At 54.9% G+C, this 57,671-nt stretch carries 52 protein-coding genes (1 of these 52 running past the window's edge); 23 read left to right on the top strand and 29 right to left on the bottom strand.

All coding sequences use genetic code 11. The features are described 5' to 3' along the window. Positions 1-11, bottom strand: partial view of a transcriptional regulator BolA gene (gene bolA / locus WG891_RS11660; RefSeq protein WP_076940538.1) — the start only. 304 nt of this gene lie to the left of the window's left edge; only the first 11 of its 315 coding nucleotides appear in the window; the start codon lies at positions 9-11; the stop codon falls past the left edge of the window. Positions 12-350: 339 nt separating this feature from the next. Between bolA and WG891_RS11655 the strand changes: the two genes are divergently transcribed. The 8 genes from WG891_RS11655 (at position 351) to WG891_RS11620 (ending at position 9,389) form a co-directional block, all read left to right on the top strand. Then, on the top strand, positions 351-929 hold the full coding sequence (locus tag WG891_RS11655) for a lipoprotein (protein ID WP_076940536.1): 579 nt from the start codon (positions 351-353) through the stop codon (positions 927-929). A 53-nt stretch (positions 930-982) separates the two neighbouring features. Continuing rightward, positions 983-2,461, top strand: coding sequence for a muropeptide MFS transporter AmpG (gene ampG / locus WG891_RS11650; RefSeq protein WP_337262883.1), 1,479 nt, complete (start codon positions 983-985; stop codon positions 2,459-2,461). A gap of 441 nt (positions 2,462-2,902) precedes the next feature. Next, positions 2,903-3,856, top strand: a complete 954-nt coding sequence (gene cyoA / locus WG891_RS11645; RefSeq protein ID WP_337262882.1) for a cytochrome o ubiquinol oxidase subunit II — start codon at positions 2,903-2,905, stop codon at positions 3,854-3,856. A 4-nt stretch (positions 3,857-3,860) separates the two neighbouring features. After that, positions 3,861-5,852, top strand: a complete 1,992-nt coding sequence (cyoB, locus tag WG891_RS11640; protein WP_337262881.1) for a cytochrome o ubiquinol oxidase subunit I — start codon at positions 3,861-3,863, stop codon at positions 5,850-5,852. After that, positions 5,842-6,459 carry a cytochrome o ubiquinol oxidase subunit III gene (locus tag WG891_RS11635; RefSeq protein WP_076940530.1) on the top strand — a complete coding sequence of 206 codons (618 nt, stop codon included), beginning with the start codon at positions 5,842-5,844 and terminating at the stop codon, positions 6,457-6,459. The genes cyoB and WG891_RS11635 overlap by 11 nt, the downstream gene beginning before the upstream one ends. Further along, positions 6,456-6,794 carry a cytochrome o ubiquinol oxidase subunit IV gene (locus WG891_RS11630; protein ID WP_076940529.1) on the top strand — a complete coding sequence of 113 codons (339 nt, stop codon included), beginning with the start codon at positions 6,456-6,458 and terminating at the stop codon, positions 6,792-6,794. Before WG891_RS11635 ends, WG891_RS11630 begins: the two co-directional genes overlap by 4 nt. A 17-nt stretch (positions 6,795-6,811) precedes the next feature. Continuing rightward, positions 6,812-7,702, top strand: coding sequence for a heme o synthase (gene cyoE, locus WG891_RS11625; RefSeq protein WP_076940527.1), 891 nt, complete (start codon positions 6,812-6,814; stop codon positions 7,700-7,702). A 322-nt stretch (positions 7,703-8,024) separates the two neighbouring features. Next, complete coding sequence (locus WG891_RS11620; RefSeq protein ID WP_337262880.1) at positions 8,025-9,389, top strand: MFS transporter; 1,365 nt, start codon at positions 8,025-8,027, stop codon at positions 9,387-9,389. A 33-nt stretch (positions 9,390-9,422) separates the two neighbouring features. Here the strand turns inward: WG891_RS11620 and WG891_RS11615 are convergent, their stop codons facing one another. Beyond that, positions 9,423-9,914, bottom strand: a complete 492-nt coding sequence (locus WG891_RS11615) for a YajQ family cyclic di-GMP-binding protein (protein WP_076940524.1) — start codon at positions 9,912-9,914, stop codon at positions 9,423-9,425. Positions 9,915-10,079: 165 nt separating this feature from the next. Here WG891_RS11615 and panE point away from each other — a divergent pair, with 165 nt between their 5' ends. Both panE and yajL read left to right on the top strand, forming a co-directional pair. Beyond that, a complete protein-coding gene (gene panE, locus WG891_RS11610; protein WP_156292435.1) occupies positions 10,080-10,991 on the top strand; it encodes a 2-dehydropantoate 2-reductase in 912 nt (303 codons plus the stop codon). Next, positions 10,954-11,544, top strand: a complete 591-nt coding sequence (gene yajL / locus WG891_RS11605) for a protein deglycase YajL (RefSeq protein ID WP_156292434.1) — start codon at positions 10,954-10,956, stop codon at positions 11,542-11,544. The genes panE and yajL overlap by 38 nt, the downstream gene beginning before the upstream one ends. A gap of 38 nt (positions 11,545-11,582) precedes the next feature. Here the strand turns inward: yajL and thiI are convergent, their stop codons facing one another. Next, entirely contained in the window at positions 11,583-13,031 is a 1,449-nt protein-coding gene (thiI, locus tag WG891_RS11600) for a tRNA uracil 4-sulfurtransferase ThiI (protein ID WP_337262879.1), read from the bottom strand. 290 nt (positions 13,032-13,321) lie between these two features. Here thiI and xseB point away from each other — a divergent pair, with 290 nt between their 5' ends. The 4 genes from xseB (at position 13,322) to WG891_RS11580 (ending at position 17,460) form a co-directional block, all read left to right on the top strand. Beyond that, positions 13,322-13,585 carry an exodeoxyribonuclease VII small subunit gene (gene xseB, locus WG891_RS11595; protein ID WP_156292432.1) on the top strand — a complete coding sequence of 88 codons (264 nt, stop codon included), beginning with the start codon at positions 13,322-13,324 and terminating at the stop codon, positions 13,583-13,585. Between the two features lie 5 nt (positions 13,586-13,590). Further along, complete coding sequence (gene ispA / locus WG891_RS11590; RefSeq protein WP_076940513.1) at positions 13,591-14,493, top strand: (2E,6E)-farnesyl diphosphate synthase; 903 nt, start codon at positions 13,591-13,593, stop codon at positions 14,491-14,493. 33 nt (positions 14,494-14,526) lie between these two features. Next, positions 14,527-16,389 carry a 1-deoxy-D-xylulose-5-phosphate synthase gene (gene dxs, locus WG891_RS11585; protein WP_337262878.1) on the top strand — a complete coding sequence of 621 codons (1,863 nt, stop codon included), beginning with the start codon at positions 14,527-14,529 and terminating at the stop codon, positions 16,387-16,389. 96 nt (positions 16,390-16,485) lie between these two features. Then, positions 16,486-17,460 carry an aldo/keto reductase gene (locus tag WG891_RS11580; RefSeq protein WP_337262877.1) on the top strand — a complete coding sequence of 325 codons (975 nt, stop codon included), beginning with the start codon at positions 16,486-16,488 and terminating at the stop codon, positions 17,458-17,460. A gap of 53 nt (positions 17,461-17,513) precedes the next feature. Here the strand turns inward: WG891_RS11580 and pgpA are convergent, their stop codons facing one another. From pgpA to nrdR, 6 genes are all read right to left on the bottom strand, one after another. Further along, positions 17,514-18,002 (bottom strand): phosphatidylglycerophosphatase A, encoded by a 489-nt coding sequence (pgpA, locus tag WG891_RS11575; RefSeq protein WP_337262876.1) that lies wholly within the window; start codon positions 18,000-18,002, stop codon positions 17,514-17,516. Beyond that, positions 17,999-18,985: a thiamine-phosphate kinase gene (gene thiL, locus WG891_RS11570; protein ID WP_337262875.1), complete on the bottom strand. Its 987-nt coding sequence runs from the start codon at positions 18,983-18,985 to the stop codon at positions 17,999-18,001. The genes pgpA and thiL overlap by 4 nt, the downstream gene beginning before the upstream one ends. Positions 18,986-19,030: 45 nt before the next feature. Continuing rightward, the gene (gene nusB, locus WG891_RS11565) at positions 19,031-19,447 is read right to left on the bottom strand and encodes a transcription antitermination factor NusB (RefSeq protein WP_076940500.1); all 417 of its coding nucleotides are present in this window, start codon (positions 19,445-19,447) and stop codon (positions 19,031-19,033) included. Between the two features lie 21 nt (positions 19,448-19,468). Continuing rightward, positions 19,469-19,939 carry a 6,7-dimethyl-8-ribityllumazine synthase gene (gene ribH, locus WG891_RS11560; RefSeq protein ID WP_037394682.1) on the bottom strand — a complete coding sequence of 157 codons (471 nt, stop codon included), beginning with the start codon at positions 19,937-19,939 and terminating at the stop codon, positions 19,469-19,471. A 111-nt stretch (positions 19,940-20,050) separates the two neighbouring features. Beyond that, a complete protein-coding gene (gene ribD / locus WG891_RS11555) occupies positions 20,051-21,166 on the bottom strand; it encodes a bifunctional diaminohydroxyphosphoribosylaminopyrimidine deaminase/5-amino-6-(5-phosphoribosylamino)uracil reductase RibD (RefSeq protein WP_337262874.1) in 1,116 nt (371 codons plus the stop codon). Positions 21,167-21,176: 10 nt separating this feature from the next. Then, entirely contained in the window at positions 21,177-21,626 is a 450-nt protein-coding gene (nrdR, locus tag WG891_RS11550) for a transcriptional regulator NrdR (RefSeq protein WP_076940494.1), read from the bottom strand. A 197-nt stretch (positions 21,627-21,823) separates the two neighbouring features. On the opposite strand from nrdR, the gene WG891_RS11545 reads away from it, so the two are divergent. Next, positions 21,824-22,387: a DUF3251 domain-containing protein gene (locus tag WG891_RS11545; protein ID WP_337262873.1), complete on the top strand. Its 564-nt coding sequence runs from the start codon at positions 21,824-21,826 to the stop codon at positions 22,385-22,387. Positions 22,388-22,445: 58 nt separating this feature from the next. Here WG891_RS11545 and secF read toward each other — a convergent pair whose 3' ends face one another. The 5 genes from secF to queA form a co-directional block, all read right to left on the bottom strand. Continuing rightward, positions 22,446-23,414 carry a protein translocase subunit SecF gene (gene secF, locus WG891_RS11540; protein WP_337262872.1) on the bottom strand — a complete coding sequence of 323 codons (969 nt, stop codon included), beginning with the start codon at positions 23,412-23,414 and terminating at the stop codon, positions 22,446-22,448. A gap of 10 nt (positions 23,415-23,424) precedes the next feature. Further along, positions 23,425-25,272, bottom strand: coding sequence for a protein translocase subunit SecD (gene secD / locus WG891_RS11535; protein WP_337262871.1), 1,848 nt, complete (start codon positions 25,270-25,272; stop codon positions 23,425-23,427). A 25-nt stretch (positions 25,273-25,297) separates the two neighbouring features. Then, the gene (gene yajC, locus WG891_RS11530; protein ID WP_076940486.1) at positions 25,298-25,630 is read right to left on the bottom strand and encodes a preprotein translocase subunit YajC; all 333 of its coding nucleotides are present in this window, start codon (positions 25,628-25,630) and stop codon (positions 25,298-25,300) included. Between the two features lie 33 nt (positions 25,631-25,663). Then, a complete protein-coding gene (tgt, locus tag WG891_RS11525; protein WP_337262870.1) occupies positions 25,664-26,788 on the bottom strand; it encodes a tRNA guanosine(34) transglycosylase Tgt in 1,125 nt (374 codons plus the stop codon). 78 nt (positions 26,789-26,866) lie between these two features. After that, positions 26,867-27,937: a tRNA preQ1(34) S-adenosylmethionine ribosyltransferase-isomerase QueA gene (queA, locus tag WG891_RS11520; RefSeq protein ID WP_337262869.1), complete on the bottom strand. Its 1,071-nt coding sequence runs from the start codon at positions 27,935-27,937 to the stop codon at positions 26,867-26,869. A 246-nt stretch (positions 27,938-28,183) separates the two neighbouring features. On the opposite strand from queA, the gene WG891_RS11515 reads away from it, so the two are divergent. The 4 genes from WG891_RS11515 (at position 28,184) to WG891_RS11500 (ending at position 32,704) form a co-directional block, all read left to right on the top strand. Then, the gene (locus WG891_RS11515; RefSeq protein WP_337262868.1) at positions 28,184-28,765 is read left to right on the top strand and encodes an ACP phosphodiesterase; all 582 of its coding nucleotides are present in this window, start codon (positions 28,184-28,186) and stop codon (positions 28,763-28,765) included. A 230-nt stretch (positions 28,766-28,995) separates the two neighbouring features. Next, positions 28,996-29,598 (top strand): peroxiredoxin C, encoded by a 603-nt coding sequence (locus WG891_RS11510; RefSeq protein WP_076940478.1) that lies wholly within the window; start codon positions 28,996-28,998, stop codon positions 29,596-29,598. 230 nt (positions 29,599-29,828) lie between these two features. Further along, positions 29,829-31,592 (top strand): gamma-glutamyltransferase, encoded by a 1,764-nt coding sequence (gene ggt, locus WG891_RS11505; protein WP_337262867.1) that lies wholly within the window; start codon positions 29,829-29,831, stop codon positions 31,590-31,592. 107 nt (positions 31,593-31,699) lie between these two features. After that, positions 31,700-32,704, top strand: a complete 1,005-nt coding sequence (locus WG891_RS11500; RefSeq protein WP_337262866.1) for a LacI family DNA-binding transcriptional regulator — start codon at positions 31,700-31,702, stop codon at positions 32,702-32,704. 39 nt (positions 32,705-32,743) lie between these two features. On the opposite strand, the gene araD is transcribed toward WG891_RS11500, so the two are convergent. The 13 genes from araD to phoB form a co-directional block, all read right to left on the bottom strand. Further along, positions 32,744-33,436, bottom strand: coding sequence for an L-ribulose-5-phosphate 4-epimerase (araD, locus tag WG891_RS11495; RefSeq protein ID WP_337262865.1), 693 nt, complete (start codon positions 33,434-33,436; stop codon positions 32,744-32,746). Then, positions 33,430-34,299 (bottom strand): L-ribulose-5-phosphate 3-epimerase, encoded by an 870-nt coding sequence (locus WG891_RS11490; protein WP_337262864.1) that lies wholly within the window; start codon positions 34,297-34,299, stop codon positions 33,430-33,432. The genes araD and WG891_RS11490 overlap by 7 nt, the downstream gene beginning before the upstream one ends. Beyond that, positions 34,286-35,773: an FGGY-family carbohydrate kinase gene (locus tag WG891_RS11485; protein ID WP_337262863.1), complete on the bottom strand. Its 1,488-nt coding sequence runs from the start codon at positions 35,771-35,773 to the stop codon at positions 34,286-34,288. The genes WG891_RS11490 and WG891_RS11485 overlap by 14 nt, the downstream gene beginning before the upstream one ends. A gap of 16 nt (positions 35,774-35,789) precedes the next feature. Next, complete coding sequence (locus WG891_RS11480; protein ID WP_337262862.1) at positions 35,790-36,779, bottom strand: ABC transporter permease; 990 nt, start codon at positions 36,777-36,779, stop codon at positions 35,790-35,792. After that, positions 36,776-38,266, bottom strand: a complete 1,491-nt coding sequence (locus WG891_RS11475; protein ID WP_337262861.1) for a sugar ABC transporter ATP-binding protein — start codon at positions 38,264-38,266, stop codon at positions 36,776-36,778. Before WG891_RS11475 ends, WG891_RS11480 begins: the two co-directional genes overlap by 4 nt. 54 nt (positions 38,267-38,320) lie before the next feature. Further along, entirely contained in the window at positions 38,321-39,238 is a 918-nt protein-coding gene (locus tag WG891_RS11470; protein WP_337262860.1) for a substrate-binding domain-containing protein, read from the bottom strand. A 121-nt stretch (positions 39,239-39,359) separates the two neighbouring features. Then, entirely contained in the window at positions 39,360-40,427 is a 1,068-nt protein-coding gene (locus WG891_RS11465; protein WP_337262859.1) for a zinc-binding dehydrogenase, read from the bottom strand. 373 nt (positions 40,428-40,800) lie between these two features. Next, a complete protein-coding gene (malZ, locus tag WG891_RS11460; RefSeq protein WP_337262858.1) occupies positions 40,801-42,624 on the bottom strand; it encodes a maltodextrin glucosidase in 1,824 nt (607 codons plus the stop codon). 248 nt (positions 42,625-42,872) lie between these two features. After that, positions 42,873-44,276, bottom strand: coding sequence for a proline-specific permease ProY (gene proY, locus WG891_RS11455; protein WP_337262857.1), 1,404 nt, complete (start codon positions 44,274-44,276; stop codon positions 42,873-42,875). Between the two features lie 71 nt (positions 44,277-44,347). Beyond that, a complete protein-coding gene (gene brnQ, locus WG891_RS11450; RefSeq protein WP_337262856.1) occupies positions 44,348-45,670 on the bottom strand; it encodes a branched-chain amino acid transport system II carrier protein in 1,323 nt (440 codons plus the stop codon). Between the two features lie 507 nt (positions 45,671-46,177). Continuing rightward, complete coding sequence (locus WG891_RS11445) at positions 46,178-47,125, bottom strand: PstS family phosphate ABC transporter substrate-binding protein (RefSeq protein WP_337262855.1); 948 nt, start codon at positions 47,123-47,125, stop codon at positions 46,178-46,180. A 15-nt stretch (positions 47,126-47,140) separates the two neighbouring features. Beyond that, the gene (phoR, locus tag WG891_RS11440) at positions 47,141-48,457 is read right to left on the bottom strand and encodes a phosphate regulon sensor histidine kinase PhoR (RefSeq protein WP_337262854.1); all 1,317 of its coding nucleotides are present in this window, start codon (positions 48,455-48,457) and stop codon (positions 47,141-47,143) included. A 24-nt stretch (positions 48,458-48,481) separates the two neighbouring features. Beyond that, positions 48,482-49,171, bottom strand: a complete 690-nt coding sequence (phoB, locus tag WG891_RS11435; RefSeq protein WP_337262853.1) for a phosphate response regulator transcription factor PhoB — start codon at positions 49,169-49,171, stop codon at positions 48,482-48,484. Between the two features lie 219 nt (positions 49,172-49,390). Here phoB and sbcD point away from each other — a divergent pair, with 219 nt between their 5' ends. The 3 genes from sbcD to licT all read left to right on the top strand — a co-directional run bounded on the left by sbcD (position 49,391) and on the right by licT (position 54,958). Beyond that, positions 49,391-50,620, top strand: a complete 1,230-nt coding sequence (gene sbcD, locus WG891_RS11430; protein ID WP_337262852.1) for an exonuclease subunit SbcD — start codon at positions 49,391-49,393, stop codon at positions 50,618-50,620. After that, positions 50,617-53,856, top strand: a complete 3,240-nt coding sequence (gene sbcC / locus WG891_RS11425) for an exonuclease subunit SbcC (RefSeq protein ID WP_337262851.1) — start codon at positions 50,617-50,619, stop codon at positions 53,854-53,856. Before sbcD ends, sbcC begins: the two co-directional genes overlap by 4 nt. A gap of 244 nt (positions 53,857-54,100) precedes the next feature. Beyond that, positions 54,101-54,958: a BglG family transcription antiterminator LicT gene (licT, locus tag WG891_RS11420; protein WP_337262850.1), complete on the top strand. Its 858-nt coding sequence runs from the start codon at positions 54,101-54,103 to the stop codon at positions 54,956-54,958. A gap of 26 nt (positions 54,959-54,984) precedes the next feature. Here the strand turns inward: licT and mak are convergent, their stop codons facing one another. Further along, entirely contained in the window at positions 54,985-55,890 is a 906-nt protein-coding gene (mak, locus tag WG891_RS11415; RefSeq protein ID WP_337262849.1) for a fructokinase, read from the bottom strand. 246 nt (positions 55,891-56,136) lie between these two features. Here mak and rdgC point away from each other — a divergent pair, with 246 nt between their 5' ends. Continuing rightward, a complete protein-coding gene (gene rdgC, locus WG891_RS11410) occupies positions 56,137-57,048 on the top strand; it encodes a recombination-associated protein RdgC (RefSeq protein ID WP_337262848.1) in 912 nt (303 codons plus the stop codon). A gap of 42 nt (positions 57,049-57,090) precedes the next feature. On the opposite strand, the gene ppnP is transcribed toward rdgC, so the two are convergent. Next, positions 57,091-57,381, bottom strand: a complete 291-nt coding sequence (gene ppnP, locus WG891_RS11405) for a pyrimidine/purine nucleoside phosphorylase (RefSeq protein WP_337262847.1) — start codon at positions 57,379-57,381, stop codon at positions 57,091-57,093. Between the last annotated feature and the right edge of the window lie 290 nt (positions 57,382-57,671).

The following is a 57,671-nucleotide window of genomic DNA, read 5'->3' as shown; positions in this document are numbered from 1 at the left end:
TCGCGAATCATCGGTTCTTCTCCTCACAACACTGGCGCACTATACCCTACCCACCTAGTTCAATATTAGCCGTTTCTACTCTTGCGAGAATCTTCCCGGTTTAAATTTCTCCGCCCTGCGCGGAGAAAAATGCCAACATAATGTACCACCTGGAGTTTATCTGATTGAGTTGACCGAAAAAGCATGTTTTTATCAACGCCGGGTAAAAATTTATCACTTGGCTATGTTCAGCGCTTCCCCCGGCTGGCGGCAATGCTATGATGTCGGCAATTTGTTGTGACTCTAGCGCTTTGATTACTCAGCGCTAATACATACCCATAACTGATAACCACGATTGATGAGACAGTAATATGTTAAAAAAACTTTGTCTTCCACTGCTGGCTGCATTGTTGCTTGCCGGTTGTGCCGCCAGTACCAATACGCTGAACGTAACCCCGAAGATCGTCCTGCCGCAGCAGGATCCGACGTTGCAAGGTATTACCATCAGTATTAATGGTGCCGATCAGCGTAAAGACCAGGCGCTGGCAAAAGTGAACCGCGATGGCCAGCTGATTACCCTGCTCCCTTCACGCGATCTGCGTTTCTTGCTGCAGGAAGTGCTGGAAAAACAAATGGGCGCTCGCGGCTATATGATCGGCCCTGCCGGTGCCGTGGATCTGCAGATCGTAGTGAACAATCTGTTTGCTGACGTCTCTGAAGGCAACCTGCGTTATAACATCACCACCAAAGCAGACATCTCCATTATCGCTCAGGCGAAAAATGGCAGTAAGCAGGTGAAAAACTACCGCTCTACTTATAACGTACAGGGCGCTTTCACCGCGACAAACGAAAAAATCACCAATGCGGTTAACACCGTGCTGGGCGATGTCATTGCCGATATGGCACAAGACACCAGCGTCAACGAATTTATCAAGCAAAACGCACGTTAATCCGTTAATGCCTTGTGCTGCCAGGATTTCCCGGCAGCGCAAACAAGGATCTCATGTCTAAACAGTATCTGAATATTTTTACCCAGCGTAATTCCATCATGCTGCTGGTGCTGGGCTTTGCCTCAGGGCTGCCACTGGCATTGACCTCCGGTACGCTGCAAGCCTGGATGACCGTTGAAAATATCGATCTGAAAACCATCGGGATCTTCTCGCTGGTGGGTCAGGCCTATGTGTTCAAATTCCTGTGGTCGCCCTTTATGGACCGCTACACACCGTCATTCCTCGGGCGGCGACGCGGTTGGCTATTAATCAGCCAATTGTTGCTGGTAGTCGCTATTGTCGCCATGGGGTTTATGAACCCAATGCAACATTTATGGTGGTTAGCTGCTCTGGCAGTGGTGGTCGCGTTTTGTTCTGCCTCGCAGGATATTGTCTTTGATGCTTACAAAACGGACCTGCTGTCGGCGGAAGAACGCGGTGCCGGTGCGGCAGTTTCGGTGCTGGGTTATCGCTTGGCGATGCTGGTTTCTGGCGGTTTGGCCCTGTGGCTCGCCGATCGCTACTTAGGCTGGCAGGCGACCTACTGGCTGATGGCCGGGCTGATGCTGATCGGTGTCGTCGCAACCTTGATGGCCCCCGAGCCGGATGACAGCATTCCGGCACCACGTACCATGGAGCAGGCGGTCGTCGCGCCGCTACGGGATTTCTTTGCGCGCAACAATGCCTGGCTGATCCTGCTGCTGATTGTCATGTACAAATTGGGTGATGCTTTTGCTGGCAGCCTGAGCACCACTTTCCTGATCCGTGGCGTGGGATTTGACGCCGGGGAAGTCGGGCTGGTCAATAAAACGCTCGGGCTGTTTGCCACCATCGTTGGTGCGCTGTTTGGTGGCATCTTGATGCAGCGCCTGACGCTGTTCCGCGCCCTGATGCTGTTCGGCATTCTGCAGGCGGTTTCCAATATCGGTTACTGGATTTTGGCGGTTACTGCCAAGAATATCATCACCATGGGCAGCGCTATTTTCCTGGAAAACCTGTGTGGTGGTATGGGTACCGCGGCGTTTGTTGCCCTGCTGATGACACTATGCAATAAATCCTTTTCTGCAACCCAATTCGCCTTGCTTTCAGCACTTTCTGCCGTCGGGCGGGTCTATGTCGGCCCGATTGCTGGTTGGTTTGTCGAGGCTCATGGCTGGCCATTGTTCTATCTGTTCTCCATCGTTGCGGCACTGCCAGGCTTACTGCTGCTGGCCATTTGCCGTCAAACGCTGGAATACACCCAACAGACCGGTAATTTCATGCCACGCACCGAATTCCGCCACAGCTATCGTTGGGCACTGCGTCTGCTGACGACCGGGTGTTCACTGCTCAGCCTGTGGTTACTGGTGTTGATCTCCAACGCGCTTGACTGGACCCAGTGGCCAGATTTTGCCGTTCAGCTCCTGCAAGTGGGAGCGCTGCTTAGCCTGGTAGGGATTGTGATGGGTAGCGCGCTCGACTATCTGGCGCTGCGCCGTACACAATTAGCCTGATTTTTTGTCGGCCAACCGAAATGCTGGCCGACAAAAATGCATCAGAGAAATGAATTTATTTCGTTGAAAAAATAATATTGCCGCGGAAATTATTTTTTATCCGAGTACAGCACTCGGAAATAAAAATAAATTCACTTTTTAAATACAATTATTTTACATTAAATATACTTTTCTTTCGTATTTCAAATCGGCGGATTTGCCGCTATCCCTATGCATACCGTTAGTTTTCCTTGAGATACCGCCTGCCCGGCACGATTCAGCCTGCCAACACATTGTAGCCATTAGTAAATTATCACCTGGCGTTATATCTGTGACCCCCTTAACAGAAAGTGTCAACAAGACACTGACACTCCCTTAAGCATGTTTACAGTACTGCAACCTTCCCGTAAAATGCCCGCACACATGAAACGACAATAGAGCCTTTGTAATTGGGGTCGTTAGATGAGACTTAAGAAATACAATAAAAGTATTGGGATGTTGTCATTAATTGCAGCCACGGTAATGCTCAGTGGTTGTGATATGGTTTTGATGAATCCCAAAGGAGCAATAGGCGTTGAACAACGGACACTGATCCTTACTGCAATCGGCTTGATGTTGATCGTGGTAGTTCCAGTGATCTTCATGGCTTTCGCTTTTGCCTGGAAGTTCCGTGCTTCTAACAAAGAGGCTAAGTACACGCCAAATTGGGCACACTCCAACAAGATTGAAGCGGTCGTCTGGACCATTCCGATCATTATCATCGCCATCCTTGGCACCATTACCTGGAAAACAACCCACGCGCTGGACCCATTCAGGCCGATTGTCGCTGACAAAAAGCCAATGACCATCGAAGTGATGTCGTTAGACTGGAAATGGCTGTTCATCTATCCAGAGCAAGGCATCGCGACCGTTAATGAACTGGCGTTCCCGAAAGATGTTCCCGTCGAATTTAAAGTCACCTCCAACTCGGTAATGAACTCGTTCTTTATTCCTCAGTTAGGCGGGCAGATTTATGCGATGGCCGGGATGCAAACCAAACTGCACCTGATCGGCAACGAGGCGGGGGAATATAAAGGTATTTCCAGCAGCTACAGCGGCCACGGGTTCTCCGGTATGAAATTCACCGCCATTGTCACACCAACCGAAGGCGACTTCGATCAGTGGGTGGCCAAGGTGAAGCAATCGCCGAATACCCTGAACGCCACCAGCGATTTTAACAAACTGGCAGAGCCGAGTGAAAACAACCCGGTTGAGTACTTCTCCAGTGTCAGACCGAATTTGTTCAAAGAGACGATTGGCAAATTCATGGGCGATATGCACATGCACAAAGGCGCAGAAACCTCCGCGCACGAAGGCATGGACATGAGCCAGGGTATGGACATGGGCGAACATGCTCACGCCGGAGCTGAGGAATAATCTGATGTTGGGAAAATTAACACTTGATGCGGTTCCGGTTCACGAACCGATCGTCATGGTCACCGTTGCCGCAATTCTCGTTGGAGGCCTGGCCCTGCTGGCGCTGATAACGTATTTGGGCAAATGGAAGTGGCTGTGGAGCGAATGGCTGACCTCTGTCGACCATAAAAAAATCGGTATCATGTACATCATCGTTGCGATGGTGATGCTGATACGTGGTTTTGCTGATGCCATCATGATGCGTGGTCAACAGGCTCTCGCGTCTGCCGGTGAGGCCGGATTCCTGCCGCCGCACCACTATGACCAGATCTTCACCGCTCACGGCGTAATCATGATCTTCTTCATGGCTATGCCTTTAGTGGTTGGCCTGATGAACATTGCTGTGCCATTGCAGATCGGCGCACGTGACGTTGCCTTCCCGTTCCTGAACTCCCTGAGTTTCTGGTTCTTCGTGGTGGGCGTTGTGCTGATCAACGTCTCTCTGGGGGTGGGTGAGTTCGCACAGACTGGTTGGCTGGCATATCCACCGCTTTCTGGCAAGGAATACAGCCCTGGAGTCGGGGTCGATTACTGGATCTGGAGTCTACAGATATCCGGCCTCGGTACCCTGCTGACCGGTGTGAACTTCTTCGCTACTATCCTCAAGATGCGTGCTCCTGGCATGCCTCTGATGAAGATGCCTGTGTTTACCTGGGCAGCGCTGTGCACCAACGTGCTGATCATTGTTTCATTCCCAATTCTGACCGTCACCATCGCGTTGCTGACCCTGGATCGCTATCTAGGCACCCATTTCTTTACCAATGATATGGGCGGCAACATGATGATGTACATCAACCTGATTTGGGCCTGGGGCCACCCAGAGGTGTATATCCTGGTTCTGCCGGTGTTCGGTGTGTTCTCCGAAGTCACCGCGACCTTCTCAAGAAAACGTCTGTTCGGCTATACCTCACTGGTATGGGCAACCATCGCGATTACCATCCTGTCGTTCATCGTCTGGCTGCACCACTTCTTTACCATGGGGTCTGGCGCTAACGTTAACGCCTTCTTTGGTATCGCCACCATGATCATTTCCATCCCAACCGGGGTGAAAATCTTCAACTGGCTGTTCACCATGTATCAAGGCCGTATCCAGTTCAACTCTGCAATGCTGTGGACCGTTGGCTTTATCATCACCTTCTCCATCGGTGGGATGACCGGCGTGCTGCTGGCAGTGCCAGGGGCGAACTTTGTGCTGCACAACAGCCTGTTCCTGATTGCTCACTTCCATAACGTGATCATCGGCGGTGTGGTCTTTGGTTGCTTCGCGGGCCTGACCTACTGGTTCCCGAAAGCTTTCGGCTTTACGTTGGATGAAAAATGGGGTATCCGTGCCTTCTGGTTCTGGATCATCGGTTTCTTCATTGCCTTCATGCCGCTGTATATACTGGGCTTTATGGGGATGACCCGTCGTCTGAGCCAGAATATCAACCCTGAGTTCCACACGCTGCTGCTGGTTGCCGCCAGTGGTGCTGCACTGATTGCCTGTGGCGTGCTGTGCCAGGTGATTCAGATCCTCGTCAGCGTGCGCGATCGCGAGAAGAACCGCGATCTGACCGGTGATCCATGGGGTGGCCGTACGCTGGAGTGGTCAACATCTTCCCCACCTCCGTTCTATAACTTCGCTGTTGTACCGGAAATTCACGATCGTGACGCTTTCTGGGATATGAAAGAGAAAGGCGAAGCGTACAAGAAACCTGCGCAATACGCGCCAATTCATATGCCAAGAAATACCGGTGCCGGTGTGATTATTGCTGGCTTCAGTCTGGTATTTGGTTTCGCGATGATCTGGGACATCTGGTGGATGGCGATCGCTGGCTTTGTCGGCATGATCGTTACCTGGATTGCCAAGAGCTTCGATGAAGATGTTGATTACTATGTGCAGGTTGATGAAATCGAGCGCATTGAAAACCAACGCTATGAACAAATCAGCAAAGCAGGCGTGAAACATGTCAACTGATATCCTGACTCAGCATAACGCAGCCCATGCAGAACATGGGCACCACGATGCAGGAGAGACCAAAGTCTTCGGATTCTGGATCTACCTGATGAGCGACTGTATTTTGTTTGCGAGCTTGTTCGCAACTTATGCAGTCTTGGTGAACGGGACCGCTGGCGGTCCCTCTGGCAAGGACATCTTCGATCTGAAGTTGGTCCTGGTTGAAACCTTCCTGCTGTTGTTCAGCTCCATCACCTACGGGATGGCGATGATCGGCATGAACAAAGGCCTGGCTGGTAACGTCAACAAATGGTTGATGCTGACCTTCGTGTTCGGCCTCGCTTTCGTGGCGATCGAAATTTATGAGTTCCATCACCTGATCGCTGAAGGTTTTGGTCCCGACCGCAGTGCGTTCCTGTCCAGCTATTTTGCACTGGTAGGCACTCACGGCCTGCACGTCAGCGCCGGTCTGGTCTGGCTTATCGTGCTGATGATTCAGGTGAGCAAGCGCGGCCTGAATCCAACCAATAAAACTCGTCTGATGTGCCTGAGCCTGTTCTGGCACTTCCTGGATGTGGTCTGGATCTGTGTATTTACCGTTGTCTACCTGCTGGGGGTTATGCCATGAGCCATCCATCACATGAAACCTCTCACGGCGGCGCAAGCCACGGCAGCGTGAAGTCATACCTGACCGGCTTTATTCTGTCGATCATTCTGACGGTAATTCCATTTGCGATGGTGATGAGCGGCACCGCCTCTCATTCCACTATCCTGGCGGTGGTGGTCGGTATGGCGGTTATCCAGGTGATTGTTCACCTGGTTTACTTCCTACACATGAACACCTCATCGGAAGAGCGCTGGAACCTGGTGGCATTACTGTTCACCATTATGATCATCGGTATCGTTGTTGTGGGTTCACTCTGGATTATGTACAACCTCAACATCAATATGATGGTCGATTAAGAGCCGAGCCGTACGCAATGATTAAGCAATACCTGCAAGTCACTAAACCAGGAATTATTTTCGGCAATTTAATTTCTGTCGTTGGGGGATTCCTGCTTGCTTCCAAAGGAAGCATCGACTATCCCCTGTTTCTCGCCACCCTGCTGGGTGTCTCGTTGGTCGTCGCTTCGGGCTGTGTATTTAACAACTACATTGACCGCGACATCGACAAGAAAATGGAGAGAACGAAGAATCGGGTGCTGGTAAGAGGCCTGATCGCGCCGAGTGTGACCCTGGTTTACGCCACCCTGTTGGGTATTGCTGGTTTTGCACTGCTGTATATCGCCGCAAACCCGCTGGCCATGTGGCTGGCGGTGATGGGTTTCGTGGTTTATGTCGGCGTTTACAGCCTGTACATGAAACGCCATTCGGTATACGGCACGCTAATCGGCAGCCTGTCGGGCGCAGCACCTCCCGTGATTGGCTATTGTGCGGTCACCAACGAGTTTGACGCAGGGGCGTTGATCCTGCTGGCGATCTTCAGCCTGTGGCAGATGCCGCATTCTTATGCGATAGCCATCTTCCGCTTTAAAGATTACCAGGCAGCCAACATTCCTGTTCTGCCAGTGGTGAAAGGTATTTCTGTCGCTAAAAATCATATTACGGTCTACATTCTGGCGTTTATGATCGCGACATTGATGCTGACTCTGGGGGGCTATGCTGGCTATAAATACCTGATCGTCGCAGCGGCGGTGAGCGTATGGTGGCTTGGTATGGCACTCCGTGGTTACAAAACCGAAAATGACAGCGTCTGGGCACGTAAACTGTTTGTGTTCTCGATTGTTGCCATTACTTCGCTGAGCGTGATGATGTCTATCGACTTCAGCGCAGGGGCTGCACCAGAAGCGCTGTTAAGCTACGCCTGGTAAACCCGGTAATCTGTGAATGGGCCGCTCAGCGGCCCATTTTATTTCTCTCGCAGAAAAGCGACTTATACCCAAAGTGCTTGGGGTTGCAGCTAGGCGGCAAGGGCGTAAGTCCTCATGAACTTACTGAAGTAAGTGATTGGTGCGCGTGCACGCAGCCAACAGCGCTGCAACTGCAAGTAATAAGGGTCTAGTTGTAATATCTGTTAAACAACATTCGATTTACCCCCCTTACCCCACACACTAAAATAACGCAGCTTGCAGAAGCTATTCCATCAGGCTTTAATCTTCTCAGCCTGATGGAATAGGTTTTATTGAGGTCACGATGAACGACAATGTAATGACGCCCCAAGAACGCCGGGCAACATGGGGCCTGGGAACCGTTTTCTCGCTGCGCATGCTTGGTATGTTTATGGTGCTGCCGGTTCTTACCACCTACGGTATGGCGCTGAACGGTGCCAGCGAAGCTCTGATTGGTATCGCCATCGGCATCTATGGTTTGGCACAGGCGGTTTTTCAGATCCCGTTCGGGTTGGTTTCCGACCGTATAGGACGCAAGCCCCTGATCGTCGGTGGCCTACTGATTTTTGCCCTCGGCAGCGTGATCGCCGCCGTCAGCGATTCTATCTGGGGCATTATTCTTGGCCGCGCCTTGCAAGGCTCCGGGGCAATTGCAGCCGCGGTGATGGCGCTGCTGTCGGATTTAACCCGCGAACAAAACCGCACCAAAGCGATGGCATTTATCGGCGTCAGCTTCGGCATTACCTTCGCCATTGCGATGGTCGTTGGCCCGATTGTCACCCATGCCTTCGGCCTGCATGCGCTGTTCTGGATGATTGCCGTCTTGGCCTTGGCCGGGATCGCTATTACGCTGACGGTGGTTCCTTCCGCCGACGCGCATGTGTTAAACCGTGAATCAAGCATCGTACGTGGCAGTTTCAGCAAAGTGCTGAGCAATTCGCGTCTGCTGAAACTCAACTTCGGCATCATGTGCCTGCATATCCTGTTGATGTCGAGCTTCGTGGCCCTACCGCTGGCTATGCAACACGCCGGGTTGGCCGCCAGTGAACATTGGAAAGTCTACTTGATCACCATGCTGGTTTCTTTCGCCGCCGTGCTGCCATTTATCATTTATGCCGAAAAGTATCGCCGCATGAAGCAGGTCTTTATGGGCTGCGTCGCGGTGCTGTTTTGGGCCGAAGTGCTGCTGTGGTTTGCCGGGCAGCATCTGTGGGGCATCATTGCCGGTGTGCAGTTGTTCTTTATGGCATTTAACCTGATGGAAGCCATTCTGCCCTCACTGATCAGTAAAGAATCCCCTGCGGGCTATAAAGGCACGGCGATGGGGATTTACTCCACCAGCCAGTTTATCGGCGTTGCCATCGGCGGCAGCCTGGGGGGTTGGCTATATGGGCTGCAGGGCGCAGGCTTGGTGTTTATTGCTGGTGCAGTGATTGCTGCGCTCTGGTTTGCGGTCAGCAGCACCATGAAAGAGCCGCCGTACGTCAGCAGCCTGCGCATCACGCTATCTGAGCTGGCCGTCAAGGATTCAGCATTAACAAGCCGCCTGATGGCTCAGCCGGGCGTAGCGGAAGCCGTTGTGGTTCCGGAGGAACGCAGTGCCTATGTGAAGGTCGATACCAAGCAGACCAATCGTGGCCAGTTGGAAGCCCTGGTTAACGCGCTGTAGCAAACCAGGGCCGCCTAAGCGGCCCTGAGTGTTTTAATCACGGAAGTTTTTAAACTGGAACGGCTGCCCCAGATCGGCACCGCGCACCAGCGCCATCACGCTTTGCAGATCGTCGCGTGCCTTGCCGGTAACGCGCACTTCATCGCCCTGAATCTGCGCCTGCACCTTCAGCTTACTGTCTTTAATCAGCTTGACAATTTTCTTTGCCAACGTCGTCTCAATGCCTTGCTTCAGCTTGGCCTCAACGCTGTAGGTTTTACCACTGTGGGTCATTTCTTCCGGGATCTCCAACGCACCGCCATCAATACTGCGTTTACTCAGTTTTTCACGCAGAATATCCAGCAGTTGCTGCACCTGGAAGTCAGACTCACTGGCCACTTTGATGCTTTCATTTTTCTCATTCAGCTCAAAACTGGCCGGGACGTTACGGAAATCCCAACGCGTGCTGAGATCGCGCGTTGCGTTCTCAACGGCATTGCGCACTTCCTGCATATCAATTTCAGAAACAATGTCGAAAGATGGCATACTTCTTCCTCCTGAATGGGAGCCTAAGCGATTTCGATTTGGTGCATAATACCTGCTTTACGACCACAGGCAAAATGCCGATACCACCGTTGAACAAGACGTTCGGCAACAGAAAAGCCTATAATCACAGAAATTAGCGGTATTCCCGGACACCAAGGAGATTGAATGAAAATAACCATTCTTGGTTGCGGTGCGCTTGGGCAACTGTGGCTCTCACGGCTTTATCAACAGGGCCACGATGTACAAGGGTGGTTACGCGTCCCCCAGCCCTTCTGTGCGGTGAATGTGATCGAGCCTGATGGCACATCGTTCAACCATAATTTGCCAACCAACGATCCTGAACACCTTGCACAAAGCGAACTCTTGCTGGTAACGCTGAAAGCCTGGCAGGTGTCTGGCGCGGTCACTGCGCTGCTACCGCAGCTCAGACCAAGTTGCGCCATTTTGCTGTTGCACAACGGCATGGGAACGCAGGATGAACTGCCACCGCACAATCAGCCGATACTGCAAGGCACCACCACCCATGCAGCACGTCACGATGGCAACACGATTATTCACGTGGCGAACGGGGTTACCCATATCGGCCCCGTGACATCACAGGCCACACATCTCAGCCATCTGGCCGAAGTGCTGCATCAGGCACTGCCGGATGTGGCCTGGCATAACCACATCGCTTCCGCCAGTTGGCGCAAGCTGGCGGTCAACTGTGTCATCAACCCGCTGACTGCCTTGTACGGCTGCCACAACGGCGATCTGCAGCGTTACCCGGAACAGATTGCCACGCTCTGCCAAGAAGTGGCCAGCGTGATGGAGCGGGAAGGCCACCATACATCAGGCGATGATCTGATGTCCTACGTGATGCAGGTGATCCAGCTCACTGCGGACAACATCTCCTCAATGTTGCAGGATATCCGCGCTCAGCGGCATACCGAGATCGACTACATTACCGGCTATTTGCTGCGCCGCGGGCGCAGCCACGGTGTTCCACTGCCAGAAAATACCCGGTTGTTCGAATTGATTAAACGAAAGGAAAATGAATATGAGCGTGTCGGTGTTGGTCTGCCTAGCACCTGGTAGCGAAGAAACAGAAGCCGTTACCACTATCGATCTCCTGGTGCGAGCGGGAGTTCAAGTCACCACCGCCAGCGTAGCCGGTGATGGTAACCTGACTATCACCTGTTCACGCGGTGTGAAACTGCTGGCTGATGCCCCGTTGGTGGCGATCGTTGATGAACCTTTCGACGCCATCGTCCTGCCGGGGGGGCTCAAAGGGGCTGAATGCTTCCGCGATAGCCCGTTGCTGGTAGAAAAAGTCCGCCAGATGCACCTGCAGGGTAAGATTGTGGCCGCCATCTGCGCCGCTCCCGCGCTGGTGCTGCAACAGCATAAACTGTTCCCGGTGGGGAATATGACCGGTTTCCCAGGCCTGAAAGAGCAGATCCCCGAAGGCCAGTGGCTGGAAAAACGGGTCGTTTTTGATCCACGCGTCAACCTGCTGACCAGCCAAGGGCCAGGAACCTCAATGGAGTTTGCTCTGAAGCTGATTGATTTACTCTTGGGTAAAGCCAAGGCCGCAGAGGTAGCAGCACAGTTGGTACTGATCCCCGGTATGTACGACTTCAGCTGTTAAGTTTTTACCGGCAGGCCAGACTGCCTGCCGGCCATACCTTATGGGCGGTACACTTTAACGTTGGCGTAACCTTGCTCAAGCAAATACAGCGCCTGCAAACGGCTCATTACACCGCGATCGCAATACAGCAGATAGGTCTTGCTCTGGTCGAGATCGCCAAACTGGCTGCTCAGCTTATAGAACGGCAGCGATTTGACTTCAACCTGCGCCAACTGCAGCGGCTTCTCTTCCTGCTCGTCGATGGAGCGAATATCCAGGATCACGTCATCGGCCGCAAATTCGGCGACGGTTTCCACTTCGGTAACCTGCTCTTGCGCCTCTTCTGCAATAGTGCGGATATCGACATTGCGCGCTTCACGCACTACCCGATCCAGAATGTCGAAGTCAAAGTTAGCCTCTTCTTCTTCAATTTTGGTTTTCACCGCTTTAACCGTCGGGTTTTTAGAAATCACACCGCAGTATTCCGGCATGGTTTTGGCAAAGTCTTCAGTGCCGATTTCACGCGCTACCTTAATGATGTGTTCTTTATCGTGCGAGATCAGCGGGCGCAGGATCAGCGTGTCGGAAGCGTTGTCAATCATGCGCAGATTGGTGAGCGTCTGGCTGGATACCTGCCCCAGCGCTTCGCCGGTCACCAATGCCTGCACGCCATAACGCTCTGCCACTTGCGAAGCGGCACGCACCATCATGCGCTTGAGCACCACACCCATCTGGCCATCATCCACTTTTTCCAGGATCTCACCGACCACCGGCTCAAAATCGATCGCCACGAAACGCACCTTGTGCGAGCTGCCAAAACGATTCCACAGATAGTACGCCACCTGTTTGACGCCGATTTCATGCGCGGCGCCCCCCAGGTTAAAGAAGCAATAATGCACGCGGCAGCCACGGCGCATCAGCATGTAGCTGGAAACGCCGGAATCAAAACCACCGGAAATCAGTGACAGCACATCTTCCTGGGTACCGATCGGGTAGCCGCCAATGCCTTCACGGCGAGCTTTAACCAGCATCAGCTTGTCGTCTTCGATCTCCAGATTCACCGTAAACTGCGGATGCGACAGCTTGACGCGCGCGCTTTCGATATGCTGATTCAGGCCACCACCCACGTAGCGTTCGACATCCTGCGAGCTGAACTCATGCTTGCCACGGCGCTTAACCCGCACGCAGAAGGTTTTGCCTTCCAACTGTTCGCGGTAGGCTTCCAGCGTCTGCTCAAAGATATGGTGCACATCGGTATAAGCGCGATCTTCTACTTCCAGAATATGGTGGATGCCGGGAATGCGGGTTAATGCTTCTGCGATCGCTGGGCGCTGATTTTCATCTTTGGCCCGAACTTCGATAAAATCCCAGTGGCGGACCACCGCCAGCGTTTCGTCATACTGCTTCAGTACGTTGCGGATATTGGTCGTCAGAATCTTAATGAAGCGCAAGCGCACAGATTGACTCTTGATGGTGATTTCCGGGAACAATTTAATGATAAACTTCATGGCGGTTTTTATTGTCTGATAAGAATTACGGGGTAAAAGATTTATATCCTGAATCTTTCGAGCGGCGGCAGTTGGCTGCAACTTAAAAGCTATTAGGTATACAATGGTGATAAGAATGATAAAACTTCGAACCTGACGAACTTTTATCATTCTTATCTGGGCGCGAAGTATATCACTATCTGCTCGCGCGCCGCGCGCAAAACCATACATTCACGCCATGATTTGCTAATCAAGATCCGCTAGGATAGGCTCTGGCACCACTGTTCACATGATGATGTAAAAAGAAAATTATGCCGAAAAAACCTGCACAATCAGACAGTACAGAGCAAAGCATCAGCTTTGAAAACTCCTTAAGCGAACTTGAGCGCATCGTAACACGCCTGGAGTCAGGTGAACTGCCGCTGGAAGATGCGCTGAACGAATTCGAACGCGGTGTGCAACTGGCGCGTCAGGGCCAACAAAAATTGCAACAGGCAGAGCAGCGCGTACAGATCCTGCTCAACGACAGCAACGACGATGCCGCTTTAGCACCTTTTACCCCGGACGCTGAGTAATTACGATGTCGGATTTTCACCAGCAGTTACAGGCTTTCCGCCAGCGCAGCGATCGCGCGTTGCTGGACTATATTGCGCCACTGCCGTTCAATAGCGGCAAAATGGTCGAAGCGATGCGCCACGGCGCGCTGTTGGGCGGTAAACGCCTGCGCCCGTTCCTGGTTTACGCCACCGGGCAGATGTTCGCTCTGTCGTTGAATAATCTGGATGCTCCCGCCGCCGCAGTGGAATGCATTCACGCCTACTCGCTGATTCATGACGATTTACCGGCGATGGACGACGACGATCTGCGTCGCGGCCAGCCAACCTGCCACGTCAAATTCGGCGAGGCTAACGCCATTCTGGCGGGCGATGCCCTGCAGACGCTGGCGTTCTCGATTCTGGCCGATGCGGATATGCCCGATGTCGCGATGCGCGATCGGCTCGCCATGATCTCTGAGCTGGCAACCGCCAGCGGCGTTGCCGGGATGTGTGGCGGCCAATCGCTGGATCTGGAAGCGGAAGGCAAGCACATCGATCTGGCGGCGTTAGAACAGATCCACCGCCACAAAACCGGCGCATTAATCCGTGCCGCAGTTCGTTTAGGCGCTCTGGCGGCCGGTGAACCGGGCCGTGCAGCCTTGCCGCAGCTCGATCGTTACGCCGCCGCCATCGGCTTGGCGTTCCAGGTGCAGGATGACATTTTAGACGTGGTAGGTGAAACCGAAAAAATCGGTAAACGCCAGGGAGCGGACCAACAGCATGGAAAGAGTACCTACCCGGCCTTGCTTGGGCTTGACAGCGCACGGGCAAAAGCGTGGGATCTCTATCAGGAAGCCTTGGCTGCGTTAGAGTCTTTGGCAACACAATCTTATAATACGGCGCCATTACGTGCGCTAGCCAGCTTCATCATTGAACGCGACAATTAACGTATGACGTTAATCCTCTGATATGAGTATCGAATGAGTCTTGATATAGCCAAATACCCGACATTGGCGCTAGCGGAAAACCCGGATGAGCTGCGCTCATTGCCAAAAGAAAGCCTGCCGAAGCTGTGTGATGAACTGCGGCAATACCTGCTGGATAGCGTCAGCCGCTCCAGTGGTCACTTTGCATCCGGGCTGGGGGCCGTCGAATTGACGGTGGCACTGCACTACGTCTACAACACGCCGTTCGATCAGTTGGTCTGGGACGTTGGGCATCAGGCTTATCCGCACAAAATCCTGACCGGTCGCCGCGATCGCATCGCCACTATCCGCCAGAAAAACGGGTTGCACCCCTTCCCATGGCGCGCCGAAAGCGAATATGACGTCCTTTCTGTCGGGCACTCGTCCACCTCGATCAGCGCCGGGCTCGGCATTGCGGTGGCAGCTGCGCGTGAAGGCAAAGGCCGCCGCACCGTCTGTGTGATTGGCGACGGTGCCATCACCGCCGGAATGGCGTTCGAAGCTATGAACCACGCAGGTGACATCACCCCCGATATGCTGGTGGTGCTGAACGATAACGAAATGTCGATCTCCGAAAACGTCGGTGCCCTGAACAATCATTTGGCGCAGTTGCTGTCCGGCAAGCTCTATTCCACGCTGCGCGAAGGCGGTAAAAAGGTGCTTTCCGGCCTGCCGCCGATCAAAGAGTTGCTAAAGCGCACAGAAGAACATCTGAAAGGCATGGTGGTACCCGGCACGTTATTTGAAGAACTGGGCTTCAACTATATCGGCCCGGTGGACGGCCATGATGTACAAGGCCTGGCTACCACGTTGAAAAACATGCGCGATCTGAAAGGCCCGCAACTGCTGCATATCATGACCAAAAAAGGCCGTGGCTATGCACCCGCAGAAAAAGACCCTATCAGCTTCCACGCGGTGCCTAAGTTTGATCCCGCCAGCGGTACTCTGCCGAAAAGTGCCGGTGGTTTGCCAACCTATTCGAAGATCTTTGGTGAATGGCTGAGTGAAACCGCCGCCAAAGACAGCAAACTGATGGCCATTACCCCCGCCATGCGAGAGGGTTCCGGCATGGTGCAGTTCTCCCGCGATTACCCGCAGCAGTATTTCGACGTGGCAATCGCCGAGCAGCACGCGGTGACCTTCGCCGCTGGCCTGGCGATTGGTGGTTACAAGCCGGTGGTGGCAATCTACTCCACCTTCCTGCAGCGGGCTTACGATCAGGTGATCCACGACGTGGCCATCCAGAATCTGCCAGTGATGTTTGCTATCGATCGCGGCGGTATTGTCGGCGCCGACGGGCAAACTCACCAAGGGGCGTTTGATCTCTCCTTCCTGCGCTGCATCCCGAATATGGTGATCATGACGCCGAGCGACGAAAACGAATGCCGCCAGATGCTGTATACCGGTTACCACTATAACGATGGCCCAAGCGCGGTGCGCTATCCGCGCGGGAGCGGTACGGGTGCCACGCTGGAACCTTTGGCTGCATTGCCGCTCGGCAAAGGCATCGTGCGCCGTGAAGGTGAGAAAGTGGCAATCCTCAATTTCGGTACTTTGCTGCCAGAAGCCATCGCTGCCGCCGAGGCGATAAATGCCACGCTGGTGGATATGCGTTTTGTTAAACCGCTGGATGAACAGTTGGTGCTGGAAATGGCTGCCAGCCATGAAGTGCTGGTCACGTTGGAAGAGAATGCCATTATGGGTGGCGCAGGCAGCGGCGTTAACGAGTTGCTGATGGCCAAACGTCGGGTGGTGCCGGTATTGAATATCGGCCTGCCGGATGATTTTATCCCCCAGGGCAGCCAGGAAGAGATCCGCAGCGATCTGGGGCTGGATGCCGCGGGCATTCAACGCCAGATCGAAAACTGGCTGGCATAATTCCCTCTCACTTCCTCCATCTTGTAGACGGGCGCAGCACGCGCCCGATAGCCTTTTCTGTATCGTGATCGTCTGAATGCTCAACAGGAGGTAGGCATGCAATATCTGAAACTGGGTAACACCGATCTGAATATTTCCCGCATCTGCTTGGGCTGTATGACCTACGGCGAACCTACGCGTGGCAATCACGCCTGGACGCTGCCGGAAGAGAACAGCCGCCCGTTGATTAAGCAGGCGCTGGAGGCCGGTATCAACTTTTTCGATACCTCTAACAACTATTCTGATGGCAGCAGCGAAGAGATCCTTGGCCGTGCGCTGCGCGACTACACGCGCCGCGAAGAGGTGGTGATTGCCACCAAAGTCTATAACGCCATGAGCAACTTGGAGCGTGGCCTGTCGCGCGCCAAGATCATGCAATCCATCGACGATAGCCTGCAACGCTTGGGCACCGACTACGTTGACCTGCTGCAAATCCACCGTTGGGACTATGACACCCCGATTGAAGAAACGCTGGAAGCGCTGCATGACGTGGTAAAAGCCGGTAAGGCACGTTATATCGGTGCTTCTTCAATGTTTGCCTGGCAGTTTGCCAAAGCGCTGTACACCGCCGATCTGCACGGCTGGACGCGTTTTGCTACCATGCAGGATCAGTACAACCTGCTCCAGCGTGAAGAAGAGCGTGAGATGCACCCGCTGTGTGCTGCCGAAGGGATTGCAGTGCTGCCCTGGAGCCCACTGGCCCGCGGAAGGTTGACCCGCCCATGGGGCGAAAGCAGCGCACGGCAGGTTGCCGATCACTATGGCAAAACGCTGTATGACAAAACGGAAGAGATCGATGCGCTGATCGCTGAACGCGTAGCGAGCATTGCGGAGCAACGCGGCGTGCCCCTCGCGCAGGTTGCGCTGGCGTGGCTGCTGAGCAAACCGGTGGTCACCGCGCCGATTATTGGCGCATCGCGCAGTGAACATCTGCAAGATGCCGTTGCCGCCGTTGAGTTGAAGCTAACCTCGGCAGAAATTAGCGAATTGGAAACGGCCTACGTGCCGCATCCTGTGGTGGGTTTTGCATAACAACACCGGTGAATTCTGCGGAGCCAAAAACGCTCGGCTCCGCGGGATCCACATCAGAGCGGCCAGTAATGGCCTATCAGATAAATAATCCCAGCAGAGAGCACCCCGGCAACAATATCGTCGATCATGATCCCCGTACCACCGTGCACATTGCGATCGAACCAGCGGATCGGCCAAGGCTTCCAGATATCCAGAATGCGGAACACCACAAACCCGGCAACCACCCATTGCCAACTGTTGACCGGCACCGCCATCAGGGTGATCCACATCCCGACGAACTCATCCCAGACGATACTGCCGTGATCGTGCACCCGCATGTCTTTCGCGGTGCGATGGCATAAGTAAACGCCAATGCAAATACTGAACATCACCAACAGCGAATAGAGCTGCCACGGCAGTTGGATCAGCAGCAGCCAGAACGGGATCGCCGCCAGTGAGCCAACGGTCCCCGGCATGAACGGCGAAAGCCCACTGCCAAAGCCGGTCGCCAGCAGATGCCACGGGTTACTCATACGCAACCGACTTTTTGCTTCATCCTTCATAGGCTGGGCTCTGTATTGAAATGGTCAAAACCTTGCCATGGCAACGAAATCTCTTGGTTGTCACGGTAGAACTTCATGCCTTCAGACAGCGGGCTAATCTGCCCGATACAAGTATAGTCCGCCCCCAGATGGCTTAACGCCACTTCCAACGCCCCGCGATTGATTTCCGGCACGGTGAAACAGAGTTCATAGTCTTCACCGCCGCTCAGCGCCCAACGCAGCGCCTGTTCAGCATCGGTGTTACCGGTCAGCGCCTGCGACATGGGGAGTTCGTCCAATTCGATGCGCGCACCGCAGTCGCTGGCTTTCAGCACATGCTGCAAATCGGCAATCAGGCCGTCGGAGATGTCGATCGCCGAGCTGGCCAGATCGCGTAACGCCTGGCCCTGCAGCACCCGTGGCTGCGGGCGCAGATGGCGGGCTAACAGATATTCACGCGCCGCAGGATCGCTCACCGTCAAACGATCCTGCAGAATCGCCAGGCCGGCAGCGCTGTCGCCCAGCATACCGGTCACATAAATCCAGTCGCCGATGCGCGCACCGGCACGCGTCAGCGCACGCCCGGCCGGGATCAGGCCGTTAATGGTCAAGGTCATGCTCAGTGGGCCACGGGTGGTGTCGCCGCCGATCAGTTGCATACCATAGTAATTCAGTTGCTCAAACAGGCTGTCGCTAAACGCCTTGAGCCAGGCTTCGTCGACGTCGGGCAACGTCATTGCCAGCGATAACCATGCAGGATCGGCGCCCATGGCGGCCAGATCGCTCAGGTTAACTGCCAGGGCTTTGTAGCCGAGATCGGCGGGATCGATATCCGCCAAGAAGTGAACACCCGAAACCAGGGTGTCGGTACTGATCGCTAAAAGCTGTTTCTCTGCCACTGTCAGGAGTGCGCAGTCATCTCCAATGCCCAACTGTACGTCCCGGCGCAAACTCTTGAACCGGTCAAAATAGCGGGCAATGAGGTCAAATTCGCCGCATGCCATGGTCAATCTTCCAAAGAAATTAAGGCCGGAAAACCGGCCTTAAATTTATTTTCTCTTGCGGATGTTGGGTGCCGCTTTATCCAGCACCCCATTCACAAACTTATGGCTGTCTTCAGCGCCGAAAGTTTTCGCCAGTTCGATCGCTTCATTGATGGCCACTTTGTAAGGGACATCTTCACGCATTTTCAGCTCGTACAGCGCAATACGCAGGACGGCTTTTTCCACCTGGCCCAATTCCTCGAGCTGGCGTGACAGGTATGGGGCCATCAGGTCATCCAACATACCTGCATTCACTGCCACACCGGACAGCAACGCACGAAAATAGGCGATGTCAACATCTTTGACATCCTGCTCCGTCAGGAACTGGTGTTCAACATCGGCAATGTCATTTCTGGACAACTGCCAAGAGTAAAGCGCTTGAACAGCGCACTCACGAGCGCGGCGACGAGCAGCAGGTTTCACGGAATTCCCCTTAGACTAAATTCAGGCTTTAATAGCTTTGATTACGTTGATCATTTCAAGTGCGGTCAGGGCAGCTTCTGCACCTTTGTTGCCCGCTTTGGTACCGGCACGCTCGATCGCTTGTTCGATGCTTTCGGTGGTCAGAACGCCAAAGGCAACCGGGATCTCGGTATTCAGCGAGACATTACCCAGGCCAGAACTGGCTTCGCCCGCCACATACTCAAAGTGCGCGGTGCCCCCACGGATCACGGTGCCCAGTGCAATCACCGCATCGTATTTGCCGGTATTTGCCAGCACGCGTGCCGTCAAAGGTAGCTCGTAAGCACCTGGAACCCAGACCACGGTGATGTTGTCATCAGCAACCTGGCCGATACGCTTCAGCGCGTCAATGGCGCCTTGCAGCAGGCTGTCGTTAATGAAATTGTTAAAACGTGCAATTGCGATCGCCACACGGGCATTAGGAGTAGCAACAACACCTTCGATAACTTTCATGGGCTTTCCTTAAAAATGGGTTCAGTACCCCGCAGGGGGGCGGATTCTATCATATTCTTTATCTGCCTGCGCGGCGGTTTTGTAAAACGTTAGTCACACCGCAGGCAAGAGCTACAGAGCAGACTTGGCTTTCAAGCGCAGGCGCAGATCAGGGCCAACCTGGCGCACTTCGTTAAAGACCCACTCCGGTGCGTCGGCCAACTGCTCTACCCCCGGCAACTGGCACAGACCGCGGCCGTTATCGCCCAGCAATTTTGGCGCAACGTACACGATAAGTTCATCGACCAGGCCAGCCTGCAGCAGGGCACCCGCCAATTTTGCACCCGCTTCAACCCAGATAGCGTTCACCTGGCGCTTAGCCAGTTGCATCATCATCACCACCAGATCGATGCCGCCACCGTGCGCAGGAAACGACAGCTGTTCCACGCCCGCAGGCCATTGCTGGCCGTCCGGTTGCAGACGGGCCAGCCAGGTTGCTCCCGGCTGTTGCACCAACCGATGCTGCGGTGTGACACGATTCTGGCTGTCGAGGATAATCCTTACCGGCTGGCGCAGGTTTTCACGCGGGTAAATCTGCTGAGTTGCACTATCCAGTTCATCCCAACGCACCGTCAATGCCGGATCATCGGCCAGCACGGTGGCGCTGGTGCTAAGGATCGCCGAACTTGCCGCCCGTAAACGCTGCACGTCCTGCCTGGCCTGCGGAGAGGTGATCCACTGGCTTTCTCCAGACGCCATCGCCGTGCGGCCATCCAGTGATGCCCCTAACTTCAGTTGCACATAGGGGAACCCGGTACGCATGCGCTTCAAAAAGCCCAGATTGACCGCTTCGGCCTCGGCCAGCATCACACCATGATGAACTTCGATACCGGCCTGCTGCAATTTATACAGCCCGCGCCCGGCCACCTGCGGATTGGGATCCTGCATTGCAGCCACCACACGGCTGACGCCCGCAGCAATCAGGGCATCGGCGCAGGGCGGCGTGCGGCCATGATGGCTGCAGGGTTCCAGCGTCACATAAGCCGTAGCGCCGCGCGCCTGTTCCCCCGCCATCCGCAAGGCATGAACTTCAGCATGAGGTTCGCCAGCACGCAAATGGTACCCCTCACCCACAATGTGACCATCGCGCACGATCACACAGCCCACGTTGGGATTGGGGGTGGTGGTGAAACGCCCTAACCGTGCCAGTTCAAAGGCTCGCGCCATGTAAAGCTCATCGTTATGCATGAGAGTCCTGTTAATCCTGCAACTTGGCGATCTCTTCGCCGAATTCGCGGATATCTTCAAAACTGCGATACACCGAAGCGAAACGGATATAAGCCACTTTATCGAGCTTCTTCAGCGCATCCATCACCAGATTGCCCACCATTTTAGTGGGGACCTCACGTTCACCGGTAGCGCGCAACTGAGATTTGATATGGCTGATGGCACTTTCCACATCGTCAGCGCTGACCGGGCGCTTTTCCAGCGCTTTCAGCATGCCACGGCGCAATTTATCTTCGTTGAAAGGTTCACGGACCTCGTCGCTTTTAACCACCCGCGGCATAACCAGCTCGGCCACTTCGAAAGTCGTAAAACGTTCGTTACAAACCAGACATTGGCGACGACGGCGCACCTGCGATCCATCCCCCACCAGGCGAGAATCAATAACTTTGGTATCAACGGCAGCGCAGAAAGGGCAATGCATAACTCGTCCTGATAAACGTTTTTATAGTTAAGAATAGTTTACCCCGAAGTTCGCCCACAACAAAGGCCGCCGGGGATTTGTTGCGAGCCACTACCATGAACGAACACAAAACAGGCCACGTTGCCGGGATAGGCATGACTTTACCTGGCGATGCCGTTAAGCTGGCAACCGAAGCGATTGAATAAGGTTCCCTTATCATGACTATCCGTTATCGTAACCTCGGCCTGTTCACTGCCGTGATTTTGCTGGCAGGCTGCGCACAGCACCGTGAAGTGCCAAAGCTTAAGAACCAGGTCGTTGAGTTGAAACAGATGCTGGGTACGCTGACCGAGCAGGCCATCGCGCTGGAGCGCCAGAATCGATTGAACCAGAATTCCAGCAACGGTGTGTACCTGTTACCGCAGGCCAGCAGTGCTGCCAGATTACAAAGCAGCGTGGGTGAGTTGAGCGTCTCACTCAGCCAGGTGAAAAGTGAAGCCAACGGTACTCAGGCGATCCTGGCAATTGGCACGCTCTCCAGCCAAGCTCTGCCGGGCTTTACCGCCACTCTGGAGTGGGGCCAGTTGGATGCAACGAGCGGTATGCCGCTAACGGCAGATGAGCTGTCGCAGCAAATCAGGAGTTATGATTCGTTGTTGCCCAAAAGTGAACAAAGCTTTGAACTGCGCCTGAGTGGCGTCACGCCGGAACAGCTAGGCTATATTCGCCTGCACAGCCTCACGCCTGTGACAAGCAACGCAGTGCCCAAGCCAGCCAGATAAAAGAAAAGAGCGCCAAACGGCGCCCTTTCTAGGTAACTGAACCTACGGCAGATTAGCATTACGGCAGAATCGAAGGCTGGTCTGCGCCCTCTTTCTCCACTTTCTGCTGCAGCATGTGTTCACGTTTCATACCCAGTTTCAACGCCAGCGCGGACGCTACGTAGATAGAAGATACGGTACCGATGGACACACCGATCAGCATGGTCAGTGAGAAGCCCTGCAGCATCGCGCCGCCGAAGATGTACAGCATCAGCACCACCATCAGCGTGGTGGCGGAGGTCATGATGGTACGGCTCAACGTCTGGGTCAGCGACACGTTCATGATTTCGTAAGGCGTTCCGCGACGGATCTTGCGGAAGTTCTCACGAATACGGTCAGAAACCACGATGCTGTCATTCAGCGAGTAGCCGATAACCGACATCAAGGAAGCGACAATCGTCAGGTCAATCTCAATATGGAATAGCGACAGCACCCCCATAGTGATGACCACGTCGTGCGCCAGAGCGATAACCGCCCCCAGCGCCAAACGCCATTCGAAGCGGAAGCCAACGTAAATCAGGATACAAATCAACGCCACCAGCAGCGCCATGCCGCCAGTTTGTGCCAATTCGCTCCCCACGCTCGGGCCAACGAACTCGATGCGCTTAACGGTCGCATTCTTGTCAACGGCATCGTTGATCACGCCGATCACTTTATTACCCAGTTCCTGGCCTGCGGTACCCGTCGCGGGTGGCATACGCACCATCACGTCACGGCTGCTGCCGAAGTTCTGAATAATCGGATCTTTGAACCCGGCTTTTTCCAGCGTATCGCGCATCAGATCCAGATCCGCCGGTTTTTCCAGGTTGATTTCAATCACCGTACCACCGGTGAAATCCAGACCCCAGTTAAAACCACGGACGGACATAATGGCGATCGACGCGATCAACAGCAGCAATGAAATGCCGAAGGCCACGTAATCCCAGCGCATAAAGTCATAGACTTTACGGCCGTAGTTGAGTTGTTCAACAGTATAATCCTGTGCCACAACGCACTCCTCAGATAGACAGCTTGTTAATGCGCTTGCCGCCGTAAAGCAGGTTGACGATGGCACGGGTACCGACAATCGCGGTGAACATGGACGTCGCCACACCGATTGCGGTGGTAATTGCAAAGCCCTTGATCGAACCCGTCCCCACTGCGTACAGAATGACCGCGGTGATCAGGGTCGTGACGTTGGCATCAACAATACTGGAGAACGCGCCTTTATAGCCCTCATGGATCGCCTGCTGAACGGATCGCCCATTCTTCAGTTCCTCCTTGATACGTTCGTTGATCAGTACGTTGGCGTCAACCGCCACCGCCAGCGTCAGCACGATACCGGCAATCCCCGGCATCGTCAGCGTTGCGCCCGGCAACAGTGACATTACGCCAACAATCAGCACCAGGTTAGCCATCAGCGCGCTTGATGCGATCAGGCCAAACTTGCGGTACCAGACCACCATGAACACGATGGATGCCACCAGGCCCCACAGACAGGCCTCAAGACCCTGGGTGATGTTCTGCTGGCCTAGCGTTGGGCCGATGGTCCGCTCTTCCACGATCTGGATAGGCGCAATCAATGCACCAGCACGCAGCAGCAGTGAAAGCTGGCGGGCTTCGCTCGGATTGTCGATACCGGTGATACGGAAGCTGTTGCCCAAGCGCGACTGAATGTTCGCCACGTTGATCACTTCTTCCTGCTTCACCAGAACCGAACGGCCATTGGCGTCTTTCTTGCCACTGTCTTTATACTCCACAAACAGGGTGGCCATCGGTTTGCCGATGCTATCCTTGGTGAAGTTGGACATCGCGGTGCCACCGGCACTGTCCAGCGAGATGTTAACCTGCGGCTGGTTGTATTCGTCGGTGCTGGAGGTGGAGTCAGTGATATGGTCACCGGTCAGGATCACGCGCTTATACAGCACGATCGGCTTACCATCACGGGTAAATTTCACCTCGGAGTCACCCGGTACGCGGCCGCTTGCTGCTGCGGTCGCATCCGCGTTGGTGTTCACCAGGCGGAATTCCAGCGTAGCGGTTGCCCCCAGGATTTCTTTGGCGCGAGCCGTATCCTGAATACCCGGCAGTTCGACCACGATGCGATCGGCCCCTTGGCGCTGAACCAAAGGTTCGGCAACGCCGAGCTGGTTGACACGGTTACGCAGGATGGTGATGTTCTGCTGCACCGCATATTCACGCGCTTCACTCAGACGCGCATCGGTCATCGTCGCTTTCAGCGTGTTGGGGCCATTGGCAGAAAACACCAGATCGCGCTGGCGTGGCGTCATGAAACTGATCGCCTGATCGCGCGCTGCATCGTCGCGGAAGCGAACTTCCACACCGTTGTTTTCCAGCTTGCGGATCGCAGCGTAAGGGATGCCCTTTTCACGCAGTTCACTGCGCATGGTATCCATGGTTTGCTCTTGCAGCTTGCCAAGCGCGGTATCCATATCGACTTCCATCAGGAAGTGCACACCACCACGCAAGTCCAAGCCCAGCTTCATCGGTTCGGCATTCAATAAAGTCAGCCAGCGCGGCGTAGCCGGAGCAAGGTTCAGTGCCACGACATATTTGTCACCCAGTTCCGCCATCAAGGCTTCACGGGCACGCAACTGAACGTCGGGATCTTTAAAGCGAGCCAGTATGGCACCGTTTTCCAGCGCAATCGACTTGCTCGCAATATTATCTTTTTCTAATACGTTACGGACTTGGTCCAGCGTAGCTTCACTGGCGGCGACACCGCGCGCGCCAGTGATTTGTACGGCCGGATCCTCACCGTAAATGTTGGGAAGTGCATAAAGCAGACCGACGAGGATCACCACGATCAACATCAGATACTTCCACAAAGGATAACGGTTTAGCACGGCAGTTCCCTTAGGGAAAACAAAATTACAGGGCCTTCATAGTACCTTTCGGCAGAACGGCCGCCACGAAGTCACGCTTGATCATCACTTCTGTGGTGTCATTCAGCGCAATGGCAATGATACCGGTGTCAGCCACTTTGGTGACTCGGCCAATCAGGCCGCCGGTGGTCAGCACTTCATCACCTTTGCTGATGGAATCCATCAGTTTCTTGTGATCTTTGGCACGTTTCTGCTGTGGACGTAAGATCATGAAGTAGAAGATCAGACCAAATACCACCAGCATAACGATCAGAGAGTACGGGCTTCCCTGAGCCGGAGCCCCTGCGGATGCGACGGCGTCAGAAATGAAAAAGCTCATTGAAAATCCCTCATTAAGTTATCAATTATTAATTCAAGCGTTTAAAGGTGGAACCGGCTTACCGATCCGCCCATAAAAATCCGCAACAAACAGCTCTAATTTACTCTCTTCAATAGCCTGGCGTAAACCCGCCATTAAGCGCTGGTAGTATCGCAGGTTATGAATTGTGTTCAATCGGGCACCTAATATTTCGTTGCAACGATCGAGATGATGCAAGTAGGCACGGCTGTAATGGCGACAGGTGTAGCAATCACAGTCTTTATCCAGCGCAGATGTATCATCCTTGTGCTTGGCGTTGCGGATTTTTATCACACCGTCAGTCACGAACAGATGGCCGTTACGGGCATTACGCGTTGGCATCACGCAATCGAACATATCGATACCGCGACGCACACCTTCCACCAGATCTTCCGGCTTGCCAACCCCCATCAGATAGCGTGGCTTATCTTCCGGAATTTGCGGGCAAACATGTTCGAGAATGCGATGCATATCCTCTTTTGGCTCACCGACCGCCAAACCGCCCACAGCGTAACCATCAAAGCCGATATCCACCAGCCCTTTTACTGAAACATCACGTAAATCTTCGTAAACCCCACCCTGAATAATACCGAACAAGGCATTTTTATTATTCAGCTCATCAAAACGCTGGCGGCTGCGCTGCGCCCAGCGCAACGACATTTCCATCGAACGCTTGGCATAGTCCCAATCGGCCGGATAAGGCGTGCATTCATCAAAAATCATGACGATGTCAGACCCCAGGTCATACTGGATTTCCATCGATTTTTCCGGGCTGAGGAAGACTTTATCGCCGTTAATCGGATTGCGGAAATACACCCCTTCCTCTTTGATCTTGCGCATCGCCCCCAGGCTGAACACCTGGAAACCGCCGGAATCGGTCAGGATCGGGCCGTGCCACTGCATAAAATCATGCAGATCGCCGTGCAGTTTCATGATCTCCTGTCCCGGGCGCAGCCACAGGTGGAACGTGTTGCCCAGCAGGATCTGCGCACCTGTATCTTGCACTTCTTCCGGCGTCATCCCTTTAACCGTGCCATACGTTCCCACCGGCATAAACGCCGGGGTTTCCACTACGCCACGCTCAAAGACCAGGCGGCCACGGCGAGCCCGGCCATCCGTTGTTTGTAATTCGTACTTCACAAAACCTCCAGCACCGGAAAAACAGTCCGATGACATTAAAACAGGGCCACGCGGTGCGCGTAACCCAGGGATTCCTCTTCACTCGCCGACGGATTCACTCTCCGCCAGCGGATTACGGCTAATGAACATCGCATCACCGTAGCTGAAAAAGCGATACCGCTCGGCGACTGCCTGCTGATAGGCATTCATGGTGTGCTGATAACCGGCAAATGCCGAAACCAGCATGATCAGCGTCGATTCCGGCAGGTGAAAATTGGTCACCAGTGCATCAATCACCTGATAATGGTAGCCAGGATAGATAAAGATCCGCGTATCGCCAAAAAATGGGGCAATCAATGCATCTTCGCTGGCCTTGGCGGCGCTTTCCAACGAACGTACCGAGGTGGTACCAACGGCGATCACCCGTTTGCCACGCGCTTTACAGGCCAATACTGCATCCACCACCTCCTGCGGCACTTCGGCGTATTCCGCGTGCATCACGTGTTCTTCAATGGTTTCCACCCGCACCGGCTGGAAAGTACCCGCTCCAACGTGCAGTGTCACAAACGCCATTTCAACGCCCTTGGCGCGCAGCGCGGCCAACAGCGGCTCATCGAAGTGCAACCCGGCGGTGGGTGCCGCCACCGCGCCCGGTTTTTCGCTGTAGACGGTCTGATACAGTTCGCGATCGGCATCCTCATCAGGGCGATCGATATATGGTGGCAGTGGCATATGGCCTACCGCATTAAGAATAGTGAAAACGTCACGCTCGTCGTTGAAACGCAGTTCAAACAGTGTGTCATGGCGGGCAAGCATGGTGGCGGCAATGCTCTCATCGTCGCCTAGCAGCAGTTCAGTACCAGGTTTCGGCGCTTTGGATGCCCGCACGTGCGCCAGCACGCGGTGATCGTCCAGCACACGCTCCACCAGCACTTCAACCTTGCCGCCGCTGACCTTGCGGCCAAACAGGCGTGCCGGGATCACCCGAGTGTTGTTGAACACCAGCAGATCGCCCGCTTCCAGCTTATCCAGCAGATCGGTGAATACGCCGTGCGTCAAGGCTCCGGTCGGCCCGTCCAGTTGCAGCAAACGGCAAGCGCTACGCTCGGGCTGCGGATAGTGGGCAATCAAAGACTCAGGGAGTTCAAAAGAAAAATCGGCGACGCGCATGGGTATTCACTTCTTCAATAGGTAACTAATGTAGGAAAAAACAGGCGCTACAGTCTAAAGCCGTGAGCGACCCGCAGCAAGAAATAAGGAGGTATTGTGTCAGTTCGCCTATATACCCGTCATACTTCAACTTGCTTAGGTGTTGGCTATGCTCTGTCCCCTCAGTCACAGAGTTATCTATATGAATGGGGTTTCCGGTGCTTGCCGCCTACAATCAACTCGAATTATTTAGGGTATAGTTGTTAGATGAATTTTCTCGCTCATCTCCATTTGGCCCAGCTTGCTGAAAGCTCGTTACTGGGCAACCTGCTGGCCGACTTCGTACGTGGCAACCCTGCCGGGGACTACGATCCTGAGGTGGTTGCTGGCATCATGATGCACCGCCGCGTTGACGTGCTGACCGATACTTTGCTTGAAGTCCGGGCTTGCCGTGACTATTTCAGCGCCGAATTCCGCCGCGTTGCGCCGATTACGCTCGACGTAGTGTGGGATCACTTCCTGGCACGCCACTGGCAACAGCTTGAACCCACCCGCAGCCTGCAACACTTCACGCAGGAAGCACGCGGCCAGATTGTGCCGCACCTGCCGCTGACGCCAGCGCGTTTCCAGAACCTGAACCATTATCTCTGGCAGGAACGCTGGCTGGAGCGCTACGCCGAGCTGCCGTTTATCGCGAATGTGTTACAGGGCATGGCCAGCCGCCGCCCACGCCTGGGAGCCTTGGCAGGTTCTTTTGCCGACGTGGAACGTCATTATCATCAGCTTGAAACACACTTCTGGCAGTTTTACCCTCAGATCATGCAACAAGCGAAAGCCAAAACGCTGTAACAAAGCAGCTCAAATGCTATAAGGTACGCAGGATGACAAGAAATTGCCTTTTAACGCTTGCCCTTTTGTGCAAAAAGGTTATTTTTAAAGCTTGCTAAATTTAATCTCTCGGTTTGATAGGTAAAAGCTATCTCATTGATTGGTCATTTACCCTTTCTTCACCGAGTCACGGCCCCTATACTGGCCCTTGCTTTTACATCAACCCCCTAACAACTATTACAGGAGTAATTATGGTCCTGGTAACTCGTCAAGCCCCTGACTTCACCGCTGCTGCCGTACTGGGCAACGGCGAAATCGTTGAAAACTTCAACCTGAAGAAGCACCTGAACGGCAAACCTGCTGTCGTATTCTTCTGGCCGATGGACTTCACCTTCGTATGTCCTTCTGAGCTGATCGCTTTCGATCACCGTTATGAAGAATTCCAGAAGCGCGGCGTTGAAGTTGTAGGCGTTTCCATCGATTCCGAATTCGTCCATAACGCATGGCGTAAAACCCCTGTCGACAAAGGCGGCATCGGTGAAGTGAAATACGCCATGGTTGCTGACGTTAAGCGTGAAATTCAAAAAGCTTACGGTATCGAACATCCAGATGCTGGCGTAGCGCTGCGTGGCTCTTTCCTGATCGACAAAAACGGCATAGTTCGCTCTCAGATCGTTAACGACCTGCCTATCGGCCGTAACATCGACGAAATGATCCGTACCGTTGACGCACTGCAATTCCACGAAGAGCACGGCGAAGTGTGCCCAGCTCAGTGGGAAAAAGGCAAAGCAGGTATGGGCGCATCGCCAGAAGGCGTAGCTAAGTACCTGTCTGAGAACGCTTCCAAGCTGTAAGATCCGCTTGTTTGCCTGTGAACCGGTCAGCTTTGCTGGCCGGTTTTTTTATGCCCGTTCGCAGGGCATTCGCCCCTATTTTGTGCTTTACCTCTCTGTTTTAACGCATATCTTATCGCCAACCTTCCCGCTGCCACTACTATCATTACTTGGCCTGCTCTTTGCGTCTGCACTTCACATTTAGAGAGGGGCTAACCACCTCATTACAATAAAAACTGACAGGAGTCGTTATGTTGTTACAAAAATGGAGCCAGCCACTGACCTTGGCAGCATTGCTGATCAGTAGCAGCCTGTACGCCGCCTCCAATCCGGCGGTAGAAGCCAGGAAGGGTATGGTCGTCACATCGCAACATCTGGCCTCACAGATCGGCGTGGATATTCTCAAGATGGGCGGTAATGCGGTGGACGCCGCAGTCGCCGTGGGTTACGCACAGGCGGTGGTTAACCCTTGCTGTGGCAACATCGGCGGCGGCGGCTTTATGACCGTGCACCTGGCCGACGGCACCGACACCTTTATCAACTTCCGCGAAACCGCCCCGGCGGCAGCCAGCGCCAATATGTATCTGGATGCCAATGGCAAGGTAAGAAAAGGCGCCAGCCTGTATGGCTATCTGGCGGCAGGCGTGCCGGGCACGGTGCTGGGGATGGAAACTGCCCGCGAGAAATACGGGAAATTAAGCCGTGAGCAAGTACTCGCACCGGCCATCAAGCTGGCGCGCGAAGGCTTTATCCTGACGCGGGCCGACACCGATATCCTCGATACCACCGTCGCCCGCTTCAGGCAGGATGCAGAAGCGGCGAAAATCTTCCTGCGTAAAGATGGTTCAGCCCTGCAGCCGGGCGATGTATTAGTGCAAACCGATCTGGCCAATACGCTGGAAGCGATCGCCAAGCAGGGCCCTTCCGCCTTCTATCTGGGCAGGATCCCGCAGGCGGTAGAAGAGGCGGCCAGAAAAGGCGGTGGGATCCTGACGGCGGCGGATTTTGCCAACTACAAGATCAGCGAAACCAACCCCATCACCTGCAGCTACCGCGGTTATAAATTCGTTTCGGCACCGCCACCCAGCTCCGGCGGCGTAACGCTGTGTGAAACCCTCAATATTGTTGAAGGTTACGATCTGAAGAGCATGGGCTTTAACTCGGCGGCGGCGATCCACACCCTGACCGAAGCCATGCGCCATGCCTATATGGACCGCAACACCTACCTTGGCGATCCGGCGTTTATCAATAATCCGGTCGATCGGCTGGTGAGCAAAAGCTATGCCGAGCAGATCCGCAAGCAGATCGTGGCCAATAAAGCGACGCCTTCCGAAAAGGTGCAGCCCGGTATGCAACCGCACGAAAAGCCGGAAACCACCCATTATTCCATTGTCGACAGCCAGGGGAATGCGGTTTCCACCACCTATACCGTGAATGGCCGTTTCGGTTCAGTGGTGATCGCCCCGGGTACCGGTTTCTTCCTCAATGATGAAATGGATGATTTCACCGTCAAAGTCGGGGAGAAAAACCTCTACGGCCTGGTGCAGGGTACGGCAAACGCCATCGCCCCCGGTAAGCGCCCACTATCATCGATGAGCCCGACGCTGGTGACCAAAGACGACAAAATCTTTATGGTGCTCGGTTCACCGGGTGGTTCACGCATCATCAGCATCACGCTGCAAACTGCGCTGAACATCATCGATCACGGTATGGCACCGCAGGAAGCGGTAGATGCTCCACGCATTCACCATCAATGGTTGCCGGATGAGGTGTATTACGAACAGCGCGGCGTGTCCGCCGATACGCTGAAGCTCCTGCAAACGATGGGTTACAAGATGGTTGAGCAGAACCCTTGGGGCGCCGCTGAGCTGATTCTGGTGGGCTTACCGGGGGCCGCTGGCGTTAGCCCAGCCAACTCCGGCAATGATTCCGCCGTTTCCGGCAAAGTGCGCGAAGGTTATCTGTACGGAGCCAACGATGTGCGTCGCCCGGCGGGCTCAGCCGTGGGGTATTGATTCTTCGGTCGATTTCAAGTTAGCGCCAGGCGGCAAGTTCGCCTGGCATCCTGTAGGCCGCTTCCCCTACAATGGAATTCTGTGAATATATAAAGCAAGGATTGACGGTGTCGAAAGCCAAGTCTAATGCGACCATTGTAGATATTGCCCGCCGAGCAAATGTGACCAATATCACTGTTTCCCGTGCGTTTAATAAGCCTGAGTTGCTGAAGCCAGAGACGCTGGAGAAAATTCATGCCATCGCCAAAGAGCTTAATTATGTTCCTAACGCTTTTGCCCAGGGATTAAAGAAAAGCAGCAGTCAGATTATTGGTATTGTCACCAGCAGTTTATATAACCCGTTTTACTCCAACCTAATTCAAACCGTATCGCGTATTGCGCGTTTGCAGGGGTATCAGATCATGCTGTTTGATACCGACGGCAGTGAAGCTGCCGAAATGCAGGCGATCCAGGCACTGTTTGGTTATAAGGCGCGTGGCATTCTGTTATCTGCCGTGCGTGATGATAAACACTATCAACCCGCCTATCTGAACCAGGCCGAGCGCTACCATACCCCGCTGATCCTGATCGATCGTGACATCTATAACCAGAATCTGAGCGGCGTCTTTCTCAATAACCGGGAAATCGGCCATCTTGCCGGGAAATATCTCGCCGAACAGGCGGAAAATAAAGTCCTGATCCTCGGCGGCCCCGCTGATTCAGAAATTACTCTGGCACGCACTCAGGGTATTGTTGATGCGCTGGAGAAAAGAGACATTGAAATCACCCTCATCAACGGTGACTACGATTTTATTTCACAGGCAGCACAGGTTAAAGAGTATCTTGCAGCGCAGAAACACCCGCCACACTATATTGTCGGCCTGAATGGCATTATTACGCTTGGCGCGATCTCCCTCTGCCATCAGCTTAATATTTACGATCGGGTAAAATTCTTTTCCGTTGATGAGCCGCCGAAAGCCTGGGATTACGGCCTACATATCGCCGGGGTTTATCATGATACGCAGATGTTAGGGGAAATAGCCGCAGAGCTGCTGTTCAATGCCATCAAAAACAACTCGAGCGATCACCCCTTAAGGCGCGAGTTTTTCACCGGGAAACTGCTCGTGCAATAAACCTCAGGTTGCCGGGGCTGGCGGCAACCTGTAAGGCTTCTACTGCCCGTAGTAGGCATTTTTACCGTGTTTGCGCAGAAAATGCTTATCCAGCAACCCCGGTTGCATGGGGGAGATCGCCGGTGCCAGCTGCCGCGTTGCCATCGCCATCGCCGCCACTTCCTCCATCACCACCGCATTGTGCACCGCATCCGCCGCCGTTTTCCCCCAGGCGAACGGGCCGTGAGAATAGACCAATACCCCCGGCACCTGCTGCGGATCGCGATCGGTTAGCTGAAAAGTCTCAACGATCACATTGCCGGTTTCCCGCTCGTAATCACCGGCAATTTCGGCCTCGCTCATCGGCCTGGTGCAGGGAATATCACCATAGAAATAGTCGGCATGAGTGGTGCCCAGCGCCGGGATCGGCTGCCCGGCCTGCGCCCAGATAGTGGCGTTGCGGCTATGGGTATGCACAACGCCGCCGATATGCGGGAATGCGCGATACAGCGCCAGATGGGTATCGGTATCGGAAGAGGGTTTGCGCTGCCCTTCCCGCACCACGCCGTCTAAGTCCACCACCACCAGATCGGCCAGCGTCATCTCTTCGTAGGCGATCCCCGAAGGTTTGATCACCACCAATCCTTGCTGACGATCGATCGCCGACACATTTCCCCAGGTAAAGGTCACCAAGCCGTAACCGGGCAGGCTGAGATTCGCCTCAAGCACCTGCTGTTTCAGTTCACTTAACATACCATGCCTCCTATTTGCATCTGTTGCTCAATCCAGCGCTTTGCCTGAGCGATATGTTGCCTATCCTCACCATCGTTACGCGCCCACATTTCCAGCAGGAACGGCCCCTGATACTTCAAGCGCTTTAACACGGCAAAGGTATGGGCAAAATCAACGCAGCCGCTGCCAAAAGGCACATCGCGAAACTGCCCCGCCGCGCCGGGTGACACCGCTAAGGTATCTTTCAGATGGATAGCGGTGATCTTATCGATGCCCTGTTCCAGCTCAAAAGCCACATCGTTGCCCCAGGCGCTCAGGTTGCCGATGTCGGGATAAACGGTGAACCACGGGCTGGCAATCTGCCGGGAAAACTCGCGCCATTTGCTGATGCTGTTGATAAACGGAGTATCCATAATCTCCACCGAGAGCATTACCTGCGCTTTGGCCGCCAGCGCGACCGCCCACTGCATGCCCTCAATAAAGCGCTCACGCGTGTGGCGATCCGAGCTTTCGTAGTAAACGTCATAGCCCGCCAGTTGAATATTCCTGATCCCGACGTCCACCGCAAAGTTCAGTGCCTTTTCCATCAGAACACGCGCCTGCTGGCGGGTCGCGGCGTCGGCGCTGCCAAAAGGGTAACGCCGATGTGCCGACAGACACAGGCTGGGCAAGGCAATACCGCTGTTAAAGCGGGCATTAATCAGCGCCAGCCGCTGTTGGTGATTCCAGTCCAAACGCTGCTGACGTTCGGGCTGCTCATCGATGGAGATCTCCATAAACTGAAAGCCCAACTCGCTGGCAATATCCAGCCGTTGTGCCCAATCAAGCTCTGCCGGTAAGGCTTTCTCATACAGCCCCAGGCACAATGTATTAGTGGTGTGCATTCTTGACCTCGTTTAATGCCTGGGCGATCGCCAGATACTCCGCAAACCGCTCGCGTAAACGCCGATGGGCGGCCGCGTCGGGAAAATAGGTATGTAATTTCGGCTGTACAACCTGCGCCGCCTCGGTAAAGCTGGCGTATTCGCCCGCCCCCACGGCGGCACAAAGTGCGGCAGCGCGGCAACCGCTTTGCTTCACCTCCACCACCTCCAGCGGCACATTGCCCGCGTTAGCAAACATCTGCATCCAGATAGCCGATTGCGTTGGGCCGCCGGTCATGCGGATCCGCTCCACCCGTGGGTTCAGCGCCACCATGCGATCCTGATGGATCAGATGCGAGAACACGATGCCCTGATAAATCGCATGCACCACATCCGCCATATCATGGTGGCCCCCCAGGCCGATCAGCCCTCCGGGCAGATTGCTGCCGAGATTGGAACCATACAGGTAGGGTAAAAACACGATATCGCTGGGCCGAACGCTGCGTTCAGCCACCCAATGGTTGAACTGCCCATAGCGCTGCGGGTCATTGCCGCAAAACTGGCGCAGGAACCAGGCCAGGTTGCCTGCGGAGGTTGGGCTGCCTTCATGGACAAAATAGCGATCCGCCATGCAGTAACGCCCCCAGGCGAAAGGGTGCGCAGAGGGGATCACGCTTTCGGTCACGCAGGTCGCGATCGACCAGGTGCCCGCCACCGTGCTCAGAATGCGGTCATCCACCACTCCCGAACACAATGCTGCGCCAACCACGTCAAACAGGCCGCCGTATACCGCCGTTCCGGCAGAGAGTCCGCACTGTGCCGCAGCGCTGGCGGTGACCTGCCCGGCCAGCTCCGCCGATCCCAACAGCGGCGCGGTTTTATCCGCTACCTCCTCAATACCAAAGGCGGCCATCAGTTGCGGATCGTAATCCGCCAACTGCTGGTTAAACAGGTTGCTGCCAGAGATATTGGTCACTTCCGCCGCCGCCTCACCGGTCAGGCGAAAGCGCAGGTAGTCGTGCGCCATCAGCACGGCATCGATGGCGTCATACTTTGCGGGTTCGTGCTGTTTCAGCCAGCGCAATAGCACCGCCGGATGGCTGCTCCAGATGGGTTGCAGGCTGCGAGGATAAGTGCACTCTTCCACCCCTTGCTGCTGTAAATCGGCGACCATGGCACTGGCACGGGTATCCGATGAAACAATGCCGTTGCGCACCGGTTTCCCCTGCGCATCAATCGCATACAGCCCTTTACCGTGCGACGAAAAACTCACACCGCGCACTTGCTCACCGCTTACTGCGGCCAGATCCAGCACCTGGCGGATGGTCGAACAAAAATCCCGCCATAGCGCTTCCATCTCACGTTCACTGAACCCCGGCTGCAGGGACAAGGCTTCACCATCGCATTGCGCGACGGCAATTTCTTCACCGTCAGGGCGATACAGCCCCGCCTTGATCAGGGTGCCGCCAATATCTACGCCCAGAAAATATCCCATTGATGTTCCCTCAGCGTTATTTACGGCGGCTAGAACTGAGGTAAATGGCAGCGAGGATAATGCCGCCCTTAACCACGTTCTGAATGTAAGGCGACACGCTCATCAGATTGAGCCCGTTATTCAGCACACCGAGCATCATAGCCCCCACCAGAGTGCCAATAATGGCGCCCCGGCCACCGGAGATAGCCGCGCCCCCCAGCACCACGGCGGCGATCGCGTCCAGTTCAAAACCTTCACCGGCGTTCGGCTGCCCGCTCATCAGGCGCGAAGTCAATACCAACCCCGCCAGCGCCGCCGTTAGCCCGCTGACCACATACACCAGCACCTTATAGCGCGAAACGCGAATACCGCTCAGACGCGCGGCTTCTTCGTTGCCGCCAATGGCGTAAACATAGCGGCCAAACGGCAGATGGTTGAGCATGAGCCATGCCAGCACATAGACCCCAGCCATAATCAGGATCGGCACCTGAATACCCAGCACCGTGCCGCGCCCAAAGAAAGAGAACACATCCGGCAGGCCGGAAATCGGGTAACCACCGGTGTACAGCAGCGCCAAACCGCGGGCGATGCCCATTGAAGCCAGCGTCACGATGATCGGCGGCATACGCAGATAAGCAATGCAGGCCCCGTTAGCCAGGCCGAACAGAGCGCCGATCAGCAACGCGGCGACCATCGCCAGCGGAATCGGGATCCCGCCGAGCATCAATCCGGCGGCAATCGAGCCAGACAGCGCCATCACCGGCCCGACCGAAAGATCGATCCCCCCGGTCAGGATGGCGCAGGTCATCCCCACCGCAATAATGGCGTTAATCGACACCTGCCGTGCCACGTTGGTCAGGTTGTTAACCGTTAGAAAGCTGTCATTGAACAGGCTCATCAATAAAAACAGGATGGCGAAACCGATAAACGGCAGCACCGCAGGGTGATGCAGCAGTTTCTCCCAACGCTTGCTGGTGCTATGCACCGGGGCATAACCCGAAGTAGAGGATTGTTCGATTCCGATCATAGTGCACTCCCGGTAGCATGAAGCATGATGTTGTGAGACTCGATTTCATCACCGGTCAATTCGGCAACAATGTGGCCAGCGCGAAATACCAGGACGCGATCGCAAACCCCGATAATTTCCGGTAATTCTGATGAAATCATGATGATAGAGATGCCTTTCTGCGTGAGCTGTTGCATCATCTGATAAATTTCAGACTTCGCACCGACATCGATCCCACGCGTCGGCTCATCAAAGATGAGGATGTTGCAGTCATTGTTCAGCCAGCGGGCAATGACCACTTTTTGTTGATTCCCGCCGCTCAGGGTATTGACCGCGGTATCCGGATCGGGCGTTTTCACCCCCACCTCACGGATCAGGCGCCGCACAATCTCGTTATCCTTACCGGCGTTGACAAAAAATCGGCCAAAACGCTCGTGGCGATTAAGCGTGATGTTCTGCGCCACCGAGAACGGCAGCACCAGCCCTTCGGTTTTACGGCTCTCCGGCAGCAGCCCGATCCCTTGTTTCAGCGCCTCCGCCGGGCTGCGTAGCGTGGCACTCTGCCCGTTGAGACGCACCTGTTTACGATAGCAAGCACTTGCACCAATCAACGCGGAGACCGTTTCCGTGCGCCCCGAGCCCACCAGCCCGGCGAACCCCAGAATTTCCCCTTTGAACAGATGGAAATGGTCTTCCTGCTGGTGTTTGCTGCGCTGAATACTGGCTTCCAGCAGGCGCGTCGAAGTGTCGACCGGGTGCGATTTCAACGGAAAGGTGTGCTCAATGGTGCGCCCGACCATCAGCTTCACCAGTTCATCCACGTTGGTTTCGGCCACCGGCAGCGTCTGCACATAGGTGCCGTCGCGCAGCACGGTGATCCGATCGCACAGGGTGAAGATCTCGTCCAGATGATGCGAAATAAACACCATGCCGACGCCGAGCAATTTCAGATCGTTCATCACGCTGAACAGGTGATCGGCTTCGCCCGGAGTTAAGGTGGCGGTCGGCTCATCCAACACCAGAACGCGTGCATCCAGCGACAGCGCCTTGGCAATCTCGACGAACTGCTGCTGTGCAACGCTGAGTTGCTCCACCGGGCAATCGAGATCGATATTTACCGCCAAGCGTTTGAATATCGCTTCGGCTTTTTTACGCATTGCTTTTCGATCTAATAATCCCCAACGGTTTTTGACTTCCCGATTGAGAAAAATATTGTCTATCGCGTTCATATAAGGAATTAATGAGAATTCCTGAAATATAATTCCCACGCCGGCATCAATTGCCTGACGATAATTATAAAAGTGCCGGCTTTGCCCTTCCAGCAGTATTTCACCGGAGTCCGGCTGATGAATACCGCACATAATCTTAACCAGCGTCGATTTACCGGCACCGTTTTCCCCCAGCAGCGCATGAATTTCACCCTGCCGGATCGTCAGATTGATACCATCCAACGCCTTGACACCCGGAAAGGATTTCTTAATCTGCTTTAATTCTAATAATGCCGTCACGATGATATTCTCCGAGAATAGCGCTCAGCCAAAGGGCAGAGCGCTACCGAACGCTTACCAGCTAAAACCTTTCGCATTACTGCTGTCGATCAGTTTGACTTTCACCGGAATGGTTTTAGGCACATTCGCTCCCCAGTAACGGGCCAGCGCGATACCCAGTGCAATACGTATCTGATCGCGTGGGAACTGTGCAGAGGTGGCGATAAACGGCGAGTCTGGCTTGAGGATCTCCTGAATAGCCTCTGCCTGGCCATCAACGCTGACCAACTTGGCCTTGGAACCGTTGCTCTTGATGGCCGCCAGCGCGCCAAGCGCCCCGACGTCATTCACGCTGAAGATACCGGCCAGATCGGGCGTCGATTGCAGCATGTTTTCCGTTACCGTAAGCGCCGTATCACGCTCTTGTTTACCATTTTGCTTGGTGACGATCTTCATCTCTGGGTGCTTTTTAATGGCATCTTCAAAACCGCGCACGCGTTCAAGAATCGGCACCACCGGGATACCGTCCAGGATCGCCACTTTGCCCTTGCCACCGAGTGATTTCGCCAGGTATTCACCCGCCTGGAAACCGGCGTCGTAGTTTTCTGAACCGACAAAGGAGTCCAGCGGCCCTTCCGCCTGGGCATCTACCGCCACCACCACGGCTCCGGCCTTATGGGCAGAAATCACCGCCGATTGCACCCCAACCGAATCCGTTGGGTTAATCAGCAAGATATCCACCTTCTTTTGCAGCATATCTTCGACGTCATTAATCTGCTTGGAGACATCATGACGGGCATCGGCAACATACACTTTGGCACCAATATCATTCGCCGCCTGTTCTAATGCCTGCTTCATTGAGACAAAATAATCGTTATTCATCTCCTGGAATGAAACACCAATAGTAATCTGCTTGGCTAATACCGATTGACTGGCGATCAGCATGCCGCCAGCAAAAATAACCGGCAGCGTTTTCTTGATAAATGAAAACATATTTTATTCTCCTGTAGGGTGAATCATTATTATCAGAGCAACAATATGAATTAACCTATTTAACAGTAATAGCATCCCATGCTTGGTAAAAAGCATTTAAATCGTCGTTTAAAATCTAGAATTAAGGCACCAAAACAACCTTTATCGAATCCGTTGAATCCGCCAGCGCGAAAGCCTGATCCCAATCGTTTAAAGAAAAACTGTGGGTCACTACGCCTCTGGAGGTCACCAGGCCGCGCTCAAACAGATCGATAGCAATTTCATAACTGTAAGGTGCCAAATGCGCGCCGCGAATATCCAACTCTTTGCGATCGCCAATAATCGACCAGTCGACGGTGGTTTCTTTGCCAAATACGCTGAATTCAACAAAGCGCCCCAGCTTGCGGATCATCTGCAAACCCTGAGTTACCCCGACTGGAGCCCCCGTAGCTTCGATATAAACATCACAGCCATAGCCGCCGGTTAATGCCTTGACGATTTTATCGGCATCTTCTTTCAGCGGGTTGATCACCACGTCGGCACCAAACTCTTTGGCAAGCTCCAGGCGCTCATCAATGGCATCGATCACGATCAGTTTTTTCGGCGTTTTCAGCCGAGCAACCTGTACCATGCACAGCCCCAACGGCCCGGCACCGGCCAATACCACCACATCATCCAGTTGAATATCGCCACGCGCAACGGTGTGGATGGCGCAGGCCATGGGTTCGATCAGCACCGCATCTTCGTGGCTGAGGCTTTCTGGGATCTTATGAACGATCGCGTTTTCAGAAAAACGCATGTATTCCGCCATGCCGCCTTCGGCAACATCTTTCTGGAAGCCGTAAATATTGTGCGTTTCACACATCCAATAGCTGCCAGATTTGCAGTAGCGGCATTCCCAGCACGGCACGATCTGCTCGGCGATCACCCGCTCGCCAATCTTGTATTTCTTCTCTGTGCCCTCGCCCATGGCAACAATGCGGCCATAGAATTCGTGGCCCGGCACCACCGGCGGTTTTACCCACGGCGTTTCTCCCCAGAACATCTGAGCGCCATTTTTACATTTGCAGTCCCCGGCGCAGATCCCACAGCCTTCAACTTTGATCACCAACTCTTTTGCCTTTGGCAGCGGCGTTGGCACCTGTTCAAAACGGTAGTCCTGTGGACCATGGCAAACCACCGCGCGCATCTTCTCAGGTAACTGGCTCATTTTGCTCTCCATTATCAGACTCAAAACCAAAATGTTGACGTTGTCATTTTTGGTTAAAAAAATATGAAATACGCTATTAATTGATATATTTCATAATATTAATCATCAATCACTCGCTAAAACTAGAAATGACAACGTAAACATTGAGTATCATATAACCAAAGCCGCGAAAACAAATGTTTGAACAAAATCACAGTTCGTTAACATATAGCCTGAAAGCGCTACAAATTCCGATCGTGATCACATTCCCATCGCCGAAACATGACGTTATAAGGAGAGAAATAAGCGGCGGGCTTGCCTGATAAACGGGGCGTTGCAGCCAACGGCAACGCCCGCTTAATTGGAGAGATCGGTCTATTTAATCGTTACGCATTCAACGGTTAAGCCGCCAGATCGAGGCAGATTCCGCGCCCAACCGCAGTTGCAACCCCTGTTCTGCCACCTTGAGTTCACCCTCCCCCTCTAACCGCAGCCATGTGCCCTGCGCCAGTAACGGGCTGTATGGCAATACCGCTTCGCCGCTACCGCTGCGCTGCAACGCCACCAGCACCTGCTCTTGCTGGTAAGTACGTACAAACACCAGCGTTTCCCCTACGGCATACAATACCTGGCAGCCGCCGCGCCGTAGCGCTTTGCTCTGCTTACGCAGCGCAATCAGGCGGCGGAACAGGTTCAGCAGCAGGTGATCCCACTGGCTTTCATCCCATGGGAAGGTTTTGCGGCAGAACGGATCGTTGCCACCGTCCAGGCCGATTTCGTCGCCATAATACAGGCAAGGTACCCCGATCCAGCTCATCAGCCACACCGCCGCCATCTGCATACGCCGGGTGTTATTTTCCAGCATCGTCAGAAAACGTGCGGTATCGTGGCTGTCCAGTTGGTTAAACTGAATCAGCTGACGATTGTGCGGCAACCCGGCACGATAGCCGTCCATCCACTCCGCGCAGGTGGCCGCATCAATCTGTACCGGATGGTAGGCCACGTCCTGCCCGGCCAGAAACGCGCGTACCGGTAACGCAAAGCCCACATAGTTCATGGCAGCGTCTTCAACCCCGGCGTGCAGCCAGCGGCGGGCATCACCAAAATGCTCGCCCAGCACATAAGCCTCTGGGTTCTCCTGCTTGACCACCTGATAAATCCCGGCCAAGTGCTGCAAATTCCCCTCAGCACCGCCGTTTTCCCCCAGCATATGCACCACGTCCAACCGCCAGCCGTCGATGCTGTAAGGCGGCCGCATCCAATAACGCACTACGCTGTTATCGGCACGATAAATGGCATCCACCACCTGTGGCTCGGCGAAATTGAGCTTGGGCAGATTGGTATGGCCCTTCCAGGTCAATGCCTCGCCATCCGGATAGAAATTAAACCAGCCGCGATAAGGGGAATCAGGGTGGTGACACGCCCCCTGCTCGCCCTGCTGATAGCGATCGAACCACGGATGCGAGTCGCCGGTATGGTTGAAAACCCCATCCAGCACCATTTTCATCCCCACCTTGTGAGTACTTACTCGCAAACGCTGCAGTGCCTCGTTGCCGCCAAAGTACGGATCGACCTGGTAATAATCGTCAGTGTCATATTTATGCACGCTCGGCGAGGTGAAAACCGGGTTGAGATACAACGCCGTCACGCCAAGCTGCTGCAGGTACGGCAGTTTCTCGCTGATGCCATCCAGATCGCCACCGTAGAAGGTCGACGCCGCATGTTTCTCTTCCAGCGGATGTTGCCAGTCGCGGCGTATCACCTCGCATCCTGCTGCATGATGGCGATAGCTGCCGCTTTCAATCCCATGCGCTGCGCCGCTGCTGGCAAAACGATCGGGGAATATCTGGTAAAACACCTGGTCGGCCACCCACATCGGACTATGATTCGGCTCATCAACCGCGAATTGTGCCAGTTGCCCCGGCGGGATCAGCGACCACCCCTGTGGGCCAAACCACTGCTGGCGATCGGCCCACAACAGTTTGAAACAGTAGCGCCGGGTGGCCTCTCCCTCGTTCAATGTCAGGCTGGCGTGATAGCGCCACATGCCTTCCGAGGCCTGTACCTTCATTTTCAGCAACCATTCCTCATTATCCGGTTCGGTGCGCAAGAAGACCTGTTCGGGCAGATCCTCCCCCTGCAGCCACAGCGTGATCTCCAGACGTTGCCCTTTCTTCACCACGAAAGGGGGAACGGGTTGATGCCAGGCGTTAAGCATTAAGGTTCTCCTGATGTACAAAACGAAATCGACGACATTGTTTAATGCCCGGAACAATGCCACGTTGAGTGACATTTCCCCTCCTCTCTGTTCGACAAACTCAGGGATGAGTTGAGGGGTGGAGATGCAGTTCCCAGGGTAAATCAACGCTAACGCCTGGTTGATATTGAGAGTATTTTTTGAACAACGTTGAAAGGGGTAGCTCTATAACAATATCGGCCCTGCGATCAGGGCCGATATTTTTCACGTCAATCCTGCTGTGTTGCCAACACCGCCTGCTTCTTCTGGCGGTTTACCTTGATGTAGTAACCCAGCAGCAGCAAGGCGACCCACACCAGCCCGGCATACAGCGAGACGCGAGTGGCCGGGAAGTAGCCAATCAGGCCAATAATGAACACCAGGAAGATAATGGCAAGCACCGAAGTGAACACGCCGCCGCGCAGCGGGAAGTCCAGCTTCTTCACCTGATCCTTGCTCAGGCTGCGGCGGAAAGCGATCTGCGAGATCAGGATCATAATCCACACCCACACGGTGGCGAAGGTGGCCAGTGAGGCGATCACCAGGAACACGCTTTCCGGCATGATGTAGTTGAGGTACACGGCAATCAGCATGGCCGCCATCATTACCACCACCGTCACCCACGGAATGCCGCGCTTGGAGATTTTACTGAACACCTGCGGCGCATGGCCCTGCTCGGCCAGACCGTGCATCATACGGCCAACGCCGAACACATCGCTGTTGATCGCCGACAGTGACGCGGTGATCACCACAAAGTTGAGAATGCCCGCCGCCATGGTGATCCCCATGTGCTGGAAGGTCAGCACAAACGGGCTGCCGTTGGTGCCCACCTGATTCCACGGGTAGATCGACATGATGACAAACAGCGTTCCCACGTAGAACACCAGAATACGCCATGGTACCGAGTTGATGGCTTTCGGGATCGACACCTTCGGATTTTTGGCTTCACCGGCGGTGATACCGATAATCTCGATGCCGCCATAGGCAAACATCACCAGTTGCAGCGACAGCAGCATGCCGATAAAGCCATTGCTGAAGAAGCCGCCGTTGGTCCACAGATTGCTAATACCGGTCGCTTGCCCGCCGTTGCCAATACCCCAGACAATGATGCCGATTCCGGCAACGATCATGATGATAATGGTGGCCACTTTGAAGAAGGAGAACCAGAACTCCAGCTCACCAAACACCTTCACGCTCATCAGGTTGATGGCACCGATGATCAGCACCACGCTTAATACCCAGACCCAGTGCTGCACCTCGGGGAACCAGACGCCCATATAGATGCCGAACGCCGTCACGTCGGCAATGGCCACGATCAGGATTTCAAAGCAGTAGGTCCAGCCCGTGATATAACCGGCCATCGGGCCAAGGTAATCCTGGGCATAGCGCGAGAACGAACTGGCCTGCGGGTTATTGACTGACATTTCGCCCAGTGCGCGCATGATGATGAACGCGACGATCCCGCCGATCAGGTAAGCCAGCAGAACGCTGGGGCCTGCCATGCGGATAGCTTCGGCTGAACCGTAGAATAAGCCGGTGCCGATCGCGGAACCGAGGGCCATAAAGCGGATGTGGCGCGTACTGAGGCCACGCTTCAGCTTATTGGGCGCTGTGGTGGATGACTGTTGTTGCATGGAAATGACCTGTCCCTTTAAACGTACAAAAGCCACGGACAAGTCCGTGGCCCAAAATTAAGATCGCAGGTTTATGAATGCACAGTCACTTCACGGCTGCGCGCAAAAACCCGATCATAAATTGCGACCAGCGCCAGCATCAGCAGCGAAGGCGGCAACCATGCCAAGCCCTGCGCCGCCAACGGCAGGTTATCGCTCCAGGCTGGCAGCAGATGCTGGAAGCTGGACGCTTTCACCGCGTCAAGAATACCAAACAACAGGCTGACTAACATCACCGGCGCAACAATACGTGAAGTATTGTTCCACCAGCGCAGGGTGAAGCTCAGCACCACCAGCACGATGCAAGGAGGATAGATCGCGGTCAGTACCGGGATCGAGATCTGAATCAGATGGCTCAGGCCGAGGTTGGAAACCACCATCGAGAACAGGCCCAGAATAAACACCAGCGTCTTGTACGAGAACGGCAGGTACTGCTCAAAAAACTCGGCGCAGGCGCAGGTCAGGCCCACCGCCGTGACCATGCAGGCGATAAAGATCAGCGCAGCCAGGAAGAAGCTCCCCAAACCGCCAAAGGTATTCTGCACATAGGCATGCAGGATCACCGCGCCGTTGGTGGCATCTGGCGTCAACACGCCACTGCCGGAACCTAGCTTGAACAGGCTCAGATACACCAGCGTCAGGCCAATACCGGCGATCAAACCGGCCAGAATAGTGTAACGGGTCAGCAGACCGGCATCCTTCACCCCGCGCGAACGTGCGGCATTGACGATCACGATGCCGAACACCATCGCCCCGAGCGTATCCATGGTCAGGTAACCATTGACGAAGCCGGAGGAGAAAGGCACGCTCTGATAAGCCTCTACCGCCGGGATCGGTGCCCCTGCAGGCCACATCAGCGCGGCAATACCCAGAACGGCCAGCGCCACTATCTTCAGCGGTGCCAGAATATGCCCCACGGTATCAAGCAGGCGGCCAGGATACAGTGAAATACCGATCACCAGCGCGAAGTAGACCAGGCTGTAGATAAACAGCGGCAGCGGGCCGTCACCGGTCAACGGCGCAATCCCTACTTCAAAGGAAACGGTAGCCGTGCGTGGCGTAGCAAACAGCGGGCCGACAGCCAGATAGCACACCGTCGCCAACAGCAAACCGGCGCTACGGCCAATCGGCGTGCTCAGGGCATCAACACCGCCCCCCACGCGCGCCAGCGCGATCACCGTCATCACCGGCAACCCCACGGCGGTGATCAGAAAACCCAATGCCGCAGTCCATACGTGCTCGCCGGACTGCAAACCCACCATCGGTGGGAAGATAATGTTCCCGGCACCGACGAATAAGGCGAAGGTCATAAACCCCAACGCCAGAATATCTTTTGATGTTAAACGCTGACTCATACGATGTTGTGTTGCCTGTAAAAATGAAAAAAATTTTCGCCCGTGTCGGGGCAAAAAACCGGAATTGAGTTGCTGGCCTGCCCTGGCATCCTGAGCCCGATCGGCAACCCAAACGCGCAATATCTGGCGCGTCGTACCGATCCCAAAAGGGTTGCTCATGAAGGTGGGCAGCGTTTTAGAAGTTATATCCCCAACCGATTTCATGGTTGCAGCCAGCAGCGCTGGAGGTGAAACACCATGGGGGTTGAATGGAGGTTTAGTCCAGCAACGCGGGCTAAGTTAAGCGTTTATAGCGCTGAAAGACAAGATGCAGCAAAGAAAGCAGAGCGATCGTCCAGATAATATTTTCTAGCCAGTCGATCATAGGGGTTATCAAGAAATATACACTACATGATTTGTATTATCTTTGAGCAATAAACTCACAGAGTGTGAATCATTGTGCTAAATATTGCGTACAAACACCAAAATTCAGCCATTCATCGCACATAACGCGCTCAGTTTTTGCACTCAAAAAAGCGACTCCAACCCCAGCATCATGCGCGTTTTGCGCAGCGTGTCCGGGGGCAACGGCAAATAACCGTCGTGATTCACCAGCGCCTGCCCTTGCTGCGAAAGCACGCGATCGAGAAAAGCCGCGGTCAACGGTTCCAGTGGCTGGTTCGGCACTTTATTGATGTAGATATACAGATAACGCGCCAGCGGATAACTGCCGTTACGCACATTGCTTTCCGTCGGCGCGACGTAGCGATGACCTGATTCAGCCAACGGCAGCAAACGCACCCCGCTGGCACGAAAACCAATGCTGGCATAGCCGATGCCGCTTAACGATCCCGCCACGGCCTGCACCACCGAAGCCGAGCCAGGCAGTTCGTTCACCCGCGTCATGAAATCCCCGCCACACAGGGCACGCAGCTTGAAATAGCCGTAGGTGCCGGAAGCGGAATTACGGCCAAAACGTTGCAGAGTGCGCTGTGCCCAACTGCCCTGCAGCCCCAGTTCACCCCAGCGTTGGATCGCGCTATTTTCGCCGCAGCGGCGGGTGGAGGAAAAGATCTGATCGAGTTGCTGCAGGTTCAGCCCGCGCAGCGGGTTGTCCTGATGGACCAGCACCACCAGCGCATCGACCGCCACCGGCACCGCCAGCGGCGGATAACCATAACGCTGCTCAAAAGCCGATATTTCCGCCGCTTTCATCGGGCGGCTCATCGGCCCCAGTTGGGCCGCGCCCGCCGCCAGTGCGGTCGGGGCCGTGGAGGAACCGGCGGCCTGGATTTGCAGGTTAACGTTGGGATAGTGCTGGCTGAAATCCTGCCCCCACAGCGCCATCAGGTTGGCCAGCGTGTCTGAACCTACGCTGGAAAGATTGCCGGCCAGCATACCGTCCGGCTGCGCCTGTGCTCCGGGGCTGAGCAACAGCATCAGACCAAGCAGTAATCCTGAAGTGAATCGGGCCATAACCACGTCCGCGCGTTAATTTTTCACCGCATTCTCTGACAAAGCAGCGGGGACAATCAACCGATTAGGCAAGGTAAAGATGAAACGCGTGCCGATACCGGGCTCGCTCAAAATCTCCAGCCGTGAATCATGGTGGCTGAGCGCATGCTTGACGATCGCCAGCCCCAGCCCGCTGCCGCCGGTCTGGCGTGAACGCGCCTTATCCACGCGGTAGAAACGCTCGGTGAGCCGTGGGAGATGCTCAGAAGCGATCCCCGGCCCGCTGTCGCTGACCTGAAACTGCGCGCCCTGTGGCGTCTGTTGCCAACTCACCTCAATATTGGTGCCCGGCGGCGTGTGGTTGACGGCGTTATACACCAGATTGGAAACCGCGCTGCGCAACTGATCCTCATTGCCAAACACCCTGAGGTTTTCATTAACGCGGAAGCTGATCGCATGATTGCCATTGCTGAGCGACTGCGCTTCGCGCTGCAACACCCGCAGCATCAGTGGAATATCGACTTTTTCATTCATATCAACGTTGGGAGCGGCCTCAATGCGTGACAGCGTCAGCAACTGCTTCACCAGCCCGTCCATGCGTTTGGTCTGCTCCTGCATGGTGCTCAGCGCTTTGCTGCGCAGTGAACCATCCAGTTCCTGATCGCTCATCATCTCCAGATAGCCTTGCAGCACCGTCAGCGGGGTGCGCAGCTCATGGCTGACGTTGGCGAAGAAGTTACGACGTGCCCCTTCCAACTGGCGCATCTGGGTCACATCGCGCGCCACCATCAGCAATTGCCCTTCGGAATAGGGCATTACGCGGAACTCGACAAAGTGCTCGTTATTCAACTGCAGCGTCAGCGGTTTAGAGAATTCCTGCTGTTGCAGATACTGGCTGAACTCCGGGTAACGCAGCAGGTTGAGGATATGCTGGCCGTTATCCTCCGGCCAGCGGAAGCCCAGCAGGTGCTGCGCCAGGCCGTTACACCAGAAAATATTGCCTTCAACGGTGGTCATCACCACCGCATCGGGCAGGGATTCGGCCCCGCTGCGAAAGCGTTTAATCAGCAGCGCCAGTTCACGGCGGCGGCGGCGGTTACGCTGCTGCATCTGATACAGGCCGTAAAACAGCGGTTCCCAGCTCCAGCGCCCCGGCGGCGGCGTCATGCTGCGATCAACCCACAGCCAGTGGGAGAGTTTGAGTTGGTTGTAAAAATTCCAGGCCAGTGCAATCAGCACCGCAACCAGCAGGAACCAGGGCAAATAGCCAAAAATCAGCCCCAGCAATACCGCAGGCAAACAAAAAAGGGCCAGCTCAAGAGCCAGCCTCTTCCAGGATAGGCGTTCTAACACGGCATCTGCTCCAACATGGCGCGTTTAATAGCGCGTTGAGAACCGGTAGCCGGTGCCCCGAACGGTTTGAACCATTTTGTCATGACCACTGGTCTCCAGCGCCTTACGCAGCCGGCGGATATGCACATCAACGGTACGGTCTTCCACATAAACGTTAGTGCCCCAGACGTGATTAAGCAACTGCTCACGGCTATAAACCCGTTCTGGGTGGGTCATAAAGAAGTGCAACAGCTTGAACTCGGTCGGCCCCATATCGAGCGCCTGCCCGCTTGCCATCACCCGGTGTGAAGAAGGATCCAGGCTCAATCCCTGCATTTCAATCACTTCTTCCACTGCCATCGGTGAAATCCGGCGCATCACCGCTTTAATGCGCGCCACCAGCTCTTTGGGCGAGAACGGTTTGGTGATGTAATCATCCGCCCCCACTTCCAGGCCACGCACCCGATCTTCTTCTTCACCGCGTGCGGTCAGCATCATCACCGGGATATCCCGGGTCAGCGCCTCGCGCTTCATATGCTTGATAAACTGAATGCCAGAACCGCCGGGCAACATCCAGTCAAGTAACACCAAATCAGGGAACGGCTCGGACAGGCGCGTAATGGCACTGTCGTAATCCTCGGCTTCCAACGGTTGGTAACCATTCTGTTCCAACACAAAGCACACCATCTCACGGATCGGCGCTTCGTCTTCCACCACCAGTATGCGTCTTGCCATCGTCAATCCTGCCAATGTGTTATTTAGGCTATGTTGCGGCGCCATTATGCGTCAGTTTTGTGACACTTTTATGAAAATCACCACTGCCTTTGCGGCTCTAAGCATAGTGATTATTCTAACGATCAAAGAAAAACCATTTAGATGTCATAATGCTTACGTCACGACAGGGCACTCAGCCCCCTTATAATCACCGCAATTATATTTTATGCAGGGAGTATCATGCGCCTGATTCATACTTCTGACTGGCATCTGGGCCAATACTTTTTCACCAAAAGCCGTGCCGCCGAGCACCAGGCCTTTTTGCGCTGGCTGATCGAACAGGTGGAACAGCAGCAGGTGGATGCGCTGATCGTCGCCGGGGATCTGTTCGATACCGGCTCCCCGCCGAGCTACGCCCGCGAACTGTACAACCGCTTTGTGGTGGAATTACAGCACACCGGCTGCCAGTTGGTGATTCTGGGCGGCAACCATGATTCCGTGGCCACGCTCAATGAATCGCGTGAGCTGCTTTCCTGCCTGAATACCACCGTGATTGCCAATGCGCAAACGGCAATTGAACAACAGATCCTGGTGTTGCAGCAGCGCGATGGCCAACCGGGGGCGGTGCTGTGTGCCATCCCGTTCCTGCGCCCGCGCGATCTGCTCACCAGCCGCGCTGGGGAATCCGGCACGCAAAAACAGCATGCGTTACAGGAAGCCATCGCCGAACATTACCAACACCTGTATCAGGCCGCCTGCGCGCGCCGCGCCGCGCTGGGCCTGAAGCTGCCGATTGTCGCCACCGGCCACTTAACCACCGTGGGGGTGACCACCTCCGACTCGGTGCGCGATATTTATATCGGCACGCTGGATGCCTTCCCGGCGCAGGCGTTCCCCCCTGCAGACTACATTGCGCTCGGCCATATCCACCGCGCCCAGAACGTGGCTAAATCTGACCATATTCGCTACAGCGGCTCGCCGATCCCGCTCAGCTTCGACGAACTCGGTAAAGCCAAAAGCGTGTTGATGGTCGATTTCGCCGACGGAGCTCTGCAACAGGTTAACGCGCTGGAGGTGCCCACCTTCCAACCGATGCAGTTGATCAAAGGCGATATATCGCAGATCGAACAACAGCTGCGGCAATTTGCCGATTACTCGGGGGAATTGCCGGTTTGGCTGGATATCGAAGTGGCGACGCAGGATTACCTCAGTGATATCCAACGCCGCATCCAGCAACTGACCGATGCGCTGCCGGTGGAGGTATTACTGCTGCGGCGCAGCAAAGAGCAACGCCGCCAGGCGATCGCCCAGCAGGACAGAGAAACCCTGAATGAATTGAGCGTTAGCGACGTCTTTGAACGGCGGCTGGCGCTGGAGAGCGAAATGACAGAACCGCGCCAGCAAAGGATGCGCCACATGTTCCAACAGGTGGTTGAAACCTTGCACCAGGATGAGGAGCCTTCCGTATGAAGATCCTCAGCCTGCGCCTGAAAAACCTCAACTCGCTGCAGGGCGAGTGGAAAATCGACTTCACTGCCGAACCCTTCGCCAGCAACGGGCTGTTTGCCATCATCGGCCCGACCGGCGCGGGCAAAACCACGTTGCTCGACGCGATTTGCCTGGCGCTGTATCACCAGACTCCCCGGCTGAACGTCACGCCAAGCCATAACGAACTGATGACGCGCCACACCGCCGAATCGCTGGCGGAAGTGGAGTTTGAGGTGAAAGGCACCGGCTATCGTGCCTTCTGGAGCCAGCGCCGCGCCAAAAACGATCCCAATGGTAACCTGCAGGCACCGAAAGTGGAATTGGCGCTACGGGAAAGCGGCAAGATCCTGGCAGACAAAGTACGGGATAAGCTGGATCTGATCGCTTCGATCACCGGGCTGGACTTCGGCCGTTTCACCAAGTCGATGATGCTGTCACAGGGGCAATTTGCCGCGTTTCTTAATGCTGATGCCAACGATCGCGCCGAACTGCTGGAGGAACTGACCGGCACCGAGATCTACGGCCTGCTTTCCGAACGGGTCTTTGAACAACACAAGCAGGCAAAAACCGAGCTCGATGCCCTGCACCAGCGCGCCAGCGGCATTGAGCTGTTGACTGATGAACAGCGCCAAGCCTTGGAAAACCAGCTTACGGCCCTCAGCGTGGAGGAGCAGCAGCTCAGCCAGCAGGCACAACGGCGCCAGCATGAGCTGAACTGGCTGCAGCAGTGGCAGCACGCCCAACGGCAGTTGCAAGACTGCCAGCAACAGCTCAGCGCCGTGCAACAGGCCCATCAGCAGGCAGCACCGCGGCTGCAGCAGTTGGCGCGCAGCGAACCGGCAGAAAAGCTGCGCCCACGGCTTGATGAACGCAACCGCTGCCAGCAGGACAGCCAGGCCCTGCAACAGCAAATCACGCGATTGCTGCAACAGCAGCAGCAACAACAGGCACAAACTGTTCCGCTACAACAACGGTTAGCGCAGGCGCAAACGGCCAAGCAGGCACAGATTGCACACCAACAGCAGCAACAAGCGTTGATCGATGAGCAGGTGCTACCGCTCGATCAGCAGATTGCCCACGGGCAAAACACGTTGGCTGATACGCATAAAAAACGCACCGATAGCCAAAAGCAGCACGAAGAACTCGGCCGCACATTGGAACAACTGGCAAACCAGCGCACACAGCTTGCCGCTCTGGCAAGCCAGTCGCAGGCGCAACAGGCGGCTTTGACCACGGCGCTGCAACAACATCAGCAACAGCAGGCGGCGCTGGAAACGCAGTCTCCGCAGGAAAAGCTGCGCCAGCGCCAGGCAGAGCTGGCCGATCTGCGCCCGGTACGCCAGCAGTTATCCAACCTGGCGTTGCTGTTTCAGCAAGGCCAGCAGCACCTGGAACAGCAACGGCTGGAGTTTGACGATCGTCAAAAGCAGCTGACCGAGGCAGAAACGCAGCTTGAGCAGGCTCGTCAGCAGTACAAGCAGCACAAAGCGCATCTCAACGACGTTGAGAAAAACCACGAGCTGGAAAAACTGATCGTCAGCCTAGAGGCCGAACGCGCCCGGCTGCAAACCGGCGAGCCTTGTCCGCTGTGTGGTTCCACTCAGCACCCGGCGATCGCGCAGTATCAGGCGGTAAAGCCCTCAGAAACCGCACAGCGCGTCGCCGAAATGCGTGCGCAAGCCGAAACGCTGTATACGCAAGGCAGCGAACTGCGCGCGCGCTGTGAAAGCCTGAAAGATCAACAGCAACAACTGCAGCAACGGTTAAAACAGCAACAGCAGCAGCAGGAACAGCATCTGCAACGCTGGCAAACGCTCAGCGCGCCGCTGGCGTTTGACTTTACCCTGCACGACGCGCAGCGCCTGAACGATTGGTTGGCCGCCTGCGATAGCGAAGAGCGCACGGCTCAGCAACGGTTGTTACAGCACCAGCAGGCTGCCCACGCCGTTCAGCAGGCCAAGGATGAATTGAGCACCCTGCTGCTGGCGCAGCAAAAAAACCAGCAGGATATCGCACTGCTGGATGAGCGTTTCAACCTGCTGCAGACAAGCCATGCAGAAACCCTGCGCCAGCATGAGCAATGGCAACAGCTGGCACAGCAGCAAGAAAAAGAGCTCGCAGAACTGCGCCGTGAACGTATTGCGCTCTTTGGTGAGCAACAGGTGGCACAGGTGCGCCAGCAGTTACAGGCGGCACAAACGGCTTGCGACAACGCCCTGCAACAGGCCACAGAACAATTGAGCCAGGCGCAGGAGCAACGCGAGCGCTTAATGGGCCAACTCACCGGCTTACAGCAGCAACAACAGCAGTATGCCGAGCGTTTACAGGCGGCGGAACAGCAGTGGCTACAGGCGCTCGCCAGCAGCGAATTCGCCGATGAAGCGGCGCTGCGCGCTGCGTTGCTTGACGAGAGCGTGCGCCAACAATTACAGCAAGAAAAAGAAGGGCTGCAGCAGCGTCAGGTACAAGTCAACGCCCTGTTGGCCCAGGCACAGCAAGCGCTGGAGCAGCAACGCCTCTGCCGCCCGGCAGATCTGGATGAAGCGCTCGCGACCCCGGCAGCCCTGAGCCAATTGGCCGAGCAGCTAAAAACGCTGCAACAACGCCAGGGGGAAGTACGTAACCAGTTAAGCAGCGACGCGCAGCGCCGCTTAAACCAACAAACGCTGTTTGAGCAGATCGCCCAAAGCCAGCAGCAGTACGACGACTGGAGCATGCTCAATCAGTTGATAGGCTCAAAAGAAGGCGACAAATTCCGTAAGTTTGCCCAAGGGTTAACCCTCGATCATCTGGTGTATCTGGCTAACCACCAGCTTGGGCGTTTGCACGGGCGCTACCTGTTACAACGCAAAACCAGCGACGCGCTGGAACTGCAGGTGGTGGATACCTGGCAGGCCGATGCCCTGCGTGACACCCGCACTCTATCAGGCGGTGAGAGCTTCCTGGTCAGCCTGGCACTGGCCTTGGCGCTTTCCGACCTGGTCAGCCACAAGACCAGCATCGACTCGTTATTCCTTGACGAAGGCTTCGGCACGCTGGACGCAGAAACGCTGGATACCGCACTGGATGCTCTCGATAGCCTCAATGCCACCGGCAAAACCATCGGCGTGATCAGCCATGTCGAAGCGATGAAAGAACGCATTCCGGTGCAGATTAAGGTGAAAAAGGTCAACGGGCTGGGGATTAGCAGGCTGGAACCGCAGTTCCGCATTGAGTAACTGCTCGCTGGCCGCAGAGAAATGTGATCGCGGCGGCAGTCCAGGGCGAAAAGCGTTGAGCCAGGGCAGACAATGGTTATCATACAGCAGAATTACCCGGAATCATTCGAGTGGCATCAGGGCTTGATGTATGACGGGGATAAAAGGATTGTCACTGTGAATACAGGCAAAACCTGACCTTCGGGATCGCTCCTGGGTGTCGGGTTTTTTCGTTTTCAGCAGGCTGGAAAAACCAGGAATAGCCATGAAAATCGCTAAAATACTCAATAATAACGTAGTGATTACGCTGAATGGCCATCAGGAAGAAACGGTGGTGATGGGGCGTGGCATTGGCTTTAAAAAGAAAGCCGGTGATAGCGTAGATGAAAGCCTGATCGAGAAGGTATTTACCCTCAACAGCGGCGAGATGAGCGAGCGTTACAAAGAACTGCTGGCGGAAATTCCGCTGGCCTGCATAACCACCGCCGATCGCATTATCACCCTCGCCCGCCAGCGGCTGCCGGGGAAACTGCACAATATTGTCTATATTACGCTGACCGACCATATCCACTTCGCGCTACAGCGCCATGCACAAGGGTTGGACATCAAAAATGTGCTGCTGTGGGAGATCAAAAAACTCTACCCGAACGAGTTTGCCCTCGGGCTGGAGGCGCTGACGATCATCGCCCAACGCCTGGAAGCCCAGCTACCGGAAGACGAAGCCGGGTTTATTGCCCTGCACTTGGTCAACGCCCAGCTTAACGATGAAATGCACAACACCCTGCATATTACCCGCGTGATGCAGGAGATCCTGAATATCGTCAAATACCATTTCCGCTTTGATTACAATGAAGAAGCGCTGAGCTATCACCGTTTCGTCACCCATCTCAAGTTCTTTGCCCAGCGCCTGCTGGGGAAAAACTACGTCGACAGCGACGATGATTCGCTGTATCAGGTGGTGAAGGACAAATACCACGAATCATTCGCCTGTGCTGGCAAGATCAACCAGCACATTGAAAAGCACTACCAGCATCGGCTGACCCGTGAAGAGATGATGTTTCTGACCATCCACATTGAGCGGGTACGCAGCGAAAGCGAAGGGAATTACGTCGCCAAGGAGTGAGCTTCCTCAGCCCTTGGCGAAAACGATCACTGCGGCCACAGCCAGGCCGCGCCGCGCACGCCGCTGGAATCGCCGTGGATCGCTTTGCGGATCGGGGTTGCGCATTCGCCGCCAAATACCCACTGTTTCACTAAAGGCGGCACATGCTGGTACAGGCGTTCAACGTTGCTCATCCCGCCCCCAAGAACGATCACATCAGGATCAAACAGATTGATCGCGTGGGCCAAAGACTTCGCCAAACGCATTTCGTAGCGGGCGATCGCCTGTTCTGCCGTCACATCCTGCTGCTGCGCCAACGCCATGATCTCATGCCCTTTCAGCGCATTACCGCTCAGGCGCGCATAGTCGGTGGCAAACCCCGTGCCGGAGATAAAGGTTTCAATACAGCCCTGCTTGCCGCAGTAGCAGGGCACTTCGGCGCGAAAACGCAGCTCATCGTCATCCAGCCAGGGCAGCGGATTATGGCCCCATTCGCCGGAGATGCCGTTCCTCCCGGCGTGTACCTGGCCGTTAATTGCCACACCGGCACCGCAGCCGGTCCCCACGATCACCGCAAACACCGTTTGGCACCCCGCAGCGGCCCCGTCGGTGGCTTCTGACACCGCCAGACAGTTTGCATCGTTCGCCAACCGCACCTCACGCGCCAACATGGCCGAAAGATGTTTATCCATCGGCTGGCCGTTCAGCCAGGTTGAATTGGCGTTCTTCACCAGCCCGGTAAAAGGCGATAATGTGCCGGGAATGCCCACGCCAACCGAGCCTGGCTGGCCGGTTTGCTCTTCCGCCAGCCGCACCAAGCCAGCAATCGCTTCCAACGTCTGCTGATAGTCATTACGCGGCGTGGCAATACGATGACGGAACAGCTCCTGCCCGTCGTTGGCTAACGCGATCACCTCAACCTTTGTGCCACCCAGATCAATACCAATGCGCACTATTTTCTCCTCAACACGCAACGACAACGGACATACAGCCTAATGTAACCCAGCTGAAAAATCTTGTGCTTACTGTTGGCATTGCAGCAGCACGTAGCAGAAACGCGGGAACCGCCGCAATTCCACGGGAATAAGGCGATTTTCCAGCGTCAATTCGTTATCATGCCGCCCTGCTTTTGATGAATCTGCGTGCGATCCTCATGAGAAATGATGGAGATAAGTGCACGCCCAGCCTGGGATAACATTATGCTGTGGTTTAAGAATTTGATGGTTTACCGTTTGAGCCGCGACGTTGCGCTAAACGCGGATGAAATGGAAAAACAGCTCAGCGCCTTTGCGTTCACCCCGTGCGGTAGCCAGGATATGGCCAAAACCGGCTGGGTCTCGCCGATGGGCTCTCACAGCGACGCACTGACGCACGCCGTTAACGGCCAAATCATGATCTGCGCCCGTAAAGAAGAGAAGATCCTGCCTTCACCGGTGCTGAAGCAGGAGTTGCAGGCCAAGATCGATAAGCTCGAAGGCGAGCAGCACCGCAAGCTGAAGAAAACCGAGAAAGACTCGTTGAAAGATGAGGTGCTGCACAGCCTGTTACCGCGCGCCTTCAGCCGCTTTAACCAGACCTTTATGTGGATCGACACCGTCAACAGCCTGATCATGGTCGATGCCGCCAGCGCCAAACGCGCCGAAGATACCCTGGCGCTGCTGCGTAAAAGCCTGGGTTCACTGCCGGTGGTGCCGTTGACCATGGAAAGCCCGATCGAGCTGACGCTGACCGAATGGGTGCGCTCCGGCGAACTGCCAGCCGGTTTTATCATTCAGGACGAAGCCGAGCTGAAAGCCATTCTGGAAGACGGCGGCGTGATCCGCTGCAAGAAACAGAACCTGATCAGCGATGAAATTGCCGTACATATTGAAGCGGGCAAGCTGGTGACTAAACTGGCGGTCGACTGGCAGGAGCGGATCCAACTGGTGCTGGCTGACGATGGCTCTCTCAAACGCCTGAAGTTTGCCGACGCCTTACGCGAGCAGAACGCGGATATCGATCGTGAAGATTTCGCCCAACGCTTCGATGCCGATTTTATTCTGATGACCAGCGAACTGGCGGCATTGATCAGCAATACCATTGAAGCCTTGGGTGGCGAAGCGCAGCGATAAACGCAAAGCCGCCGGGGTACGGCATCGCACCCCGGCGGTAAATTATTTACTCAGATAACGGCACAGGTAGGCGGTTGCATCAGCAACCTGCAGGTTGAATTCACTCTGCCCTGGCACGAAGAATTTTTCACCTGGCGTAAACACCTGCCAGTCTGGCGCTCCCGGCAACAGCACTTTCAATGCCCCGGTGATCACCGTCATTTCCTCCGGCTGTGCGGTGCTGAAGGTGTATTGCCCCTCCTCCATCACACCGACGCTGGTACGACCGATGCTGCTACTGTCGAAACCGATAGACTTCACTTTTCCGGCAAAATACTCGTTCACTTTCAGCATAAACTGGCACCCGCGTTATCATCTTAGTGGAACCCCATATTGGGGGATTGGGTCTGATCTGTCACTGGTTTTTCACACGAAATGCGATCACGGCGCACGGTAAGGCTGCCGCGTTTTTCTTCATGCCGAGCAGTGCTCACCGCCGGGGTAAAAAAAACGGGGCCAGAAGGCTAATGCTTGTCAGTTAAGGCTAACCAGTTCCCTCTCCCTTGGGGAGAGCAGCTGTGTTTAAAGTCAATGGGTGATGATTAATTTGTCACCCATTGCCTATTATCTCGCAGCATCGCGTT

The organism is Serratia sp. MMO-28, from assembly GCF_037199905.1.
Lineage (GTDB): Bacteria > Pseudomonadota > Gammaproteobacteria > Enterobacterales > Enterobacteriaceae > Chania > Chania oryzae.
The sequence above is the reverse complement of the archived record's forward strand: the minus strand, read 5'-3'. Positions and strand labels throughout refer to the sequence as shown.

Excerpts from the sequence above, each read along its gene's own strand:
- sbcD (WP_337262852.1), top strand. The coding sequence starts at position 49,391 with ATGCGCCTGATTCATACTTCTGACTGGCATCTGGGCCAATACTTTTTC.
- WG891_RS11465 (WP_337262859.1), bottom strand. The coding sequence starts at position 40,427 with ATGAGCCAGTTACCTGAGAAGATGCGCGCGGTGGTTTGCCATGGTCCA.
- cyoE (WP_076940527.1), top strand. The coding sequence starts at position 6,812 with ATGATTAAGCAATACCTGCAAGTCACTAAACCAGGAATTATTTTCGGC.
- WG891_RS11515 (WP_337262868.1), top strand. The coding sequence starts at position 28,184 with ATGAATTTTCTCGCTCATCTCCATTTGGCCCAGCTTGCTGAAAGCTCG.
- WG891_RS11510 (WP_076940478.1), top strand. The coding sequence starts at position 28,996 with ATGGTCCTGGTAACTCGTCAAGCCCCTGACTTCACCGCTGCTGCCGTA.
- WG891_RS11635 (WP_076940530.1), top strand. The coding sequence starts at position 5,842 with ATGTCAACTGATATCCTGACTCAGCATAACGCAGCCCATGCAGAACAT.
- WG891_RS11655 (WP_076940536.1), top strand. The coding sequence starts at position 351 with ATGTTAAAAAAACTTTGTCTTCCACTGCTGGCTGCATTGTTGCTTGCC.
- ampG (WP_337262883.1), top strand. The coding sequence starts at position 983 with ATGTCTAAACAGTATCTGAATATTTTTACCCAGCGTAATTCCATCATG.
- cyoA (WP_337262882.1), top strand. The coding sequence starts at position 2,903 with ATGAGACTTAAGAAATACAATAAAAGTATTGGGATGTTGTCATTAATT.
- pgpA (WP_337262876.1), bottom strand. The coding sequence starts at position 18,002 with ATGAAGGATGAAGCAAAAAGTCGGTTGCGTATGAGTAACCCGTGGCAT.
- licT (WP_337262850.1), top strand. The coding sequence starts at position 54,101 with ATGAAAATCGCTAAAATACTCAATAATAACGTAGTGATTACGCTGAAT.
- queA (WP_337262869.1), bottom strand. The coding sequence starts at position 27,937 with ATGCGCGTCGCCGATTTTTCTTTTGAACTCCCTGAGTCTTTGATTGCC.
- cyoB (WP_337262881.1), top strand. The coding sequence starts at position 3,861 with ATGTTGGGAAAATTAACACTTGATGCGGTTCCGGTTCACGAACCGATC.
- WG891_RS11490 (WP_337262864.1), bottom strand. The coding sequence starts at position 34,299 with ATGCACACCACTAATACATTGTGCCTGGGGCTGTATGAGAAAGCCTTA.
- WG891_RS11630 (WP_076940529.1), top strand. The coding sequence starts at position 6,456 with ATGAGCCATCCATCACATGAAACCTCTCACGGCGGCGCAAGCCACGGC.
- ppnP (WP_337262847.1), bottom strand. The coding sequence starts at position 57,381 with ATGCTGAAAGTGAACGAGTATTTTGCCGGAAAAGTGAAGTCTATCGGT.
- WG891_RS11470 (WP_337262860.1), bottom strand. The coding sequence starts at position 39,238 with ATGTTTTCATTTATCAAGAAAACGCTGCCGGTTATTTTTGCTGGCGGC.
- WG891_RS11615 (WP_076940524.1), bottom strand. The coding sequence starts at position 9,914 with ATGCCATCTTTCGACATTGTTTCTGAAATTGATATGCAGGAAGTGCGC.
- thiL (WP_337262875.1), bottom strand. The coding sequence starts at position 18,985 with ATGGCATGCGGCGAATTTGACCTCATTGCCCGCTATTTTGACCGGTTC.
- panE (WP_156292435.1), top strand. The coding sequence starts at position 10,080 with ATGAAAATAACCATTCTTGGTTGCGGTGCGCTTGGGCAACTGTGGCTC.
- thiI (WP_337262879.1), bottom strand. The coding sequence starts at position 13,031 with ATGAAGTTTATCATTAAATTGTTCCCGGAAATCACCATCAAGAGTCAA.
- brnQ (WP_337262856.1), bottom strand. The coding sequence starts at position 45,670 with ATGAGTCAGCGTTTAACATCAAAAGATATTCTGGCGTTGGGGTTTATG.
- WG891_RS11580 (WP_337262877.1), top strand. The coding sequence starts at position 16,486 with ATGCAATATCTGAAACTGGGTAACACCGATCTGAATATTTCCCGCATC.
- proY (WP_337262857.1), bottom strand. The coding sequence starts at position 44,276 with ATGCAACAACAGTCATCCACCACAGCGCCCAATAAGCTGAAGCGTGGC.
- ispA (WP_076940513.1), top strand. The coding sequence starts at position 13,591 with ATGTCGGATTTTCACCAGCAGTTACAGGCTTTCCGCCAGCGCAGCGAT.
- WG891_RS11545 (WP_337262873.1), top strand. The coding sequence starts at position 21,824 with ATGACTATCCGTTATCGTAACCTCGGCCTGTTCACTGCCGTGATTTTG.
- WG891_RS11445 (WP_337262855.1), bottom strand. The coding sequence starts at position 47,125 with ATGGCCCGATTCACTTCAGGATTACTGCTTGGTCTGATGCTGTTGCTC.
- WG891_RS11480 (WP_337262862.1), bottom strand. The coding sequence starts at position 36,779 with ATGATCGGAATCGAACAATCCTCTACTTCGGGTTATGCCCCGGTGCAT.
- ribD (WP_337262874.1), bottom strand. The coding sequence starts at position 21,166 with ATGCATAACGATGAGCTTTACATGGCGCGAGCCTTTGAACTGGCACGG.
- yajC (WP_076940486.1), bottom strand. The coding sequence starts at position 25,630 with ATGAGCTTTTTCATTTCTGACGCCGTCGCATCCGCAGGGGCTCCGGCT.
- araD (WP_337262865.1), bottom strand. The coding sequence starts at position 33,436 with ATGTTAAGTGAACTGAAACAGCAGGTGCTTGAGGCGAATCTCAGCCTG.
- xseB (WP_156292432.1), top strand. The coding sequence starts at position 13,322 with ATGCCGAAAAAACCTGCACAATCAGACAGTACAGAGCAAAGCATCAGC.
- nrdR (WP_076940494.1), bottom strand. The coding sequence starts at position 21,626 with ATGCATTGCCCTTTCTGCGCTGCCGTTGATACCAAAGTTATTGATTCT.
- ggt (WP_337262867.1), top strand. The coding sequence starts at position 29,829 with ATGTTGTTACAAAAATGGAGCCAGCCACTGACCTTGGCAGCATTGCTG.
- malZ (WP_337262858.1), bottom strand. The coding sequence starts at position 42,624 with ATGCTTAACGCCTGGCATCAACCCGTTCCCCCTTTCGTGGTGAAGAAA.
- yajL (WP_156292434.1), top strand. The coding sequence starts at position 10,954 with ATGAGCGTGTCGGTGTTGGTCTGCCTAGCACCTGGTAGCGAAGAAACA.
- phoB (WP_337262853.1), bottom strand. The coding sequence starts at position 49,171 with ATGGCAAGACGCATACTGGTGGTGGAAGACGAAGCGCCGATCCGTGAG.
- sbcC (WP_337262851.1), top strand. The coding sequence starts at position 50,617 with ATGAAGATCCTCAGCCTGCGCCTGAAAAACCTCAACTCGCTGCAGGGC.
- WG891_RS11620 (WP_337262880.1), top strand. The coding sequence starts at position 8,025 with ATGAACGACAATGTAATGACGCCCCAAGAACGCCGGGCAACATGGGGC.
- WG891_RS11485 (WP_337262863.1), bottom strand. The coding sequence starts at position 35,773 with ATGGGATATTTTCTGGGCGTAGATATTGGCGGCACCCTGATCAAGGCG.
- ribH (WP_037394682.1), bottom strand. The coding sequence starts at position 19,939 with ATGAAAGTTATCGAAGGTGTTGTTGCTACTCCTAATGCCCGTGTGGCG.
- dxs (WP_337262878.1), top strand. The coding sequence starts at position 14,527 with ATGAGTCTTGATATAGCCAAATACCCGACATTGGCGCTAGCGGAAAAC.
- rdgC (WP_337262848.1), top strand. The coding sequence starts at position 56,137 with ATGCTGTGGTTTAAGAATTTGATGGTTTACCGTTTGAGCCGCGACGTT.